Origin of the sequence: Sphingobium sp. LMA1-1-1.1 (genome assembly GCF_040676365.1) — a bacterium.
In the GTDB taxonomy this organism is placed as follows: Bacteria; Pseudomonadota; Alphaproteobacteria; order Sphingomonadales; family Sphingomonadaceae; genus Sphingobium.
The window spans coordinates 1-54,809 of the sequence record NZ_JBEGHS010000056.1 but is presented as its reverse complement, the minus strand read 5'-3'; the positions used below and the strand labels follow the sequence as shown (position 1 = coordinate 54,809).

Below are 54,809 nucleotides of genomic sequence, written 5' to 3'. Positions count from 1 at the left end.
CGGCGATCGCATCGGCGGGCCGGGGATAGTCGGCGTAGAGCCGCGCCAACGCGTCCACCGGCTGGCGCCAGGCCGATCCGATCCGGAAGGTCGCCGGGCCGATCTTCAGGGTCAGGCCATGGTTCACGCGATCCGGACCAGTCCGAGCAAGGCCAGCTCCGCCAGATGCATCTCGACCAGCGTCAGCGCCTCTTCCGCCGGGCCCAGATCATAGTGGCGGGCGAGCTGGCCCAGCACCTCCCCCGCCGTCAACGCCGCGCCATCGTCCAGCGTCGCCAATATCTCCGGCACCGGGCTGATCACCATATGCGTCTGGCCCGACGGCCGGTGGTAGAACAGCACCATATCCTCCAGCGCGCAGGATAGGATGGCGTCCGGGCTGTCCTGGCAATAGCGGGCTGGCATGGTCGCGAAACTTGGCCTTCGATGGGAATGGTCACGCCATGCTTACGGCAAAGGCGTAGCCAAGTAGCTAACGCGACACGCTGTTTTACGTGACGCCCGCCATCCCATGCGACCAGATCCCGTCAGCGGGGCATTTGCAGCGATGCGTAGCAGGTGAAGCCGCTCGTCCCCGACTGGAGGCGGCGGATATAGTTCAGATAGGCCTGATTCTGGTCATAGCTGGTGCCCGGCAACCGGCCGCCGCGAAGCGCCTGGCGGACCTGCTCCCCGCTGAAGTTCTTGCCGGCGGGGAAGGCGCCCTGCGTGCCCGCCGGCACCAGTTGGCCGTTGGGCGCGATATAATTGCCGGCCCTGCCCTGGTCGGGAACGGGTATCGTGCAGTTGAGCACCGATGCGGCCGTGTTCGCCAGCGCCGGCCGGATCGATATGATCGCGGAAGCCGCGACCGCCCCGCCCATCAGCAACTGGCGTCGCGACGGCACGGCAAGGCCGTCGTCCTGCGACTCGGCGTCCTTCTGGGGGGGCAACGGCTCGCTCATGTCATCCTGATCCGCTATCGCGCTTGCCAAACTGTAAAAATTGCCGGCTACTGCGACCGTCTTTGCAGCAAATGCGTCAAATTTCCAGCATGGTAACCATGAATCGCCTTACCGCTTCCCAGATCACCGCCTCGCTGGCCGTTCTGCTGCTCGGCACGGGCGGCGCCTTGATGATGGGCGCAGGGCCGATCGACATCCTCCTGCCCGTGCTGGCGGCCCTGCTGGTGCTCGTGATCTGCGCGGCTGGGCCGGGCCGGGCCGAACCCGCCATGTCGCCTGTCCAGGCGGAGATGCCCGACATCATCGCCCATCCCGATGCGCGCGGCCTGCTGGAAGGCATAGCCGATCCGCTGATGCTGATCGAACGCGGCCGCATCGTCGCTGCCAATCGCGCGGCGCAACGGCTGCTGGGCGCGCATATCGAGGGGGAAGACGCCCGCATCGCCATCCGCCATCCCGCCGCCGCCGAACGGCTCGCCAGCCAGGCGCCGCTGGCCGAGCCGGTGATGATCGAGCTGGTCGGCCTGGGCACGCGCGAGCAGCGCTGGCAGATGCGGATCGCTCCGGTGGGGGAGGATGACAATGTCCGGCGGCTCGTCCATTTGGCCGACCATAGCGGCACCCATGCAGCGGAGAAGATGCGCGTCGATTTCGTCGCCAATGCGAGCCACGAACTGCGCACGCCTCTCGCGGGCATATTGGGCTTCATAGAGACGCTGGGCGATCCCGATCTCGGCAAGGATGACGAAACGCGACAGCGCTTCCTCCAGATCATGGACGGGGAGGCGCGACGCATGCAGCGGCTGATCGACGATCTCATCTCCCTCTCCCGCATCGAGGCGGAGAAATATCGCCTGCCCGACGGCGCGGTCGACCTGTCCGGCCTGGTGGCGGAGGTGGTGGGCGTATTCCGCACCAGCCATGGGCCGCGCGGGCGGGAGGTGGAGATGGAGATCGCACCCGACCTGCCCGACGCGCAGGGCGACCGGGCGCAGCTCTCGCAACTGCTCCACAATCTGATCGGCAATTCGATCAAATATGGGCGCGCGGGCTCCCCGATCAGGGTATCGCTGTCGGACGGGCCGAACGGCCTGTTGCGGCTGACCGTCGCGGACGAGGGCGAGGGCATCGGCCCCGATCACCTGCCGCGCCTCACCGAACGTTTCTATCGCGTCGATTCGGGGCGCAGCCGGGCGGTGGGCGGCACCGGCCTTGGCCTTGCCATCGTCAAGCATATCGTGGAGCGGCATCGCGGCCGGCTCGACATAGCGAGCGTGCTGGGCAAGGGCACCACCATCTCCATCCTGCTGCCGCGCTTCGCCGTGGAGGAAAAGGCCCTCGCGGCAAAGGCCTGAACAAAAAAAGACGGCGACAGCGCCCGCTTCCGCCGCCACTGTCATAAAAGTGCAATCGCTCTGTCACAAAGGCGCGATGTACCGCGGCTACGGCGCATGCCCAGAGGGGGGCGGCGAGAAGCGAATCGCGGCCTTTGACGAAGGAGATTACCCGTGAAGCATTTCGCCATGATGGCCGCGACCGCTGCGGTCGCACTCACTCTTTCCGGCTGCGGCCAGCAGTCCGGCGGCGCCGCCGGCGGCACCCGCGACCAGATCCGGGCGGTCGGTTCCTCCACCGTCTATCCCTTCGCCACCGCGATCGCGGAGATGTTCGTGCAGGGCAATCCCGGCATGAAGTCGCCGATCATCGAATCGACCGGCACCGGCGGCGGCATGAAGTTGTTCTGCGCGGGCGTCGGCGCCCAGCATCCCGACATTGCCGATGCCTCGCGCCGGATGAAGAAGAAAGAATTCGAGGACTGCCAGAAGAATGGCGTCAAGGACATCGTCGAGATCCAGGTCGGCGTAGACGGTCTCGCCTTTGCCGAATCGAAGAACGGCCCGGGCTTCAAGCTGACGCCCAAGATCGTCTATGAGGCGCTGGCCGCCAACCCCTATGGCAAGGGTCCGAACAAGGCGCAGACCTGGAAGGATGTCGACCCCAGCCTGCCCGCCACGCCGATCAGCGTCTTCGGCCCGCCGTCCACCAGCGGCACCCGCGATTCGCTGGCCGAACTGATCCTGACCAAGGGCTGCGAAACCGACCCGGCGATGGAAGCGCTCAAGAAGAAGAGCGAGGACGAGTTCAAGGCCACCTGCACCCGCATCCGCGAGGACGGCAAATATGTGGACTCGGGCGAGAACGACAATCTGATCGTCCAGAAGCTGGCAGCCAACCCCAATGCGCTGGGCGTCTTCGGCTTCAGCTATCTGGAAGAGAATAAGGACAGCCTGAAGGACGTCAGCATCAACGGCGTCGAGGCGACCTATGAGACCGTGTCGACCGGCACCTATCCGGGCGCCCGTCCGCTCTTCATCTATGTGAAGAAGGCGCACATGACCGCGATCCCCGGCCTTCAGGCCTATCTCAACACCTTCGCCGCGAACTGGGATCCGAACGGCGCGTTGACCAAGCGCGGCATGGTCGCGGCGCCCGAAGACGTGCGCAAGGCGAGCGCCCAGGCCGTCAAGTCGCTGCCAGTGCTCGACGGTTCGCAGCTCAAATAAGACAGGTGATATGACAGGTCCTGCAATCCTTCTGCTGCTGGCCGGCCTGGGCGCCATCGCCTGGGTCAGCGCCCGCGCCCGGGCCATGCGGCTGCAAAATGTCGCGCGCGCTTCGGGGCGACGCGACGCCATGCACAGCCTGCCGGGCTATCACGGCTGGTATGTCGCGCTCTGGACGCTGGTGCCCGCCGGCCTGTTCCTGGCGGTCTGGGCAAATATCGCGCCCGGCCTGATCACCCAGGAGGTGCTGAGCAGCCCGGCGGCGCAGAGCCTGCCCGTCGACGATTTCTCGCGCTTCGCCATATTGGGCGAGGCGCGGGCGATCGCCACGGGGATGCAGGCAGGGGCGTTCAATCCGCTCTCGCAGGGCCTTGTCGAACCCTATGCGCACGCCATCGGCAAATATGGCTTTGCCGGCGCCGCCCTGGCGCTGGTGCTGGCCTTTGCCGGCGGCGCCTATGCCTTCACCCGCGTGCGTCCCGACTTCCGGGCGCGCACGCGGGTCGAACGGCTGGTCATGGCAACCTTGCTGATCGCGTCGCTGCTGGCGATCATCACGACGCTGGGGATCGTGGCCTCCTTGCTGTGGGAAAGCTTCCGCTTCTTCACCATGGTCAGCCCCGTCGATTTCCTGTTCGGCGCCAAATGGAGCCCGCAATCGGCGGCGCTCGGCTATGGCAATGACGACGCCTTCGGCGCCGTGCCGCTCTTCTGGGGAACCATCTTCATCGGCGCGATCATCGCCATGGCCGTCGCGATCCCGCTCGGCCTGATGAGCGCCATCTATCTCACCCAATATGCCAGTTCGACCGTCCGCAAGTGGATGAAGCCCACGCTGGAGATGCTCGCGGGCGTGCCGACGGTGGTCTACGGCTATTTCGCCGCGCTCACCATCGCCCCTGCCCTGCGCGATTTCGCGGTGAAGATCGGCATCCACGGCGCCTCTTCGGAAAGCGCGCTGGCGGCCGGGCTGGTGATGGGCGTGATGATCATTCCGTTCGTCTCCTCCATGGCCGACGACAGCATCGCTGCCGTGCCGCAGTCGATGCGCGATGGCAGCCTGGCGATGGGCGCCACCACCAGCGAGACGATCCGCCGCGTGCTGATCCCCGCCGCCCTTCCCGGCGTGGTCGGCGGCGTGCTGCTGGCCGTCAGCCGCGCCATCGGCGAAACCATGATCGTGGTGATGGCGGCGGGCCTGGCCGCCAACCTCACCCTGAACCCCTTTGCCAGCGTGACGACGGTGACGACGCAGATCGTCCAGCTTCTGACCGGCGACCAGGAATTCGACAGCGCCAAGACGCTGGCGGCCTTCGCCCTGGGGCTGGTGCTGTTCATCGTGACGCTGCTGCTCAACATCGTGGCCCTGCGGGTCGTGAAGAAATATCGCGAGGCTTACGAATAATGACCGCAGAACGCCTCCCCACCGACTGGAAGTCGGACGCGATGCGCAGGCGGATCGCGCGGCGCTATGCGTCGGAACGCCGCTTCAAGGCGGCGGGCCTGCTCGCCGTCGCGCTCTCCGCCGCGTTCCTGGCCTTCCTGCTGTTCAACATGCTGGGCAATGGGCTGCGCGGCTTCACCCGGACGGAGATCGCGGTGAAGGTCGACTTCCCCGCATCCCCGCTGCTGCTCGATCCCAATGCCATCACCGACCAGGCGCTCGCCAATGCGAACCTGCCGATGGTGACGGGAGCGGTCGTGAAGAAGGCGCTGGGCGCGGATGCGGAGGAATGGGTTTCGCCCACCGCCTGGATCGTGCTGCGCGACGCAATCAAGGCCGATCCGAAGATCCTGTCGCAAACGGTGACGCTCAAGCTGCCCGCCGCCACCGCCATCGATCTCGCCGCCAAGAGCAAGGGTTCGCCGGAGGCGGAGGCAGCAGTGGCGCGGCTCGACAAGGCGGGCCTGCTGACGACCGGCGTCAACTGGGGCTTCCTGACCGCGAGCGACGGCACCGATCCGACGCAGGTCGGCATCTGGGGGGCGTTCAAGGGATCGCTGCTGACCATGCTGGTGACCCTGGCCTTGAGCTTCCCGGTGGGCGTGGCGACGGCCGTCTATCTGGAGGAATATGCGCGCAAGAACTGGCTGACCGACATCATCGAAGTGTCGATCAACAATCTGGCCGCCGTCCCCTCCATCATCTTCGGCCTGCTGGGCCTGTCGATCTTCCTCAATTTCCTGCACCTGCCGCGCTCTGCGGCGCTCGTCGGCGGCATGACGCTGGCGCTGATGACCATGCCGGTGATCGTCATCGCGGGACGCAACGCCATCAAGTCGGTGCCGCCCAGCATCCGCGACGCCGCGCTCGGCATCGGCGCGTCGCGGGTGCAGGTGGTGTTCCACCATGTGCTGCCGCTCGCCCTGCCCGGCATCCTCACCGGCACCATCATCGGCATGGCCCGCGCTTTGGGCGAGACCGCGCCGCTGCTGATGATCGGCATGCGCGCCTTCATCGCGACGCCGCCCGGCGGGATCACGGACCCCGCCACGGTGCTGCCGGTGCAGATCTTCCTCTGGTCGGACGAAGTCTCCAAGGGCTTTGTCGAAAAGACCTCCGCCGCCATCATCGTCCTGCTGGTCTTCCTGCTCGCGATGAACGGTATCGCCATCTACCTGCGCAACAAGTTCGAAAGGCGGTGGTGACCGCGATGACAGCCATGATGCATGAACAACAGTCGTCGGCCCCCGCCGCCGAAACCAGGATGCCAGGAACCAAAATGCCAGAAACCAAGATGACCGCGCGCGACGTCAAGGTCTTCTACGGCGAAAAGCAGGCGATCAAGGGCGTGTCGATCGACGTCGACATGGACAATGTCACGGCCTTCATCGGCCCGTCGGGCTGCGGCAAGTCGACCTTCCTGCGGACGCTGAACCGCATGAACGATACGGTCGCCTCGGCGCGGGTGGAGGGCACGATCACGCTGGACGGCGAGGATATCTACGCCCCCAGCATGGACGTAGTGCAACTGCGCGCCCGCGTCGGCATGGTGTTCCAGAAGCCCAATCCCTTCCCCAAGTCGATCTATGAGAATATCGCCTATGGCCCGCGCATCCATGGCCTGGCCCATGCGAAGGCGGACCTGGACGTGATCGTCGAGAAATCGCTGCGCCGCGCCGGCCTGTGGGACGAGGTGAAGGATCGCCTGCATGACAGCGGCACCGCGCTGTCGGGCGGGCAGCAGCAGCGTCTCTGCATCGGCCGCGCCATCGCCGTCGAACCGGAAGTCATCCTGATGGACGAGCCCTGCTCGGCACTGGACCCCATCGCGACGGCGAAGATCGAGGAACTGATCCATGAATTGCGCGGCCGCTACGCCATCGTGATCGTGACGCACAACATGCAACAGGCAGCCCGCGTGTCGCAGCGGACCGCCTTTTTCCACCTGGGCGAGCTGGTCGAATATGGAGTGACGTCGGACATATTCACCAATCCCCGCCAGGAACGGACAAAGGATTACATCACCGGGCGCTACGGCTGATCAGGCGGAAAGAGAAGAGACATGGCAGAACATACGATCAAGGCGTTCGATCAGGAAATGGACAAGCTGCGCGGGTTGATCGCCGAAATGGGCGGCCGCGCGGAATCCGCGATCGAAAAGGCGATGCTGGCGCTGCAGCGCCATGACAAGGTGATGGCGGCCGAAGTCGTCGCGGAGGACAAGCGGATCGACGCCATAGAGGCGGAAGTCGAAAAGCTCGCCATCGAAATCATCGCCCTGCGCGCGCCCATGGCCAACGATCTGCGCGACGTGATCGCCGCGCTCAAGATCGTGGGCGTGGTCGAACGGATCGGCGATTATGCCAAGAACATCGCCAAGCGGGTTCCGCTGATTTCCGCCAACCAGCGCACGCAGGAACCGATCGCCCTTCTTCCTTCCATGGGCCAGGTCGCGGGCGAGATGGTGCAGGATGCGTTGAACGCCTTTGCCGCGCGGGACGCGGACCTGGCCGTCGCCGTGGTCGAGCGCGACACGGTGGTGGACGATTTCTACAACAGCGTCTTCCGCACGCTCGTCACCTTCATGGTCGAAAATCCCAAGACGATCAGCGAATGCGCCCATCTGCTGTTCATCGCCAAGAATATCGAGCGGATCGGCGACCATGCCACCAATGTGGCGGAGATGGTCTATTATGCCGCGACCGGCCAGACCCTGCCCGACCGCGAACGCGGCGGCGCGGCGGCGGAGGGCTGACCATGGCGCGCGCAAAGATGCTGCTGGTGGAGGATGACGCGGCGCTGGCCGAACTGCTCATCTGGCATTTCAAGCGCGAGGATTTCGAAGTCGCGCACACCGTCGACGGCGAGGAAGCGCTGCTCCTCGCGCAGGAGAATGTGCCCGACATCGTGCTGCTCGACTGGATGGTGGAAAGCCTGTCGGGGATCGAGGTCTGCCGCCGCCTTCGCCGCATGAACGGCACCGCGAACGTGCCGATCATCATGCTGACGGCACGCGGCGAGGAGGAGGATCGCGTCCGCGGCCTGGAAACCGGCGCCGACGATTATGTGACCAAGCCCTTTTCCCCCCGCGAACTGGTGGCACGCGTCGGCGCAGTGCTGCGTCGCGTGCGCCCCGCGCTGGCGGGCGAGACGCTGACCTTCTCGGATGTCGAGATGGACACGGTGGGCCACAAGGTCCGCCGCAGCGGGCAGGTGATCCCGCTCGGCCCCACGGAGTTCCGGCTGCTCAAGCATTTCCTGGAGCATCCCGGCTGGGTCTTCTCGCGCGAGCGGCTGCTGGACAGCGTCTGGGGGCAGGACAGCGACATCGAACTGCGCACGGTGGATGTGCACATCCGGCGATTGCGCAAGGCGATCAACGCGGACGGCCGCCATCACGACATCATCCGCACGGTGCGTTCGGCGGGTTATGCGCTGGATACGGACGGAGTGGCATAGAGCGATTTCCAAGCGATCGGAACCGATCTCTGGTCAAGAAATCGCGGAAAACAGGAAAACCAGAGCGGCTGCCTGAAAATCACCCCCTGGCGCATCCGCGCCGGCCCTTACCCGCTAATGGACCGCGCCTCTCGCACCACCAGCACCGGGACGCCGTCCCGTACCGGAAAGGCGAGCCCGGCCGCCTCGGACAGCAATTCGCGCCGCTCCGCGTCCCAGCGCAGCGGCGTGCGCGTGACGGGGCAGACCAGCTTGGCAAGCAGCGCCGGGTCGAGCACGGCGCTCATTGCATCGTTGCTCCGCCGTCGCGTTCGATCCGCCCGACGATCTGCATCAGCTGGATGATCCGGTCGGCCCGCTCGCCCAGCGTATCGGCCTCCAGCAGGGTCTGCTTGGCCGCGGGATCGAAGGGCACGATCTGCGCGATCCCGTTCACCAGCGCCATGTCGTCCAGCCGCGACACCGCCGTCCAGTCGACCACATAGCCCAGCGTCTCGGCAAAGCGGCGCGATTCCTGCTCCAGCGCCGCCCGCTCCACCGCGGAGAGGATTTCATCCTCTTGCGGAACCGGCTCGACATCCGCCTCGATCTGGCGGAAGGCGGTGGGAACGGCCAGTTCCCGTACGACCCGAAAGCGCGCAATGCCCTTCAGCAGGATATTGTACCGCCCGCCCTCCAGCGCCTCGATATGGGTGATATGGCCCAGGCATCCGACGTCGAAGAGCGCGGGCTTCACCCCCTCCTCCCGCGGCTGGATCATGCCGATGCGCCTGTCCCGCGCCATGGCGTCATGGATCATCGCCTGATAGCGCGGCTCGAAAATATGCAGCGGCAAGTCCATGCCCGGCAACAGCAGCGCGCCCGGCAGCGGAAATATAGAGACGCGCGCCATCACGCCGCGCCGGTCAGGAAAAGAGGATCTGGGACAGCTTGCGCCGTTGCGCCGCGACCCACGGATCCTCCAGCCCCGTCGCCTCGAAGAGCGTGAGGAGCTGCGCCCGCGCCGCGCCGTCATTCCATGCCCGGTCGCGCCGCACGATCTCCAGCAGTTCCTCCGCCGCCCGGTCGCGCTCGCCATTGGCCACCAGGCCGTTCGCCAGCTCAAATCGCGCCTCATGATCATCGGGATCAGCAGCGACCTTCGCCTCGACAGCCGAAAGATCGGCCACCGGCTTCGCATCGCGCGCCAAGGCGATGGCGGCGCGTGCCCGCTCCACCGCCTGGTCCTTCGCCGCCTCGGCGGGCAGGGCCGCCAATGCCGCTTCCGCTTCCTCGAACCGGCCCAGCGCCACCAGCGCCCGCGCCGCGCCCGAAGCCACCTCGGCATTGTCCGGCACCATCTGCGCAATCTGCTCGAAAACGGACAGCGCCCGCTCCGCTTCCCCACCGGCCAGCAATTCCTCGCCCATGGCGATCAGCGGGGCGATCTCCTCCAACTGCGCCTTCTCGTCCGATTCGATCGGCAACTGGCCCAGCAACTGGTCAAGATATTGCTTGAGCTGCCCTTCCGTCCGCGCCTGGCTGAGGTCGGCCACGGGCTGGCCCTGGAACACGGCATAGACGGTGGGAATCGACTGGACGCGAAACTGCGCGGCGATGAACTTGTCCTCATCGACATTGATCTTGACCAGCTTGACGCCCTTGGCCGCATAGTCGGCGCAAACCTTCTCGATCACAGGCGCCAACTGCTTGCAGGGCCCACACCATTCGGCCCAGAAATCGACGATCACCAGGCTGGTGCGCGACGGCTCCACCACATCGCGGCGGAAAGTCTCCACCGATGCCTTGTCGGCCTCGCTCAGTCCAAGGGTCGCCACTTCTCTCATCTCCTGCTGCAACGCGGTTGCCAAGCCGCCCTCATACAGCGCCTTATGTGGGGCGTCACCCCATAGGAACAAGGGAGATCAGAAGGTATAGCCGACGCCGACGGCCCCGATCCACTGGTTCCGGGAGCCCGCGACGGACACGATCGGCGAGGCCGCATAGTCGCCCAGGATGCGCGAATAGCTGGCCGCCGCGAAGATCGCCCAGCCATGGCGCAGATCGCCCGACAGCGACTTGCCGCCCGCCAGGCTGAAATTCACCTTCTTGAACCCCGAACCATTGCCCGCCCCGTCATAGGCGGGCAGACCCGATGCGGCGGCCGCCGCCGGATCGATGTCATAATAATAGCGGCCATATTTCCTGCCGACATAGTCGGCCGACACGCCCAGCCCGACAAAGGCCGTCTGCGACAGCGGCGTCATATATTCTATCGCGGGGGTGATGACATAGCTTTCATGCGCGCCCGCCACGTCCCTGGTCACGGCGACGCGCGCGGACAGATTGTCATAGGCGCTGGTGATCACCCCGGTCTTGCCGATGCCGACAAAGCCCCCGACCTCGACCGCCACATCGCGCTTTCCCAGCAGCCGGACGGCGTCATCCTTGATGTTCTTGCGGCTCGACCGGTCGAAGCGGACATTGACCACCGGCCCCAGTTCAACGTCCAGGCCGTCGGTGTCGCGGTTCGGGATCGCGTCGACATAAAGGGCGGACCCGCGCGTCCAGAAGGCGAAATCCTTCACCTTGCCGCGAAATTGCGGGATCGGCAGCACGCGATAATCGTCCGACCCCTCATAGCTTGGCACCGTGGCGACGCCCATGCCGACCGTCAGGCTGCTGTGATCCTCCTCCTGGGCGAAAGCGCCAGGCGCAAGGCAGAGGGCCACGACGGCGAGCGCCGCGGAGAAACGATGGCGATGATGCATGGCGACCCTGTTCGCAGATATAGTCGGTCAGGATAATGTTTTTACGCCATTCCCGTTCCGCCAGCGCGACTTTCAGAGGAAATATTTGACCTTGATGTCCTGCCGCACCGCTGCCTCCGCCATGGCGAACTGCGCCGACCGGAAACTGGGCGCGCCGAAACGGATGGCCGGATTGCGGGAAAAACCCACCCCCTCGCGCGGGATGCCGACCAGCGTGTCCAGCTTTCCATTGCCATTTTCGTCATGGACGATGGCGATGGCGTAGGTGCCCGGCTCCATCCGCCCCAGCGGCACGATGCCCGTGGTTGCGGGGACCGTGAACTGGCGCGCGTCCGGATCGCCCCGGCAATCGGGGAAATGGTCCGCCTGCCGCGTCACGCAGATCAGGAAATTGCCCTTGGAGGAACGCAGGCCCTGCACGTCCATGCTGAGCGGCTGCGCCTGGTCCACAGACGCCGCGCCCATCGCCATCGGGACCGCCGCCATCAATGCTGCCTTGCCCTTCACGCCTGTCTTTCCCTAAAAATGACCCAATCCCCTGTCGGTCCCGCACAGCCGGTCCCATACACGAAAATACAGGCCGTAATTGCACGCATATTGTTCATGATGCCGCTGATGGTGGCTGGCGGTGATCAGCCAGCGCCCCGCCGGACCGTGCACCATCCAGCGCGGAAACATCTCCCACCCCATATGATTGCTGACGCCCATCACCGTCATGATCGTCAGCACGACGCCCAGCGCGCCCACATGGATCGGTATCAGGAAGACCAGCGCGGGAATCACGACCGCGCCGGTCACCGCCTCCCATGGATGGAAACTCATCGCGGCCCAGGCGGTCGGCGGGCGGCTGGCATGATGCACGGCATGGGCGATCCGGAACGGACGGGGCCGGTGCATCCATCGATGCGTCCAGTAGAACCAGCCGTCATGCGCGGCGAGGTAAAGGAGGACCGAGAGCGGCAGATACCAGAGCGGAAAGGCATGGACGTCGACATAGACCTGCGTCCAGCCATGCGCCTGCCAGCCCCAGGCGACGACGCCCGCGGGCACGCCATAGATGAGGGCGGAGGCCAGCGACCAGGCGATTTCCCGCCGGATCTGCCGGTCCAGACCCCGGTAGAGGCCGGGCTTGCGATAGCGCGTCGCCCAGGCGAACGCGCCACTCGTCAACAGATAGCGAATGCCCACGATCAGGCTCATGGCCAGGGCGGACAGAAGGATCGCGACGAGCATGCGGCCGACCATAGGCGGTCCCATGCTGTCAGTCACGCGTCAGGTGCGGGGTCGCGCCTGGCGATAGCTGCCCAATATCCGGACCCATTTGGTGTGGAATTCAAGCTCCGCCAGCGCCCGGTCGACGGCGGGATCGCCGGGCATCCCCTCGATGTCGCAATAAAATTCGGTCGCGGCGAAGCTGGCACCGCGCTGGTAGCTTTCCAGCTTCGTCATATTGACGCCGTTGGTCGCAAAGCCGCCCATCGCCTTGTAGAGCGCGGCCGGTATGTTCTTCACCTCGAACAGGAAAGTGGTCATGACCGGTCCGACGCCAGCCACCGGCATTCCGGGCTCGCGCGCGAGCACCAGGAAGCGGGTCATATTATCGTCGCTGTCCTCGATATTCTCGGCCACCAGCCGCAGGCCATAGAGCTCCGCCGCCAGATAGGGGGCGACCGCCCCCTCGCCCGACACCCTGGCTTCCGCGACCAGCGCCGCCGCGCCCGCGGTATCGGCATAGCTGATCGGCTGAATGCCCCGCTCCCGCAGATAATGGCGGCACTGGCCCAGCGCCTGCGGATGGCTGATGGCGCTTTTGAGGGGCGCGTCGTCGATCGCCATCAGGCAGTGCCGGACGCGCAGGAAATATTCGTCGACGATGTGCAGCCCGGATTCAGGCAGCAGGAAATGCATGTCGGCCACCCGGCCATGCAGGCTGTTCTCGATCGGGATGATCGCCCGCGCGGCATAGCCATTGCGGACCGCATCGATCGCATCCTCGAACGCGAAGCAGGGCAAGGGTACGCAATCGGGCGCATAGCCCAGAGCGGCCAGGTGCGAATTGGCGCCCGGCGCACCTTGAAAGGCGACGGCGCGCGCGGGATCGGCGGCTGCCTTCGCGTTCAGTTCCGCGACCAGATCGCGGGCGGGAGCAGGATAGTTTTCCATGGACGCCTGCGCGCTTATTCACTTCGTCCCGCCCGCGCAAGCATCCTCTCCGGCTGCAAAGCCATGAAAAGCGTGCGCGAACCCGTTCAAGCCCGCTTGCGCGTTCGCGCTTGCGCCATTATGGCAGCGCGCTAGAGGGGACGCGTTCCAAGCGGCCAGAACAGAAATCCAGGGGAATCCGAGCGAATGGGCGATCGTTTCAACACCGCTGCCGGTTGGGCTTTGTTCGCGGGTATCATCGCGCTGGGCGGTGCCATCGTCAGTTCCAAATTCTTCCATGAGGAACGGCCCGAGAAAATGGGCTACGCCATCGAAGGCGTGGAAGCGGAAGGCGGAAGCGCCGCTGCCAGCGGACCCGGCCTCAACACCCTGCTCGCCAGCGCCGATGTGGCGGCGGGCGAGAAGGTGTTCGCGAAATGCGCGGCCTGCCATACCGCGAACCAGGGCGGCGCCAACGGCATCGGCCCCAACCTGTATGGCACGGTTGGCGAGGGGATCGGCCAGGGCAAGGGCGGCTTCGCCTTCTCAGACGCGCTCAAGAGCAAGGGCGGCAACTGGACTTTCGAGAATCTCGATCACTGGCTGACCTCTCCGCGTGAATTCGCGCCCGGCACCAAGATGACCTTCGCGGGCCTGGGCAATCCGGTCGACCGCGCGAACCTGATCGCCTGGCTCAACACCCAGGGTTCGAACCTGCCGCTGCCCGCCGCGGATGCGGCCCCGGCGGCCGCCGGCGACAATGCCGCCGAAGGGGACAACGCCGCCGCCAATGCAGCAGAGGCGCCCGCCGCCAACGCGGCGAAGTAAGAACCGGCACTCTTTCCACTGGAGCGATTTCCAAGCGATCGGAACCGAACGCTGGTCAAGAAATCGCGGCAAACAAGGAAACCAGAGCGGCGATCTGATTCAATCAGATCGAAACCCGCTCCAGAATCATGAGGATGAGGGGCGTGGCCGATCGCGGTCGCGCCCCTCGCTGCATCAGAAGCGCGCATTGGTGGTGGATCGATTCGCTTCCTGGCCAACGCGCTGTTCAGGGATACGTCGCGCTCGGCGGGCCTTCCTCCGCCACAATCACATCATCTGTGTCAGACGATCCCTGCCCTGCGCCCGGTGCAGCCCGATCACCAGCAAGCTATCGCCAAATTCCATCGATACCAGCGTCCTCGGGCGCGCCCAACGTCCAGCGCCGTGCTTATCGCTCCGCGATCAGCAGCTTGTCGATCTTGCGCCCATCCATGTCCACGATCTCGAATCGCCAGCCCTGATCGTCGATGAAATCGCCCACTTCGGGCAGGCGCTTGAGCAGCCACAGCGCATGGCCGGCGACCGTCGCATAATCCCGGTCCTCCGGCAGGTCGATGCCGATCCGATCCGCCAGCAGGTCGACGGGCATCTGGCCCGACACCAGCAGGCTGCCGTCCTCCCGCTCGACCAGGTCCGGCTCGTCCTCGCTGTCCAGGTCCGACACGAAATGGCCGGCAATGGCGGACAGCAGGTCGGCGGGCGTGGCTATCCCCTCGAAATGCCCATATTCGTCATGGACCATGACCATCGGCACCTCGGCCCGGCGCAGCACTTCCAGCGCATCCATGGCATCGACCTGATCCGGCACCACTTCCACTTTGCGCATCAGCCTTTCCAGGCTCAGCCCTTCGCCCCGGAACAGCGCCGCCATGATGTCGCGCGCCTGCACGACGCCGATAATGTCTTCCACCGTGCCCCTGCCCACCGGCAGGCGGGTGTGCGGCGTGTCTAGCAGCTTGGCGCGAATCGCCTGCTCGTCCGCCCCGATGTCGATCCAGTCGACATCCATGCGCTGGGTCATCACCTCGCGAACCGGCCGGTCGGCCAGCCGCACCACGCCTGAAATGATCGCCCGCTCGCTTTCCTCGATCACGCCGGACCTGCTCGCCTCGGCCACGATCAGGTGCAGCTCCTCCGCCGTCACCTGGCTCTCCGATTCGCGGGTCAGCCCCAGCATGCGGAAGATGAGCGCGCTCGACCCGTCCAGCACCCAGACGATGGGCGCGGTGATCTTCGCCAGCCAGAGCATCGGTCCGGCGACCAGCACCGCGATCGGCTCCGGCGCGCGCAGGGCGAACTGCTTGGGCACCAGTTCCCCGATGATCAGCGAGGCATAGGTGGTGAGGCCGATCACCAGAACGAAGCCGACATGCTGCGCGGCGTTGGGCGACAGGCCCAGCATCGCCAGCCGCTCGCCGGTCGGGCCGCCCAGGCTGGCCCCGGAATAGGCGCCGGCGATGATGCCGATCAGGGTGATGCCGATCTGCACCGTCGAAAGGAACTTGCCGGGATCACTCGCCGCCGCCAGCGCCGATCGCGCGCCGCGTCGCCCGGCTTTCTCCATCGCCTGGAGGCGCGGCTTGCGGGCGGACACGATCGCCAGTTCCGACATGGCGAACAGCCCGTTCAGCGCGACCAGCGCCAGGATGATGACGAGGTCGACCCAGGGAAAGGGCGTCGGAGCGTGCGGGGGGATATTGGCCATGGTGGTCGGCGGCCACCTATAACCTTGATTCTGTCAATTTCACAACCGTCCCATCATCCGCAGTTCAGTTCGCTTGTGGAACAAAGGCCTTGTCTCAACCATTGGGGGTGCATCCGCTCCGTTCGGACGCACGAGAAAGGGAACCATATACATGCGGAATTCTCATCGCATCATCGGCGTCGCCGGTCTGGCCGCCATGCTGGCCACCACCGCCTGCACCACCGATCCCAACACCGGCAACCGTACCATTTCCAAGGCGGCGATCGGCGGCATCGGCGGCGCGCTGGGCGGTTATCTGCTGGGCGATCTGGTCGGCGGCCGCCATGACCGTACCGAAAAGATATTGGGCGCGGGCATCGGCGCGGTCGCGGGCGCGGGCATCGGCGCCTATATGGACGCGCAGGAACGAAAATTGCGGGAACAGACCGCCGGCAGCGGCGTGGACGTGATCCGCGACGGCGACAATCTGGTGCTCCGCATGCCGTCGGGCATCACCTTCGCCACGGACAGTTCCGCCGTGCAGCCGCAATTCCAGCCGACGCTGAATGACGTCGCTTCCGTACTGGCCCAATATCCCAAGACCTATATCGACGTTTACGGCCACACCGACAGCGACGGCACCGATGCCTATAATCAGGCGTTATCGGAACGGCGGGCCCAGGCGGTGGGCGATTATCTGACGACGCACGGCGTCCAGTCGGCCCGCATCGCCACGCGCGGTTTCGGGGAAACCCAGCCGATCGCCTCCAACGCCACGGCGGAGGGCAAGGCGGCCAACCGCCGCGTCGAAATCAAGATCGCGCCCGTGACGGAGCAGGACGTCCGCAGCTGAGGCTGAACGCCGGACCATGCCCTGCCTGCGTGGGGCATAGCCTTAAACATTGCCCGGAAAATGTGCGAAAGGCGCATTTCCGGGCAATCTCCCAGGCCGGATCGACATTCAGATGATGACGAGCCGGAAATGCTGATTTTTCGTGACCCGGCGCGCAGCGTACTTCCAGTATGGGAGCACCGGAAGCACGGAAAGCCGCCATTTACAGGCCGTCAGGGCCGAATGTCGATTCGTCCTACCAGACCAGCCGGTATTTCACGCCCATGGCCTGGGCCAGTTGCCGCTGCCGCCGCTCGACCGCTTCGCCGAAAAGATCGGCGTCCACGCTTCGCAACCGCAGTTCAAGCACATTGCCGTCCATCTCCAGGCGGGAGGCCAGCAAAGGCCCCTCCACTCCGCCGGACAGCCGCTGCCCCAGCCTGATCGCCAGGCCCCATAAGGTCGCTCTCTGAAGCGCTTCGGGCGGGGCCAGCCGCTCGATGCCGGGCGGCGTCGACACGCCGCCGCCGAAATTGCTGTGCAACGCCTGCGCCAGCATGGCGCGCTCGGTCGCGTTGATCCCGACCCAATTGCTGTGCAGCGCGATCTCGACGCCCCGGTCCGACCGGAAGTCGGGATTGGCGCGCCAGCCGACATCGGCCAACAGGCAGGCCGCCCGGCGAATCCGCCGCCATGCGCTGCCATCCTCCAGGAACAGCGGGGCGATCCAGCGTTCGATCATGTCGCCATGACCGGTGAAGCGCGCCTGCGCCTCGCCCTCCGCCTCCGCCGCGATCAGCAGTGGATCATCCGCCCGAATATCCGGCGGCAGATCGCTGAACAGCAGGCCTTCGCGCAGGCCATAGGCCGACACGACCAGCCTGCTGGACTTCAACTGGCGCACGATCACCGACAACAGCGCCGCCGCATCCGGCAGGGTCGGCACGCGCGATCCGGTGATCTGGGGAATATCCTTGAACCGCGCCTTGCCGACATGGGACACGATGCGCGTCAATTGTTCGGCGCGCGCGGCGGGCATCTCATATTGGTGAACGACGGGAAGCGGAAACTGGGTCAGTTCCATGTCAAACCGCGCCAGCGCGCGCCAGGATCCGCCGACCAGAAAAAAGGGAAGATCCGCAGGCGCATTCCACCCGGCCCTGGCCAGCATCTTCTTGACCATGCGTTCCAGCACCGCCGGCCCCTTGGCGCGGATTTGCGGCAGGCGCAGCACGCCCAGCGGCAGGGACACCGTCTCATGCACCGCACCATCGCGGATCCGCGCGAGTTCCAGGCTGCCACCACCCAGATCGCCGACAATGCCGTCCGCGCCCGGAATGCCCGACAGCACGCCATAGGCCGCGGCGATCGCCTCCTGCCCGCCGGACAGCAATTCGACCTCCAGCCCCATGGCGCTGGCGCGGCGGATGAAATCGTCGCCATTTTCCGCGTCCCGCACAGCGGCGGTGGCGACGCAGCGCACTTCCTGCACCTCCATCTCGCGGCAAAGATGGGCGAAGCGACCGATCGCGCGCAGGCCCCGGTCCATGGCCTCCGCCTCGATCCGGCCGGTCTTGCCCAGGGACGCGCCCAATCCCGCCATCACCTTTTCGTTGAAGAGGATGAAGGGAATGCGGCGCGGCCCATCATAGACGACCAGGCGCACGCTGTTGGAACCGATGTCGATGATCGCGGTCCGCGCCTTGGCCCGATGGGGGGACGTCGCCATGCCGGGGGCAAGCGCCCGGACCTGGCTCAGCATGGAATTCATGCGGTTCAGGCCCGCCCGCGCAGGCGCAGCGTCGGCACCGCCTCGCTGTCCAGCGCGGCGCCGCGGCCCGAAAGGGACGGGTTGGTCATGAAATAGCGATGCAGGTTGAACGGCCGGTCGCCTGCCTCGACCCGGCTGTAATGGCCGTCGCTGTCCAGCACCCAGCTCTGCTCGCTGTCGATGAGGTTGGCGACCATCACCTGGTCCAGGATCTGGTCGTGCACGGTCGGGTTCTCGACCGGGGCCAGAAACTCCACGCGCCGATCGAAATTGCGCGGCATCCAGTCGGCCGAACTGATGAACACCTTCGCGCCGTTATTGGGCAGCGCCTTGCCATTGCCGAAGACGGTGATCCGGCTATGCTCCAGGAAGCGGCCGACCACCGACTTCACCCGGATATTCTCCGACATGCCCGGCACGCCCGGCCGCAGGCAGCATATGCCGCGCACGATGAGTTCGATCTGCACGCCCGCATTGCTCGCCGCATACAGCTTTTCCATGATCGCCGGGTCCACCAGCGAATTCATCTTCGCCCAGATGGTTCCCGGCCGCCCGGCGCGGACATGCTCTATCTCCGCATCGATCAGGTCGCACAGGCGGTTGCGCAGGTCGCGCGGCGACATGACCAGCTTTTCCAGCCGCTGCGGCTCGACATAGCCGGTGATGTAGTTGAACAGCGCCGCCGCATCCCGGCCATAGGCAGGGTCGGCGGTGAAGAAGCTGAGATCCGTGTAGATGCGCGCCGTCACCGGATGATAGTTGCCGGTGCCGAAATGACAGTAGGTGCGGAACGCCTCCCCTTCCCGCCGGACGACCATCGACACCTTGGCATGGGTCTTCCAGTCGATGAAGCCGTACACCACCTGGACCCCCGCGCGCTCCAGCGCGTCGGCCCACATCAGGTTCTGCTCCTCATCGAAGCGAGCCTTCAGTTCCACCACGGCGGTCACGGACTTGCCCGCCTCGGCCGCGTCGATCAGCGCCCGGATGATCGCGGACTGCTTGCCCGCGCGGTACAGCGTCTGCTTGATCGCCATGACATCGGGGTCGGACGCCGCCTGCTTCAGGAAGGACACCACCACGTCAAAGGCTTCATAGGGATGGTGGACGACAATGTCCTTCGCCCGGATCGCGGCAAAGCAATCACCGCCATATTCGCGGATGCGCTCCGGAAAACGGGGGGCATAGGGCTCGAACTTCAGGTCCGGCCGGTCTTCGTCCACCACGCCGGACAGGTCGCCGATGCCGACAAAGCCCTCCACCTCCGCGATGATCGCGTCATGGCCCTGGAGCATGTCCTGCAACATCTCCTCGACCGGCTCGGGGATGCGTTCCTCTATCTCCATGCGGATCACGCGGCCCCGCCGGCGGCGCTTGATGGCGCTGCGGAAATAGCGGACCAGATCCTCCGCCTCTTCCTCGATTTCGATGTCGCTGTCGCGGATGATGCGGAACACGCCGCTGTTGCGGACGCGATAGCCGGGGAAGAGGTCGGCGGAAAAGCGCCGGACCACCGCCTCCAGCGCCATATAGCGCGCCGTTTCCCCCGGCATCCGCACGAAACGGGCGAGCGAGGACGGGATCATCACCAGTTCGCGAATCGGCTGCTTGTCCGACAGCCGCTCCAGGTCGAAGACGATCGACAGGCCCTGATTGGGGATGAACGGAAAGGGATGCGCCGGGTCCAGCGCCTGCGGCGTCAGGATCGGGAAGATCTGCGTCAGGAAATGATCCCGCAACCAGTTCTCGCAGCTTTCGTCCAGCGCGGTGGACGGGCCGACCACCTCTATCCCGACCTGCACCAGTTCGCCGTGCAGCGCACCCCATACCTTCTGCTGCGCAGCCATCAGCCGGGCGGTTTCCTCTGTGATGGCGGCCAGTTGCTGCGCCGGGGTCAGCCCGTCGGCGGAGCGCATGTCGACATCCTGCAACTGCTGCCCCTTGAGGCCCGCCACCCGCACGGAGAAGAACTCGTCCAGATTGGCGCCGGAAATCGACAGGAAGCGCAGCCGCTCCAGCAAGGGATGCGCCCGGTTCATCGCCTCCTCCAGCACGCGCTGGTTGAACGCCAGCCAGGACAGTTCCCGGTTGAAATAGCGGTCGCTGGGCAGGGTCAGGCTGGCGGATGGGTCGGCTTCGGCCACATGTCTCTCATCGTTCGGAACCGGAGGATCAGTCCGGGACTATAGGCAAAAATCCCGCACCTTGCAGGACATCTTTCGCCATAGCGGCAGAAATCTTACGTCCCGATGACAAGGCCGCCTCGTCCAGCAGGCGCGTCACGGCGGCGATGGCGGCATAGCTGCGCTCGATCCGGCGCAGCAGCCATTGCGGCAAGTCCGCCGCATAGCTTGCCCCGGCCGATGCCAGGAACCGATCGATCAGGGCATGCGCCAGCGCCTCGTCCGGCTGCTCCAGCGCGACATGGGGTGCCGCCGCCAGCCTCGACCGCAGGTCGGGAAGGGCCACCTGCCATTGCGCCGGCGGCGCGTCCGCGATCAGCAGCAGCGGGCGCCGGGCCGTCTGCGCATCGTTCCAGGCGTTGAACAGCGCCTGCTCATCCTGCCCCTGCGCATCGTCGATCATCGTCCCGCCGCTCTGCGCGACGAAATGGCGGCCCAATGTCGAACGGCCCGACAGGGGCGGCCCGCTCAGCACGTTGATCGACAGCGGCCATTCCCGCCAATTCTCCAGATGGCGGACGGCGATGCGATTGGCGTCGCTGACCAGGAAATCCTCGCCGCTCGCCCGATCAGGCCGGTCGAACGGCAGGCTGATCTGTCGCATGGCGCCGGTCATTGGGCGGCGGGGGCTCCGCTTCCCCCGCCCCGGCGGATGCGCAGCGTGTTGCCTGACACGGCGACATTATATCCCTTGGCGGCCAGCGCGGCGCGCAGCGAATCGACGGTGCCGTCGAAGCTCACCTGCATGACCGACGTGCCGCCGAGCGCGAGGCTGCTGGTCGCGGCCGAACGCACGCCCGGGACGGAACGCACGGCGGCCTCGCCCTGCGCGACCGATCCGACGTCGGGCGTGTCGAACTGGATCGCGTAGCTGCGCGTCGTGGCGGAGACCGCCGGCATGTCCAGCGTTTCCACCGGCAGATCGGCCGCATTTTCGATCTCCAGCGCGTTGGGATCGACCGGCTCCTCGATGATCAGCGACGGGTCGGGACGCAAGCGGCCGTCATTCAGTGCCTGGGTATAAAGCTGGTCGATCCGCTGCGTCGCCTGGTCCAGCATCTGCGGGATCGCGCTGTCGTTGGAAGCGCGCAGGGAAAAACTGCCGATCAGGAAATTGTCGGGGCCATAGCGCGCGGTGAAGGTGCCGGTCACCGGACCGCCGGGATATTGCCGGTCGAGCCGGGCGATCGGGATCACCACGTCCGCCGCGCCATATTGGTCGAGCAGCACGCGCCACCACAGCCGCCCGCGCCGCCCGGTCTGCCCCGCATTCAGCAGGATCGGGTCAGCGATGGACCCCGCCACGCGGACATAGTCGATGGCGCTGTCCCCGGTGCGGAAACGCGCCCAGGCCCTCTGCCATTCGTTGATCCGTTCATAGGACACGGCCGACCCGCCGTCCCACAGCACCGGGATCACCAGCAGCGGCGGCGAATGCACGACATTGCTGCCGGTGACGCCCAGCAACTGGCCGGTCCGCGCCCGGTCGAACATCACGCCCAGCGTGGCGACATAGCGGTTCGGCCCGGCCTGCTCATATTCTATCTCTATGCCCGAGATCATGCCTTCAAGCTGCGAATCGGACAGCGCCGGCGCGCCGCTGCCGCCATGGGTCCGGGCCCACAGCATCTGCCAGGCCCGCCGCTGCGCCAGCCGCCAGCCGGCCGTGCGCGCGCTGTCGGCATCCTTGGCGAAGACGTCGACCTTGACATGGCTCACCTGGAAATCGCCGCCGCTGGCGATCGGGGGCACGCCGCGCTCCCCCTCCATCTGCGCGACCAGAGTCGCGGCAGCGAGGCCAAGCACGATCGCGCCCAGAATCTGGAGAGGGCGCGAAGCCGCGCGAAACAGGTTCAGAGGCCGGAGGGACAGGCCGCGAAGGACAGAAGGCACGTTCACGCGCGTCCTTTTGGCGGGATTTGCCTGCGCTGCCAAGCGGCAACCCATTTCCCGTTTCGTTTTCCCCTCCTTTGTGCGTTATTGGGCTTGTCGCATTTTCTTCAGCGGTCAGATGTTTCCATCTGACCTGAAAATGCTTAGGGGCGACGGCCATGAGCGACACCGAATCCTACAGCTACGCCAAGGCTGGCGTCGACATCGCCGCGGGCAATGCGCTGGTCCGCGCCATCGCCCCGCTTGCCAAGGCCACCCGCCGCCCCGGCGCCGACGCGGAACTGGGCGGCTTCGGCGGCTTCTTCGACCTGAAGGCGGCCGGTTATGACGATCCCTTGCTGGTCGCGGCCAATGACGGCGTCGGCACCAAGCTGAAGCTCGCCATCGACCACAATGCCCATGACGGCGTCGGCATCGATCTTGTCGCCATGTGCGCCAACGACCTGATCGTGCAGGGCGCCGAACCGCTCTTCTTCCTCGACTATTATGCCACCGGCAAGCTGGAGAGCGGCGTCGCCGAACGCGTGATCGCGGGAATAGCGGAGGGCTGCAAGCAGGCCGGATGCGCCCTCATCGGCGGCGAAACGGCAGAAATGCCGGGCATGTACGGACCGGGCGACTATGACCTCGCCGGTTTCTGCGTCGGCGCGGTGGAACGGTCCAGGGCGCTGACCGGCAACAAGGTGAAGGCGGGCGACGTGCTGCTCGGCCTCGCCTCTTCGGGCGTGCATTCCAACGGCTTCTCGCTGGTCCGCCGCCTCGCCGCGGACAAGGGCTGGAAGCTCGACCGGCCGGCGATCTTCGACAATGAGGTGCTGCTGATCGACGCGCTGATGGCCCCGACGCGCATCTATGTGAAGTCGCTGCTGCCGCTGGTCCGCTCGGGCAGGATCAATGCGCTGGCCCATATCACGGGCGGCGGCCTGCTGGAAAACATCCCGCGCGTGCTGCCCGACGGGTGCCACGCCGTGGTCGACGCCGATGGCTGGGAACAGCCCCGCCTGATGGCCTTCCTGCAGGCCCAGGGCAATATCGAGCCGGAAGAGATGGCGCGCACCTTCAACTGCGGCGTCGGCATGGTGCTGGCGGTGGACGCAGGCGCAGCCGACGCCGTGGCCGCCGATCTTGAGGCGGCGGGCGAAACCGTGCTGCGGGTCGGCATGGTGGAAGCGGGCGAACGGGGCTGCACGGTCAGGGGCTCCCAGGAAACGTGGAGCGCCAGGGCCGAATGGACCGCCACCCATCTGGGGTGAGTCGCGCGAACCGGACGGGGACTGTGCAAGTGAAGGCAAAGGTCGGCGTTCTGATTTCCGGACGTGGCTCGAACATGGCGGCGCTGCTCTATGCCGCCAGGCATCCGTCCTGCCCCTATGAGCTGGTTCTGGTCGCCGCCAACGACCCCGAAGCCCCCGGCCTGAAACTCGCCGCCGCAGAGGGCATCCCCACCTTCGCGCACAGCCACAAGGGGCTGAAGCGCGCCGAGTTCGACCGGATCGTCGATGCGCAACTGCGCAGCGCCGGCGCGGAATATGTCGCGCTCGCCGGCTATATGCGCCTGCTCTCGCCGGATTTCGTCGCAGGATGGGAGGGCCGGATGCTCAACATCCACCCCAGCCTGCTGCCCAGATACAAGGGCCTCGGCACGCACCAGCAGGCGCTTGACGCCGGCGATTCCCATGCCGGCTGCTCGGTCCACATCGTCACCGCGGAACTGGACGACGGGCCGGTGCTTGGCCAGACCGCGGTCGCGATCCTGCCCGGCGACACCGCCGAGAGCCTGGCCGCGCGCGTCCTGATGGCGGAACATCAGCTCTATCCCCGCACGCTGGCGGAATTCGTCACCCGCGAACGCCAGCCCGAATGGCTGCTGAACAAGGTCAGGGAACACGCCCTTGCCCTGCCGCAGGCTGATGAGGTCACGTCCCATGGCATGCCCTGCTTCGGCATCGAAAAGGGCAAGAAATTCGCCTATTTCTCTCAAGGCAATCACGGCGACGGCGTCATCGCCATCCTCGTCAAGACGACGGCGCCCGAAGAACAGGCCATGCTGATCGAGAGTGACCCCGCCCGCTATTACCGCCCCGCTTATTTCGGCGACGGCTGGGTCGGCATCAGGCTCGACCTCGGCGATACGGACTGGGACCATATCGGGGACCGCCTGGACAAGAGCTGGCGCACGGTAGCGCCGCGAAAGCTGTTGGGATTGAAGGATATCGCCGATCAGTTCTGAGCGGCGCTTCAGGGCGCTTTGATTTTCTCCTGTTTTCCCCCCAGATAGGCAGCCATGACCGACACCGCCCCCCCTCCCGCCCCTGCCCCGCAGGCCGCCATCGAGATCACCAACCTCTCCAAGGTCTACAAGGGCGGGAAGCAGGCGCTCGACAACATCAATCTCACCATTCCGCGTGGGCAGATATATGGCCTGCTCGGCCCCAATGGCGCGGGCAAGTCGACCACGATCAACATCCTCGCGGGCCTGGTGAACAAGACCAGCGGCACCGCGCGGATCTGGGGCTTCGACATCGACCAGAACCCCCGCAACGCCAAGAACAGCATCGGCATCGTCCCGCAGGAGATCGTCTTCGACCCCTTCTTCACGCCGTTCGAGACGCTGGAGAACCAGGCGGGCTATTATGGCGTGCCCAGGGACCGCCGCCGATCGATGGAATTGCTGCGCGCCGTGCATCTGGAGGACAAGGCCAACGCCTATGCCCGGACGCTTTCGGGCGGCATGAAACGCCGCCTGCTGGTGGCGAAGGCGATGGTGCATTCGCCGCCGATCCTGGTGCTGGACGAACCGACCGCCGGCGTCGACGTGCAGCTTCGCCAGCAGCTCTGGGCCTATGTGCGGGAATTGAACCGGCAGGGCGTGACCATCGTGCTGACCACCCACTATCTGGAGGAGGCCGAGGAGCTGTGCGACCGCATCGGCATCATCAACCATGGCAGGGTCATCACGGACAAGCCGACCCGCGAACTGATCGCCATGGCACAGGAGAAAGTGGTGCAGGTGACGGTCGACCGCGACGTGGTGACGCCCCCCGCCGACCCCAGTTTCGAGAAGATAGAATTGTCCGACGAACGCACGCTGACGATCACCTATATGAAGAACCGCGCCAATGCAGGCCAGGTGCTGAGCGCCGTGCAGGCGAGCGGCCTGTCGATCGTGGACGTGGTAACGCGCGACCCGGACCTGGAGGATGTGTTCCTCAACCTGACCGCCGCGGCCTGAGCGAGTAAGTAAATGCCCATCACTACCTATGACGTCGTCATCATCGGTTCCGGCGCGGCGGGGCTGACGGCCGCCATCAACCTGGCGCAGGATCGCAAGGTCGTGGTCCTTGCCAAGGGCGCGCTCGACGGCGGCTCCACCAACTGGGCGCAGGGCGGCATTGCCGCCGTACTCGACGCCGGTGACAGTTTCGAGGCGCATATCGACGACACGATGGTCGCGGGCGCGGGCCTGAACGACCGCAGCACGGTGGAATTCGTCGTCTCGGAGGCCCCCGCCGCCATCGAGCGGCTTGCGGAACTGGGCGTGCCCTTCAATCCCAATGAGGAGGGGAGCGGGGAGGAATTCGGCGAGCGCTGGCACCTGACCCGCGAAGGCGGCCACAGCCACCGCCGCATCGTCCATGTCGACGACGCCACGGGCCACGCCGTTCAGGTCGCGCTGCTGAAGGCCGCCCGCGCCAATCCGAACATCACGCTGCTGGAGGACAGGGTCGCCGTCGACCTCATCACCAGCCGCCATGGGGAGAGATATTCGGGCGACGGCCATGTCTGGGGCGTCTACGCCTTCAACAAGCAGAGCAAGCATGTCGACGCCATAGTGGGCAAGGCGACGATCCTCTGCACCGGCGGCGCGGGCCGCACCTATCTCTTCTCCACCGCGCCCCGTGGGGCGACCGGGGACGGCATCGCCATGGCGTGGCGCGCGGGCTGCCGCGTCTCCAACATGGAGATGAACCAGTTCCACCCCACCTGCCTCTACAATCTGGAGGTCAAGAATTTCCTGATCACCGAAGCGGTGCGCGGCGAAGGCGGTCACCTCAAGCTCCCCCCCGGCGTGCCGGGCGGCGGCGAGCGGTTCATGCCCCGCTTCGACGATCGCGCCGAACTGGCGCCGCGCGACGTGGTTGCCCGCGCCATCGACCATGAGATCAAGCGGCTCGGCCTCGACTATGTCCATCTCGACATCAGCCACAAGCCGCCGGAATTCGTGCGCACCCATTTCCCGACCATCTATGCGCGCCTGCTGGACCTCGACATCGACATCACGAAGGAGCCGATCCCGGTCGTCCCGGCGCAGCATTATACCTGCGGCGGCGTTGTCATCGACCTCGACGGCCGCACCGACCTGCCGGGCCTCTATGCCGCGGGCGAAGTCACCGAAAGCGGCCTGCACGGGGCCAACCGCCTCGCCTCCAACTCGCTGCTGGAATGCTTCGTCTTCGGGGAAGCCGCCGCCCGGCATATCCGCGCCCATTGGCACGAACTGCCCGCGCCCCCGCCAATCCGCCCCTGGGACGAAAGCCGCGTCACCAATTCGGACGAGGAAGTCATCGTCCAGCATAACTGGAAGGAAATCCGCCGCTTCATGTGGGACTATGTCGGCATCGTCCGCACCACCAAGCGGCTGGAGCGCGCCCAGCACCGCATCGACCTGTTGGCCAAGGAAGTGGACGAATATTACGGCTATTTCCGCGTGACCCCCGACCTGATCGAACTGCGCAACCTGCTGGAGGTGGCGCGGCTGGTCGTCCGGTCGGCCCTGCACCGGAAGGAAAGCCGGGGGCTGCATTACACGCTCGATTATCCGGCCATGTTGCCGCAGGCGGTCGATACGGTACTCACCCCCTGAAAAAAATGGCGCAACGCCGGTCGCGTTGCGCCATCAGTCGAGGAGTGACGCGAGGAGGTGCGTCAGCCTGTGTTTAGCGCCGCCGACTCGCCCCGCCCTTGATCGACGTCAAATCGGCTTCAGGAAATCGCCGAGGATCGCGTTGAAGCGGGCCGGCTGATCCACCATGACGACATGGCCGCTGGGGCCGACCGGCACCAGCCGGACGCCACGCTTGGCGGCATAGGCGGCACGGAAGGTACGGCCGATGTCGCTCGCCTGCGCCGCATCGCTGCCGACGGCATAGACGACCTCCATGGGCGGGGCGAGCCGCGCCAGTTGCGGCCCCAGATCGACATTGGCCAGATCGCGCAGCGCATTGGCGATCACGTCCGGATCGCTGCCGCGCGCGCCCGGCATCTCCGCCAGCATCTGCGCCAGATAGGCACGGCCTGCCTTGGTACCCGTGAAATATTGGCCAAGCTGATCGGCGAGGAACCCCATGCCCTGCGCCGTGCCGCCAACCATCGCCGCTCCTTCGGGCAACATGTCGACCACCATCAGCCGCCCCGCCAGCCCCTTGAGGCCCAGCATCATCGCCAGCGTGCCGCCCATGCTGTGACCGACAATGGCGGGCCGTTCCAGCCCGGCCGCCGCGATATAGCGGGCGATCTCATCCGCCACCGGCTGGACCAGCGGCCCGCTGGCATTGGCCTCCGCCGGCAACCCCGCAAAGCCCCTTATGTGCACCAGATGCCAGCGATAGCCCGAAAGCGCGCCGACCACCCCGTTCCACAGTCCCGGCCCGCTCGCCAGGCCCGCGATCAGGACGACGTCCCGCCCCGCCCCGCGCGTCGTGACGGCGATCCGGCGGGAGGCGAAGGGCGCCGCCCAGGCCCCTGGCGCCAGCGCGCCACCCGCCAGCAGCAGCGCCGCGCCCTGCAACATGGTCCGTCTGTTCATTACTGCACGCATGCCCGCCTTCTTGCAGGCCGCCGCCTGAACCTCAACTGAGTTAAGGCGCGCTTTGTTCAGCCTCCTTACATCGCGTTTGTGGAATCGTTCGTCGCATGATTCTTGTCAGCCGCCGCGCGTGCGAACCCTAATGAAACAGGAGAGTGCGGGGATTTTGATGACCAATTTCAAGCGAGGGCGCAAAGGGCGTCCAAATGGCGGCAATGGCGGCTCTGTCCGGCTTGTCCTGTTGATGGCGGCGCTGTCGGCCTGCGTCAGCGCGCCGCAGCAGCCTTATGCGGCTGTCGGGCAAAAGCCCCAGCCCACCACGGCGACCTTCCCGATCAAACCGGTCGCCAATCCGCCCAAATCCTTTGACAGCTTGAATGTCGACCAGCGGGAAACGTCGCCGCCCGCCCTGGTCAGCGTCGTCCGCAATCTCGGCCAGAGCTTCAACGGCAAGGTCGGCATCGCGGTGCGCCGCGTCGGCAGCGACTGGACCGTCGCCTGGAACGGCAATCTGCTCTTCCCGCAGCAGAGCGTGTCGAAGCTGTGGGTGTCGATGACCTTCCTCGACGCGGTGGACCGCGGCAAGATCCGCCTCAGCGACAGCACCACCATCACGAAGAAGGACCTGACCCTCTTCCACCAGCCAACCGCGGCGCTGGTCGGCAATGCGGGCTGGACCACCACCTATTCCGACCTCATGCGCCGCGCCATGACGCAGAGCGACAATACCGCCAACGACACGCTGCTGCGCGCCGTCGGCGGGCCGGACGCGGTGCGCAGTTATCTCGCCCGCCGCTATATCAAGGATATCCGCTTCGGCCCCGGTGAGCGGCTGCTCCAATCCACCACCGCCGGCCTGGAATGGCGGCAGGATTATTCCATCGGCCGCAATTTCTACGCCGCCCGGGCCAAGCTGCCCATGTCGGCGCGGCAGAAGGCGCTGGACAATTATCTCGCCAGCCCGCCTGATGGCGCGGCACCCTCCTCCATCGTGCACGCCCTGGCAAAGCTGAAGCAGAACGACATGCTGTCCCCGGCATCGTCGCAACTGCTGCTCTCGATCATGGGCGAGGCGAAGACCGGGCCGCAACGCATCAAGGGCGGCGTGCCGGCCGGCTGGCACTATCTGCACAAGACCGGCACGGGGCAGGAACTGGGCGCGCGCTCGACCGGCTTCAATGACATCGGCATCATGACCGCGCCCGACGGCACCTGCTATGCGGTCGCGGTGATGATCGGCAGCACCACCGAACCGATCCCGGTACGCTGGCAATTGATGCAGGCCGTTGCGAAGGCGGTCGTGGCGAACCACGAGACGCGGTAGCCCGGAAACGCAACCTGCTCCCGCGCGGGCAGGAGCAGGTTGTTCATAAGGTCAGGCGTCAATCCAGATTCGGCCGCAGCCAGCGCTCCGCCGTTTCCAGATCCACGCCGCGCCGCTGGGCATAATCCTCCAGCTGGTCCCGCCCGACCCGCGCCACGCCGAAATATTCGGCCTGCGGATGCCCGAAATAGAAGCCGCTGACCGCCGCCGTCGGCAACATCGCGAAGCTCTCCGTCAGCGAAATCCCGGTCGCATGATGCGCGTCCAGCATGTCGAACAGCAGCGGCTTCAGGCTATGCTCCGGGCAGGCCGGATAGCCCGGCGCCGGTCGGATGCCGCGATAATGCTCCTTGATGAGCGCTTCGTTGGTCAGCTGCTCGCCCTCGGCATAGCCCCAGAGCGCGGTGCGCACATAATGGTGCAGCCGCTCGGCAAAGGCTTCGGCCAGACGATCCGCCAGCGCCTTGAGCAATATGTCCGAATAATCGTCGATGGCGTTCTTGAACCGCGCCAGATGCGGTTCGATGCCGTGGATCGACACGGCGAAACCGCCCATCCAGTCACCGTCATGGCTGATGAAGTCGGCCAGGCACATATTGGCGCGGCCTTCCCGCTTGGCAATCTGCTGGCGCAGCATCGGTAGGGTCACATGCTTTTCATCCTCGACATGGACAATGATGTCATCGCCCTCGCGACGGCAGGGCCATAGCCCCGCGACGCCCCGCGCGGTCAGCCATTTTTCGTCGATGATGCGGTCCAGCATCGCCTGCGCGTCCTTGAACAGGCTGGTCGCGCTTTCGCCGACGACCTCATCCTCCAGGATCGCCGGATAATTGCCCGCCAGTTCCCAGGCGCGGAAGAAGGGCGTCCAGTCGATATAGTTGCGCAGGTCCTTCAGGTCCCAGTCCGGGAAGCGATGGACGCCGGGCAGGCGCGGCTTGCCGGGCTTCAGGCTCTCGTCGATCTCGAAGCCGTTGGCGCGGGCATCCTCGATGCTGACCAGCGCGCTCTGCCCCTTGTTGGCGCGGGCGACGCGGACATGCTCATAATCATCCTTGGTCTTCTGGACGAAGTCGTTCTTCTGCGTCTCCGAAACCAGAGCGGTCGCCACGCCCACGGCGCGGCTCGCGTCCAGCACATGCACGACCGGCCCCTCAAAGGCCGGATCGATGCGCAGCGCGGTATGCACCTTCGACGTGGTCGCGCCGCCGATCAGCAGCGGCATCGTCATCTGCGCGCGCTGCATCTCCGCCGCCACCGTCACCATCTCGTCCAGCGAAGGGGTGATGAGGCCCGAAAGTCCGATCATGTCGGCATCATGATCGTTGGCCGCCTTGATGATGTCCTGCCAGGGCACCATCACGCCCATGTCGACCACCTCGAATCCGTTACACTGGAGCACGACGCCGACGATGTTCTTGCCGATATCATGGACGTCGCCCTTGACCGTCGCCATGATGATCTTGCCCTTGCCCTTGGCGCCGGGTTCCTTCGCCGCCTCGATGAAGGGCAACAGGTGCGCCACCGCCTTCTTCATGACGCGGGCGGACTTCACCACCTGCGGCAGGAACATCTTGCCCGCGCCGAACAGGTCGCCCACGACATTCATGCCGTCCATCAACGGGCCTTCGATGACCTGAATGGGCTTTTCGGCGGCGAGGCGGGCTTCCTCCGTATCCTCGACCACATACATGTCGATGCCCTTGACCAGCGCATGTTCCAGCCGCTTGGCGACCGGCCAGCCGCGCCATTCCTGCGCGGCCTTTTCGGACGCCGCATCCTTGCCCTTGAAGCTCTCGGCCAAGGCGACGAGGCGATCGCCCGCCTCCGGATCGCTGTTCAGCAGCACATCCTCGCACGCCTTGCGCAGCGCCGGGTCGATGGCGTCATAGACGTCCAACTGCCCCGCATTGACGATCGCCATGTCGAGGCCAGCCGGAATGGCGTGATAGAGGAAGACCGAGTGCATCGCCCGCCGCACCGGCTCATTGCCGCGGAAGGAGAAGGAGAAGTTCGACAACCCGCCCGAAATATGGACATGCGGGCAGCGCTTCTTGATCTCCCGGCACGCCTCGATAAAATCGACGCCGTAATTATTATGTTCCTCGATCCCCGTCGCCACCGCGAAGATATTGGGATCGAAGATGATGTCCTCCGGCGGGAAGCCGATGGTCATCAGCAGCTTGTAGGCGCGCTCGCAAATCTCGACCTTGCGGGCCTGCGTGTCGGCCTGCCCCGTCTCGTCGAAGGCCATGACGACCACCGCCGCGCCATAGGCCATGCACAGCCGCGCATGATGCAGGAAGGCCTCCTCGCCCTCCTTCATGCTGATCGAGTTCACGACCGGCTTGCCCGAAACGCATTTCAGGCCCGCCTCGATCACCTCCCATTTGGAGCTGTCGATCATCACCGGCACGCGGCTGATGTCCGGCTCCGACGTCATGAGCTTGAGGAAGGTCGTCATCGCCTCCACGGCGTCGAGCAGGCCCTCGTCCATGTTGACGTCGACGATCTGCGCGCCGTTCTCCACCTGCTCGCGGGCGATGTCGATGGCTGCGGCATAGTCGCCCGCCATGATCAGCTTCTTGAACTTGGCGGAGCCCGTGACGTTGGTGCGCTCACCGATATTGACGAAAGTGGCGGTCGATTGCTGGGTCATTTTTACATTCGTTACCCCGGCAAAGGCTGGGGTCTCCCAATCTAGAGCGCGCCCCAAGAGGCACGAGATCCCAGCGTTGACCTTCGGTCGCCCTTCGGGTCGCTGGGATGACGGTTATATCTTACGCCGCGATATGCATGGGCTCCAGCCCGGCCAAGCGCGTCACCACCGGCAGTTCCGGCACTTGCCGAGGCTTGTGCCCCGCCAGCGCCTTCGCCACCGCACCGATATGCGCGGGCGTGGTGCCGCAGCAGCCGCCGACCATATTGACCAGCCCCTCATCCACCCACTGGCGGATCAGGCTCGCGGTGGTTTCCGGCAACTCATCATATTGCCCCAGCTCATTGGGCAATCCCGCATTGGGATAGGCCAGGATCAGCGTATCCGCATTCTTCGCCAGTTCGGAAAGATAAGGCCGCAGCAAGTCCGCCCCAAAGGCGCAGTTCACCCCGATGGTCAGCGGCTTCAGATGCCGCAGCGAATACCAGAAGGCATTGATCGTATGCCCCGACAGGTTGCGCCCGGACATGTCGGTGATGGTGAAGCTCAGCATCAGCGGCACGGGCCGCCCCGCCGCCGCCTCGGCCTCCCGCGCCGCCATGCCCGCCGCCTTGGCGTTCAGCGTGTCGAAACAGGTCTCGACCAGCAGGAAATCCACCCCGCCCTCGATCAGCGCGTCGCACTGCTCGCGATAATCGGCCTTCAGCGTGTCATAATCGACCTCGCGATAGGCCGGATCATTGACGTCCGGCGATATCGACAGCGTCTTGTTCGTCGGCCCGATCGACCCCGCGACAAAGCGCGGCCGCCCATCCTTCGCCGTCGCCGCCTCGCACGCCTTGCGGGCAATCCGGGCGGCGGCGATGTTGATCTCCCGCACCAGATGCTCGCATCCATAGTCGGCCATGGCGATCTTGGTGGAACTGAACGTGTTCGTCTCGATCATGTCCGCCCCGGCATCGAGATAGGCGGTGTGAATGCCCTCCACGATGTCCGGCCGCGTCAGGCACAGAAGGTCATTATTGCCCTTCTGGTCCTTCACGAGGTCCAGCGACCCGCGATAATCCGCCTCGGTCAGCCCATGCTTCTGGATCGACGTGCCATAGCCGCCGTCGAAAATCATGATCTTTTCCGCCGCAACGGCGCGGAAGCGTTCCTCGGCGGTCATGCCGTCTTCTCCAATGCAGCCGGCCGAAGCCCGAGCAGATGACAGATCGCATAGCTCAGTTCCGCCCGGTTGAGCGTATAGAAATGAAAGTCGCGCACCCCGCCGGCATAGAGCTTGCGGCACAATTCCGCCGCCAGCGTCGCGGAAACCAGTTGCCGCGCGGCGGGCAGGTCGTCCAGCCCCTCGAACAGCTTGCCCATCCAGCCCGGCACATCGGTGTTGCACATGGCGGACATGCGCTGGACCGCCGCAAAATTGCTGACCGGCATGATGCCGGGGATGATCTCCGCGTCGATCCCCGCCGCCGCCACCGTGTCGCGGAAGCGGAAGAAGGTGTCGGGCTCGAAGAAGAATTGCGTGATCGCCCGCGTCGCGCCGGCGTCCAGCTTGCGCTTGAGGTTGTCGATGTCGCCCTGCGCCGACAGCGCGTCGGGATGGGTTTCGGGATAGGCCGCCACCGAAATCTCGAACGGGTGGCGCTTCACCAGACCCTCGACCAGTTCGGCCGCGCCGCTATAACCCTCGGCATGGGGCTGAAACTTCGCTCCTGCTTCGGGCGGATCGCCGCGCAGCGCGACGATATGCCGCACGCCCGCCTCCCAATAGGCGTCCGCCACCTCATCGATCTCGGCCCGGCTCGCCGCCACGCAGGTCAGGTGCGCCGCCGCCGACAAGGGCGTCTCCTTCGCGATCCGCGCCACCGTGCTGTGCGTGCGTTCCCGCGTCGATCCGCCCGCGCCATAGGTCACCGACACGAATTTGGGCGCCAGCGGCGTCAGCGTCTGGATCGCAGACCATAGCTGCTCCTCCATCTTCTCGGTCTTGGGCGGGAAGAATTCGAAGCTCACATTGATGTCGCCCGCCAGATCGGCATAAAGCGGCGCCTGCCAGGATTGCCGGGCCTCATCGACGGAAGATAAGCTCAAGGTCATGCGGAAAGTCGTCCTTCGATAGGCAGGATGCGCGCGCCACGGCGGCGGCCCAGCCATAATTGCACCGTCAACTCCTGGCCGGGCAGCACCTCCACCCGCTCCAGATCCAGTCCCGCTTGCCCGAACCAGCTTTCGATCTGCTCGTCGGAAAAGCCCAGCCGCGCATGCTGGTCGCGCAGCCTGAGTTCTTCCCGTTCATGCGCCGCGAAGTCGGCTATCAGGACACGGCCACCTGCCGCCGTCACCCGCGCCGCTTCCTCGATCACCGCCTCGGGCGCCTGCGCATAGTGCAGCACCTGGTGCAGGACCACCGTATCGGCGCTGCCCGGTTCCAGCGGCAGGGCGCCGAAATCGCCCAGCACCAGCGCATATTTGTCGCCCGCATCCTCGGGCAGCTTGGCCCGCGCCAGCCGCAGCATGTCCGGGCTGCGGTCCAGCGCCGTGACCTGCTCGGCCAAGGGACCGAACAATTCGATCATCCGCCCCGTCCCCGTGCCGATGTCGAGCAGATGACCGATCGGTTCCGCCCCCAGCAGCGCGGTCATCGCCGCCTCCACGTCGCCCTCCGGCACATGCAGGGAACGGATCGCATCCCATTCCTCGGCATGTTCGGCAAAATAGCTTTCCGCCGCGCGGGCGCGATCCGCCCGCACCGCCGCCAGCCGGGCCAAGTCGGCCTTCTGCCACAAATCCTCGCGCTCGGAAGGGGCAAGCTGATCGAAAAGCGTCAGGAACGGCCCAATCTCGTCGCCCTTGCCCAGACGCAGAAAAACCCAGTTGCCTTCCTTGCGCCGCTCCACCAGACCGGCTTCGGCCAATATGCGGACATGGCGGGACACGCGGGGCTGGCTTTGCCCCACGACCTGCGCAATTTCGCCCACCGCCAGTTCCATGGCGCGCAACAGATAGATGATGCGCAGCCGCGTCGGGTCGCCCAAGGCCCGGAAAATGTCGAGTGCTGCGCTCATGGACGGATCATATAAAGAAATCTTTATATGCGTCAATGGCCGTTCGAAACTGCGCCATTCATCGCCCCGCACCCCCCAATCACGGGCTTAACGCACGATTGGGATTGCCATGAGTCACGGGATTCATTACGAATCGCGGCGCAGACGCAATGGGGGGTGAACTTTTCTCCGAGAGTGGTCTGCACCGTTTTTATTCTCAGAGAGGGGTTAACCCATGACCAAGTCGATTGCTCTTTCGCTCGTTCTCGCCGCGTCGCTCGGCCTGGCTGCCTGCTCGGGCGGTGCGGAAAATGCCGCCAACGCCTCGGCCAATGCCGCGGAGAACGCTTCGAACGCTGCCGACAACGCCATGAATGCCGCGATGAACGCTGCCGACAACGCTTCGAACGCCGCTTCGAACGCTGCCAACACCGCCAGCAACGCCGCCGGCAACGCGATGTAATTCCCGTCAGGGAATCGTCTGGAATGGGCCGCGCCGGCAACGGTGCGGCCTTTTTCTTTGCCGGAACGAGTGACCGCCAAGAAAAAGGGCCGCCCCAATGGAGCAGCCCTCGTCCTTTTCCATCTATCGGCGGATCAGCAATCCCGGTCGATCGCCCGACCGGCCAGCGCACCTACACCCGCGCCGATGATGGCGCCCGTGGTGCCGTCGCCGCGACGGCCATAGCGGCCGCTGCCCTTGCCGACTTCATTGCCCAGCAGGCCACCCGCGATCGCGCCGATGATGGTGCCGCCCGTGCCATTGTCCCTGCAGCGATAACCGCCGCGATAACCCCGATAGCCGCGATAATAGCCATCGCGATAATATCCGCCGCCACGATAATAGCCGTCGCGATAGCCCCGATAACCCCGGTCGCCGCGATAATAGTCGCCGCGCTCATAATGGCGCCCCCAACCGTCGCGGGCCATGGCCGGCGTCGCGGTGGCGGCGAGCGAGGCAACGCCCATCGCCAGCGCCGCCCCCATGTTGATCAGAAACTTCGTCTTCATGGCGTTGCTCCTCATTAGCCATAAATCCCGGCAGGCCCTTCCCACGGAGGACTCGCCAATGATTGCAGCCCTTTTGCCCGATTCGCATTGAGCCAAGCCTGAATGGCGATGTCAGCCACCATTCAGTATTGGAGCGACCGCAACAGGCCTTATCGCGCTTTTCAGGGGTCGACGCCAGCGCCGCGAAAAACCCTGCACGGCTGCCGATTATCCCCTATGGCAGGGGGCGATGCGCCGAATCCTGATCGTCCTGCTGCTCGCGATCCTGCTGCTGCCCGCGCCGCACAAGAACAAGCCTGAACCTTTCAGCCCCGGCCCGCTGATGGTAAGCGCCCGCGCCCTGCCCCTGAATGCGGCCGATCCTGCCCAGCGCACCCTGGGACCGCTGCACTATCTGGAAGGATGGCAACTCAGCAGCGCCCATCACGGCTTTGGGGGCATCTCCTCCCTGCTGGCCGAATCCGATGGCCAGATCCTGGCGCTCAGCGATTCCGGCACGCTGATGGGCTTTCATGTCGGCCCCGGCAAGGCGCAACGGCATCCCTTCATCGCCCCTCTTCCCATCCGGCCGCAGGACCGGGATCGCCCCTGGTGGGCATGGGATTCGGAGGCGATGGCCCTCGACCCGACGACCCAGCGCTACTGGGTGGGTTTCGAGCTGCAACAGATGATCTGCCGCTACTCCCCCGGCTTTGCCCGGGTCGAGGCTTGCCGCACCTGGCCGGACATAGAGGCCTGGCCGGAAACGGGGTCGATCGAATCGCTGGCGCGCCTGCCCGACGGGCGCTTCCTCGTCCTCGCGGAAATGGGGATGACCCCCGATGGCAGCCATGACACGCTGCTGTTCACGGGCGACCCCGCCGAAGCCTCGACGGCCGCCCCCATGCACCTGCGCTATGTGCCGCCGCGCGGTTATCGCCCGACAGATGCCGTCGCGCTGGACGACCGGCATGTGCTGGTCCTCAACCGGCGACTGACCCTGCAGGAATTGTTCACGGCAACCCTGGCCGTCATCGAACTGCCGGCAAAGCCGCGTCCCGGCGACCGCCTGAAGGCGCGCGAACTCGCCCGGCTCGCGCCGCCCCTGCTGGCCGACAATTTCGAGGGACTGGCGATAACGCGGCAGGATGGCCGCAGGGTCGTCTGGATCGCATCCGACGACAATCACGAATTCTTCCAGCGCACCCTGCTGCTGAAATTCGCGCTGGACTGGCCGGAATAGGGCAGACCGGCGGCCCTTGAGAAACCCGGCCCCACCCAACGCAAAAAAGCGGCCCGTCGCCGGGCCGCTCTTTCAAGCGAACGAATCGAACCGAATCAGGCGGCGACCGCAGCCTTCTTCTTCACGATGTCGCGCTTCAGGCGGCGCGCCTTCAGCGACAGCTTGTCGTCGCTGGTCTTCAGCAGCCAGTTGTCCAGGCCGCCATTATGCTCGACCGAACGCAGGCCATGGGTCGACACGCGCAGCTTCACGGTCGTTTCCAGCGCTTCGGAGATCAGCGACACGTTCTGCAGGTTGGGCAGGAACACACGCTTGGTCTTGTTATTGGCGTGGGAAACATTGTGACCCACCTGGCGGCCCTTGCCGGTCAGCTCGCAAATGCGCGACATAGTCAATCAACCTTGTAATTCGGGTTCGTTCGGAAAGCGGCGCGGATAACGGGATTCCCGACGCTCGTCAACCCGCCCAGCGCCTTTCCGGGCCGCAACCCTTTCCGACTCATGAGCGTTGATGCGCCATAAGCCAAAGGAGGCGGAAATGCGATTCATTGGTGGCCTGTTGCTGATCGTGCTGCTGGTCCTGGCTGGCGGCATCGCCACCGGCTTCATCGACCTGCAGAAAACGCAGGAGGGGCGCCTGCCGGAAATCGCCGTCAAGGGCGGCTCCCTCCCCAAATATGAGGCCAGCGTGGCCAAGGTGGAGGTCGGCAAGCGCAAGGAGACGGTCGAATTGCCGACCGTGGACGTGCAGAAGCCCTGAGAGCCGTCAGGAAACGGGCGGAAGCGCACATCTCGGCAGCCGCACGGACCCTCTCCCCCAAAGGCCCTTCATCCTGTAAGGGCGAAGCCCATGTCTTCGCCCTTTCCCCTGCCTGATCCGATGCGGCGCGCTCTCGACCTCGCCCATGCCGCGGCCGAAGCGGGCGAAGTGCCCATCGGCGCGGTCGTCACCCTCGACGGCTGCATCATTGCCGAGGGGGAAAATCGCAACCGGCGCGACAATGATCCCACCGCCCATGCCGAAATGGTGGCGATCCGCGCGGCGGCGGCCCATCTGGGCGATTTCCGCCTTACCGGCTGCGACCTCTGGGTGACACTGGAACCCTGTCCGATGTGCGCCGGTGCGATATCCCACGCCCGCATCGCCCGCCTCTATTATGCCGTGGCGGACCCGAAGGGCGGCGCGATCGAACAGGGGCCGCGCCTCTTTGCCCAGCCGCAATGCCTCCACCGGCCGGAAGTCTATGGCGACCTTGCCACGGCAGAGGCATCAACGCTGCTCAGGGATTTTTTTCTCGCCCGGCGCTGAATAATCAATGCGATAGAGCGTGTAGGGCAGCGTCATCCCCGTCTTCAACGGCACCGGCTTCAGCCAGCCCGGCACCTCGCCCCGCATCAGCCCCGCATAAAAGCCCTGCGGGCTGCGCGCCTGATAGATGGTGCCTTCGGGAAAGCCGGGGCAGACCAGCAGATAGGTGGCATGGTGCTTCGCCGCGATCGGCCGGAACGCGTCGGCGGGGCCGTCATAGGCATGGTGCATGTCCAGGATCGTCGCGCCGTTGCGATGATAGGGGCCCGCCACGGCGCTGTGGTGCGTGGCGACGATCAGGCGCGGCCCCAGGTCGACCATGGTGAAGATGGTGGCGGGCGGCAACTGGTCGAGCACCTGCAGCGCCGGCAGGGTGCGGCACCGGCCATTGGCCTTGTCGATGGCTTTGCGGCGCTGCTGGGCCATTGGCTTCTGCGGCTTGGGCTGTTCGCCCGTGGCCCTGACCCAAAGCTGGTTCATCTGCGGATAAAGCGGCGTTGCAAAGGCTGCCCCGGCCAGCACGGCCACCCCCAGCGCCGCCGCCAGACGCCCGGCGGGCCTTCCCGTCGCGATCAGGCAGAGCAGCCGATAGGCGGCCCAGGCGGCGGGGGGTATGGCCAGCAATTGCGCCGCCGGTCCGGCGCGAAGCTGCCAGAAGAGCAGCGCGGTGGAAAAGAGCATCATTAGCCCCACTGTCGCCCAGGCCCAGAGCCGGTCCGCGTCCCTGCGCGCATCCCACAATGCCCAGAACAGGCCGATCAGGCCAGCCACCGGAATGGCCATCAACGGCACGACCAGACTGCGCGCCTGCACCGTGATCGGCTTGGCCTCGCGGATATTGGCCAGCCACAGCCTCTCCAGTTCAGGGGAGATCTGATAGGCGCCCGACAGGCATTGCGGCCAGTTGATCCAGGCGAAGGCCGCCACCGCCGCACCCACCAGCACACCCGCGCCCAGCCGCGCGGGCCAGCTTTTGAGCGGAAGCAGCGCCAGCAGCACCATCCCGGCCGACGCCATCGCGAAGATCGCCACCCAGATGGGCGAGATCGCGTCGCACACCATTTCCCGGTTGGCATAGCTCGCGAACAGCACGAACAGCACCGATGTCGCTCCGCCCAGGCTGATGGCATAGGGCAGCATCCGCCGCGCCGCGCCATCCTTGAATACCCAGCGCAGCGCGATCAGCGCGCCCCCTGCCGCCAGATAGACGATCATCTCCATGCCGATGGTGATGGAAAGCGCGCTGCTCACGCCCGCGACAATGCCGCCGCGCAGCCAGTTGCGGTCGACGACGCCCGCCAGCATCAGCACGGTGAACGCCAGTTGCCAGCCATGATGGTCGATCCGCATCGGCAGGAACATGCTGATGCCCATCTGCGCGGCGAAGGGCGCCAGCGCCGCCAGGAACCAGCTGTTCCCACCCGCCAGCCGCCGCGCGATGAAGCCAAGGCCCAGCATCAGGGGCAGGAGCGGCAGCATCGGCGCGATGCCGCAGGCCAGCCGGTCGGCCAGCCCCTGGTCCAGGAAGGCGCGGAAGAACAGCATCAGCCCCGCAAGCGGCAGGTCCACCAGCCGCGACCAGTGGATGTTGAACCCGGCGGGCGGATCGAGCCGATATTGCCGCAGGTCGTACCACGCCTGCCCGGCCAGCCAGTCCTTCACCTGCAGATAGCGGATATTGTCGTCCGTATCGCTGAGCGTCAGCCAGTGGATCTGCGGCCAGCGAGTGGCGATCATATAGGCCATGGCGCCGATCCACAGCAGCACGGTCAACCATTTCCAGTTGCGTTCCGCATAGTCGGAAAATTTCGCCGCGAGGGAGGCGACATGAGCGCGCAGGACAGGCCAGCTTTGCAGTTTCATGGTGGCTCGCTTAGAGGGATTGCGAGCCAGATGGAACATCTGGCGGCTCGGAAATCCCGGAAAACAAAGATGCTAATGGCTTTCAGGTTCAATCCGAACCGGAAAGCCATTAGAGGCTTCGCATCAAAGCGCAACGGGGCACATGAAAATCCTCCCAATCTTCACTCCGCAAAAGCAGGCCTTGTTCTGGCAGGTCGTCCGTTACGGCATAACCGGCCTGTTCGTCACCGCCTGCCAGGCCGCGATCTACTGGACCCTGGCCGCGCCCGTCGGCCTGCATCCCCAGATCGCGAACGGTGTCGGCTATATGGCGGCGGTGGCGATCGGCTATGTCACGCACAGCAGCTTCACCTTTCGCGGCCATGGCAACCGCGACAACCAGGCAGCCCGCGGCATCCGCTTCTTCGCGGTCTCGCTGGTCAGCTACGCCCTCAACGCCTTGTGGGTATGGGCCTGCGTCACCCATATGCACTGGCCGGAATGGTCACCCATCCCGGCCATGCTGTTCGTCACCCCCGCCGTGATGTTCGGATTGAACAGGCAGTGGGTGTTTCGGTGATGAAGCCCCGTCCGACTGCGAGACATCTGATCAATGCACGAACCGCGCCACCACGTCGCGATAGGACCGGCTGACCTTCACCTGAGCGCCTGATTCCAGCACCAGGAAGCATTCGCCGTTGGTATGCGGCTTCACCTGGCGGACCTGGCTCAGATTGACGATGGTCGAGCGATGCACGCGCTGGAAATTGCGCGGGTCGAGCCGCTTTTCCAGATCCTTCATCGTCTCGCGCAGGATCAGCGAATTGTCGGCGGTATAGATGCACATATAATCGCCCGCCGCGTCGATCCGCTCGATGGAATCGACATCCACGCGGAAAATCTGCCCGCGATCCTTGATGTTGATCAGCTTCTCGAAGCGATTGGCGGCCGGCGCATCGCCATCGCCGGAAAAATCGTTCATCGCCTCCGGCGCGACCTCGGCCAGCACTTCGCGCAGCTTTTCCACTTCCTGCACCTGGCGCTTTTCCGAAAGCCGCTGCCGCACCCGATCGAGCGCATCGGCCAGCCGTCCTTCCTCGACCGGCTTCATCAGATAGTCGACCGCCTGCGCCTCAAAGGCGCGGATAGCGTGATCGCTATAGGCGGTGCAGAAGATGAAAAGCGGCGGCTCCACCTCCATCAGCCCCTGCACGACGGAAAATCCGTCGAAACCGGGCATCTGGATATCGAGGAACACAAGGTCGGGTTTATGCGTCTTTATGGCGCGGATCGCTTCCCGGCCGTTGGAACAGGTTTCTACGATTTCGACATCCTCATGCGCTTCCAGACGCAGCTTGAGGCCTTGTATAGCCAGGCTTTCGTCGTCGACGAGGATTGTTCTGATGGTCATGCGGCCACTCTCGATGGTTCATCCAGGTTAAGCGGCATTTCGATCAGGACCGAAAAGCCGCCAGGCGTGGAACGCGTTTCGAAGCTCTGTCGTTCCCCGAAGGCCTGAATCAGCCTGTCGCGGATGTTCGCCAGTCCGACGCCCGTTCCTTCGCTGACCGGATTGTTCGGGCGGGTGAACCCCTCATTCAATCCCGGACCCGTATCGGATACGATGATCCGGACGTTTTCACCGGCAGGCTGCGCCGTGACGGAAATCTCCGCCCCTTCTTCCTTGGGCGTCACGGCATATTTGATGGCATTTTCGACCAGCGGCTGGAGCAGGAGCGAGGGCAGGCGCGACTGCGCCACCGCCGGATCGATGTTGAACACCGGCCGTAAGCGGTCCTCGAACCGCATCTTCTCGATCTCGAGGTACAGCTTCAGCGTCTCGATCTCCTGCTCGATCGTCACCTGCGCGGTCGGCTCGTTGATCAGAGTATAGCGCAAAAAGGAGGACAGGCGCGACAGCATGGCATTGGCCCGGTCGGTCTGCTTCAGCAGCACCAGCGTCGAGATGCTGTTGAGCGTGTTGAACAGGAAATGCGGATTGAGCTGATAGCGCAGCATGGCGAGCTGCGCGCTCGACGCCTGATTCTCCAGGCGCAGCAACTGGTCCGCCTGCTCCTCCACCGTCAGGTAGAAGTTGATCGCATAATACAGCGCCGACCACGCCCCCAGCAATGTCATGCTGAGGTAGAAGGCGCCCAGGAACAATTGCAGCCCCGCCGTATCGCTGCCCCGGTTCTGGGTGGAGAACACCCAGGCGTCGATGAACGCGACCAGCCCCGCCGCGACCACCACCGTGACGATCGAAGCGCCCCAGGTGACGATCGGCCGTTGCCGCTGGAGAAAGCGGAATACCACCGCGATCAGCAGCGTCACCGAATAGCCCGACACGGTCGAGATCATCACCGGGATCAGGCTGGAGAGCGGCTGCCCATTGGCGATGGTGGAGGAACCGCGCAGCAGGAAGGCGCCCGCCCATCCCACGGACTGGAGGTTCCAGAAGGCGCGGTTCTTGTCCGCGAAGAAGGGCTGGGGCTGGAAACGATGCACGGACATTATCGCCAGCCTAAAGCATCAGGGGCCATCAGAACAACCGGCATGCTGAAGGGATTTCGCGCGAATCGCGCGCGAAAGCGGCAGCGATCAAGCCGCCGCCGTTTCCTGGACCATGTCCCGCACCAACGGCTTCACCTCGTCCGGGTTCAGCCATATCAGGTCCGCCAGTTCCAGCGCCCGGCCGTCATGCGCCTGGATGGCGATGCGCCGGATCGGCTGCCCGTCGCGACGGTCGGCCAGCACCTGGCAGGAGGACGGCGCACAGCCCCATCTCTCACCCCATTGACGCAGCGCCACCATGACAGGCGCCAGTTCCTCGCCCTTTTCGGTCAGGCGATATTCCACCTTGCGCCGGTCGCACTGCATGGGCTGGCGCACCAATATGCCGTTTTCCACCAGCCGCGTGAGCCGATTCGCGAGGATGTTGCGAGCGATGCCGAGGGTCGACTGAAACTCCTCGAAATGCCGGATTCCCGACAGAGCACCCCGCAAGATGAGGAACGACCAGCGTTCTCCCATCGCCTCCAACGCGCTGGGCAGCGCGCATTGCTCCAGATCCTGCGCAAGATTATGTGTCATCGTCTTCATTTGATAGCTCAAAGCCACCCGCGTTGCAAAAGCGCATCGCTATTCGACCAAAATGGGATTTTTTTGTTGCACAGCAAGGGGCATCGCGGACAATCGCAACAGGATGCTACGCCAGTACGAACTTGTTGAACGGGTAAAACGCTACGATCCGGATGCGGACGAAGCGATGATCAACCGCGCCTATGTGTTTTCGGTCCAGAAACATGGCAGCCAGAAGCGCGCCAGCGGCGACCCCTATTTCAGCCATCCCATTGAGGTCGCGGGCATTTTGACCGACTTCAACCTGGACGACCAGACCATCGTGACGGCGCTGCTGCACGATACGATAGAGGATACGCTCGTCACCTATGAGGAGATAGAGCAGGCCTTCGGCAAGGACGTCGCCAAAATGGTCGACGGCGTCACCAAGCTCAGCAAGATCGAGGCCATGTCCGAAAATGAACGGGCGGCGGAGAATCTGCGCAAATTCCTGCTGGCCATGTCGGACGACATCCGCGTCCTGCTGGTGAAGCTGGCCGACCGGCTGCACAATATGCGCACGCTGCACTTCATCAAGAACGAGCAGAAGCGCCGCCGCATCGCGCGCGAGACGATGGATATCTACGCCCCGCTCGCGGAGCGGATCGGCATGTACGACTTCATGCGGGAAATGCAGCTCCTTGCGTTCCGGGAGCTGGAACCGGAAGCCTATGACAGCATCACCAAACGGCTGGAGCAGCTCAAGGAAGGCGGCCATGACAAGGTCGACCGGATCGGCGCGGAGCTGCAACTGCTGCTGGGCGGCAAGGGGCTGCCGGTCACTGTCTCGGGCCGCGAAAAGCACCCCTATTCCATCTGGAAGAAGATGCAGGAACGCCACATCAGCTTTGAACAGCTGACCGACGTCATGGCCTTCCGCGTCATCACGGAAACGACGGAGGATTGCTACCGCGCGCTCGGCGTCATCCACCAGACCTACAAGATGGTGCCGGGCCGCTTCAAGGATTACATCTCCACGCCCAAGCGCAACGGCTACCGTTCGCTGCACACCACCGTCATCCATCAGGAAAATGCCCGGATCGAGGTGCAGATCCGCAGCCGCGACATGCACAATGACGCTGAACTCGGCCTCGCCGCGCACTGGGCCTACAAGCAGAAGGGCGACGCGACCGACCATCATGCCGCCTGGCTGCGCGACCTGGTCGAAATCCTGGAGCAGAGCCAGGATGCGGACGAGCTGCTCGAACATACCCGCATGGCGATGTATCAGGACCGCATCTTCGCCTTCTCCCCCAAGGGCGAACTGCACCAGTTGCCCAAGGGGTCGACGCCGGTCGATTTCGCCTATGCGGTGCACACCTCGCTCGGCAACCAGACCGTGGGCGCGAAGGTCAACGGCCGCGTCGTGCCGCTGCGCACCACGCTGGAAAATGGCGATCAGGTCGAAATCCTGAAGTCCGAGGGGCAGGAGCCGCAGCCCGGCTGGCTGACCTTCGCCATCACCGGCAAGGCCCGCGCCGCCATCCGCCGCTATATCCGGCAGAAGCAGCGCGGCGAGGAAGTGGCGCTTGGCGAGAAGCTGTATGAGGAGATCATCGGCCGCTTCTCCCCCGAACTGGCGAGCGAACTGGGGGACAAGGCGCTGAAGGCCGCCTTGAAGCGCCTGAAGCTGGACGACCGCGCCTCGCTGATGGTCGCCATCGCCACCCACCGCCTGCTCGATTCGGAGGTGATGGAGGCGCTGATCCCCGGCTCCACCAGCGCCGAAGGCGTGGAGGAAGCCCATCCGCGCCAGCACGCCCCCGTCTCGATCCGCGGCCTGACGCCGGGCATCGCCTATAATCTGGGCGATTGCTGCCACCCCGTCCCCGGCGACCGCATCGTCGGCGTCCGCCGCACCGGCGAACCGATCGAGGTGCACACCATCGACTGCCGCTCGCTCGAAGCCGGACAGGATGACGACTGGGTGGACCTGAGCTGGGACAGCAAGTCCAAGGGCGGCACGGCCCGGCTCCAGGTGATCGTGAAGAACCAGCCGGGCGCGCTGGCCGCCGTCACCAACGTCTTCGGCGCGACCAAGGCGAACATCCTCAACCTGCAACTGGTGAACCGCGAAGGGCCCTTCCACACCGATATCATCGATCTGGAAGTGGCCGACGCGCAACATCTCAACCGCATCCTGTCGGCGCTTCGAGGGCTGGACACGGTGGTGCAGGCGGATCGGGTGTAAGGACAGAGAGGAGCGGGTTTTAAACTACCGGCTTGTGCCGCCCGATAGGGGCTGCGGAGGATCTATTGCCATTCTCGCAGGGCGCAGATCATTCACGCAAAAACTCTCTGGTACATTGTCACCACATCAAAAAATTTGGCAGCGCCGCATTTCCGCATGATACGACACCGATAAGTTTCCACCGATCTGACCGATAAATTCAAATTGGATGCGGCGCGAGAGTTGTCGCCATATAATGCCAGTTCTTTAAGGACATCCATTTCACGAGAACTTAATTTTCCCAATATGGATTCTGACTCCATTTTTTCTTTTTGAACAATGATTCTATTTTTCAGCAATGACTGACTGTTTTCGATTGTCGCCAACAGATCCGCTTCGTTGACGGGTTGTTCCAGAAAATCGTCCGCCCCTCTCTTGATCGTTTGCACGGCCGCGCGAATGTCGGCCCTGGCGGATGTCATGACGACAGGGATGTCCCGTCGCTTGAAGAGCAATTCCTGCAGAACCGTCAGACCCGTCATGTCGGGCAGATCCATATCCAGAACCGCGGTGCCCGGGCTGATGAAGCGGGCGGCGTCAAGAAAGTCGGATCCGCTGGCGAAAGGAGTCGGAGCGTAACGATGCGCGCGCAAAACAGCCACCAGATCGCGACGGATCAGTGCCTCCCGCATTACCACGTAGATAGGACCTTTTGTCCTCATTGCGACCTACATGAAATTCCCCGGCGACGAAACGCGCCGTCCCCCGATCGGTTCCACATATGGTTAAAATTTTTTAAACACCCTGTTCAAAGAAAACGCCGGCCATTCCACCGCTTATCCACTGCACCCGCCCCATCCGCGTGCCGTTTCCCCGGCTTTTGATGAGCAGCCTCGTTCCTTCCCTGACATTGCCCACTTCAATCAGCATGCCTTCCGCCGAAATATTCCTGATCGTCCCGACCATCACAGGTGCCGATGTGACCAGCGTCGCGGCGATATTTACAGGAACGCGGCCCTCTCGGGGGCGATGGCTGTCAGCCAGGTGCTCGAGCAGGACGTCATTGCCGGTGGTCCAAAGAAGAGGGTCCTCCGCCAGCAGGCCCACCCTGAAGCCATTTGTCCAGCGAACCTCGGCGGTGATGAAGTCCCTGTCATTGAAGCCGACATGCACCTGTTCACGCAGGCTCAGGGTGAGGGCGGTCTCCCCACTCAAACCATGAGCCGAAACGTTGGTCACGGTCAGGCCCGCGTGCTGTAGCACGGGATAGATAAACGCGGACTTGAAAACGGTTTTGCGCGGATGCCGACGTTTTTCGATGATGGATCCGTCGGACTTTATTTCAGATTTGTTCTGTAAAAACATAATCTTGCTCCGTGAATGCGAAGCGGATACTATCCCGTCATAAATAAGGATCCATATGTGGACGGTGTCGTATTTTTACGACGCGGGCGTAGGTCGATCATTCACTTCTCTTTGATAAAAGGGCGTTCTTCGATGGCCCTGCCTTCCCCCGAAGGAAGGGCAAAGGGAAAGGCGAAGCGCACTGATCAGTCCCATCGTGCGTTTCGCCTTTACTCCAATTTTACAGTCGTCATAATGTCGAAATGTTCGACCGATGGCTCTATGTCAGTACCTGTCAGTTGGCTGCGGGCAGGCTTGAAGATGGCGTGCGCGACATCGTTGAGGTTTCAGTGCTGCGCAACCGGACCCTCGACGTAACCGGCGCGCTCCTTTTTACCGGCCAGAAATTCACGCAATATATCGAAGGGCCTCCGGCATCCATCGCCGCCCTGAAGCAAAGCATATGCCAGGACAGCCGGCACAGCAGCATTACGACGCTGACATATGGGCCATTTGATCACCGGCGGTTTCTGGGTTGGTCGCTGGCCTATGCCGGGCCGTCGCGTTTCGTCGCGGCCAAGGTGGAAGATGCGCTGAATAGCGCAATCAGCGGGAGTGAAGACAAGACTGAATCGCTTGCCGAGTTACTGGCGGGGTTTGTGATCGATGGGCATTCCTGATCCAGGCGATGTCAAACCGGGCGAAAACGGAAGAAAAGGGCCGGTTTCGCCCTGGCGGCTTTTTCATCCCGCCCCGCGACTGTGCCATTCCTCATGAATCCAGCCATGTCAGCGCTTCCCGTTCCTCCTCGAAAAACCGGGTCGATACCGGCGTCAGCCTTTTCATCTGGATCCTCAGCAAGGCGGATTCGGGCAGAAGCACGCCATATTCCCTTATCTGGCCCGCATAATTCCCGATGATGCGCGCGAAACCGTCAATGACCCGCTGGGACTGGACAGTGCATGCCTTAATATCCAGCAAGACCCTGTCGATCCGCGGGGCGCCCGCTGACGCCGCAGCAGCACGTTGCTGCAGGGCGGCAAGATAGCCTTGCAGGGCCGCCTCATCCCAGAAGCCTCGAAAGATGATGCGGACCGACCGGGGCGATTGCCCCGCTACAAACTCGAATAACCCATCTGTCATGCGCCCCCCTTTTCCTACCTCGTCAACTTATCATTTTGGAGGAAGGAGATTAGGCTTTTTTGTTCCGCCAGCTATTCCACGATGCCCACTGTGATCCCCATGCCACGGCGCGCGAAAAAATATCCTATCACCGGCCCGTCCCCCCTTTATCCTGTCCTACATCCCTCGACCCCGGCTATCGCCGCCCCGTCTTTGAACAGTCGATCCGCTTCCCGACACGCCTACGCGCGCCCGCACACGCGCGCGCATATGGTGTGAACTTCGATGACAGAACGACGCTTTTCCGCCACTTTGCACGGCCAGCGCCAGATTTTGCGTGACAGGACACCTCCTATTCTGTAGGGGCGCGCCCAGCAGACTCCCTGCAGCAATGCCGGGGGTCTTCCGTCCGAGACAGTTGGTGAAGGGAATCTGCCCTTCTTAATTTCCAGCCTAGACGGGGAAAAGTTCTTTACCGGCCGGGCTTTGCCCTGTCCGGGTCTGCCTGTTTCCTTGAGGGATACGGGCCAGTCGATCTCTCCCCTTCGGACCAATGCCCCGCGATTCGTCGCGGGTTTTGCCGTTCATCGGGTCGTCCGATGGACATGAAGTGGAGTAATGGCATGGATCGTAATCAGAAAGCTGAGGTCGTTTCCGCGCTGAACGCACATCTGGCAGAGGTCGGCGTGGTCGTCGTGACCCGCAACCTCGGCATGACGGTCGCCCAGTCGACCCAATTGCGCCAGAAGATGCGCGAAGCCGGTGGCACCTACAAGGTTACGAAGAACCGCCTCGCCAAGATCGCCCTTGAAGGCACCGACTATACCGGCATCAGCGACCTGCTGACCGGCCCGGTCGGCCTCGCCTCCTCGGCCGATCCGGTCGCAGCCGCCAAGGTTGCGGTCGAATTCGCCAAGACCAACGACAAGCTTGAGATCGTTGGCGGCGCGATGGGCGATGTGATGCTGAACGCGGAGGGCGTCAAGGCGCTCGCCTCGATGCCGTCGCTGGATGAACTGCGTGCGAAGATCGTTGGGCTGCTCGTTGCACCCGCGACCAAGCTCGCAACCGTCACCCAGGCACCGGCAGCCCAGCTCGCACGGGTCTTCAACGCCTATGCGGAAAAGAACGCGGCCTAAGGGGCGCGCCTTTCCGAACGGAACGTTTTCAACTCAATTTAAGGGGCATATGCCCCGCCCAGAAGGGAATATAGTAACATGGCAGACATCAACGCACTGGTCGACCAGCTCTCGGCCCTGACCGTCCTCGAAGCCGCTGAACTCTCGAAGGCCCTGGAAGAAAAGTGGGGCGTTTCGGCCGCCGCTGCCGTCGCCGTCGCTGGCCCCGCCGCTGGCGCCCCGGCTGCTGCCGCTGCTGAAGAGCAGACCGAGTTCGACGTGATCCTCACCGGCGACGGTGGCAAGAAGATCAACGTCATCAAGGAAGTCCGCGCCATCACCGGCCTGGGCCTCACCGAAGCCAAGGCGCTCGTCGAAGGCGCGCCGAAGGCCGTCAAGGAAGGCGCCAGCAAGGACGAAGCCGAGAAGATCAAGAAGCAGCTGGAAGAAGCCGGCGCGACCGTCGAACTCAAGTAAGTTCGGTCGAGCCCCGCGCAAGCGGGGCTGCTGTCCGGTCTCGACCGGAGGAATTTGGGGCGGCGCCTTTGGCGCTGCCCTTTTTCTTCGGTGTTGCCCGGCTGGATTCCCGCCGATTCACTCCGCCGCCATGGCGTAGTCCGAACGCGGCAGCTCATGCGCCAATGCGTTTGCAATGGCCGCCACCACCTGCTGCAGGCGGGCAAGGCCCGGCCCCGGCTGATCCAGGGCGGCATCCAGATAAAGGCTGCGGTCGCATTCCAGCTGGATCGCATAAAGCCCGTGCATCGGCCTGCCATGACGCTCCAGCATGTGGTCACCGGCATAAGGATGATTTTGCGCGACGGCGATGCCATGCGCGGCCGCCACATCCGCCGCCAGCGTCATCAACCGGGCCGAAGCGCTGCGGCCGAATCGATCGCCGAGCACCAGCCTGGGGGCAGCTTGACCCGCAGTCGGCGGGGGAAGCGGCGGCATCGAATGCAGGTCAATCAGGATCGCATGACCATAGGCATCGCGCGCCGCCCGCATCAGCCGCGCAAGGGTCGCATGATAGGGCCGGTGGAACAGTTCGATCCGGCGCACGACCTCCCCCCAGCCCAGCGAGCGGTGCCAGAGTTCATGCGCACCCGGCAGGCGACGCGGGATCAGGCCCAGCCCACCGCGCAGCTTGGCGCTGCTCTGCAAGGGGACATCGCGCGGGATGCCGCTGACCATGCCGGCGTCAATCTCCCGCTCATGCCGGTTGAGATCGATCATCGCGCGCGGCACCTGCGCCACCAGCACCGGAACGCCCCGCTCCACCAGCGGATAGGCAAGCCTGTCGACCCAGCGATCCTCCAGCCTTTGCAGGACATCGCGCCGCACCCGCGCTTGCGCCAGCAGCGCCTCGTCATAGTCCCGGCCCGCATGCGGCACGGAAACCACCACCGGCCCGGCGGGAACGGCGGGTTCGTAGAGATGATAGGCGGGCGTGGTTTCGGTCGGAACCGGCGGCGCGCTATGTCCCAAGCAAGGTCCTTTCACGGGCGGCCGCCCAAAAATGGTTACTCGGCTGGATAATATTTACTCCTTGTCGCATATATAGTCGCTTCACGCCATCCGCGAAGGGGGCGATCAGGGGCGGCCTTCACAGGCCTGGGACGAGACGTACGGGGCAATGATTCGAATTCTGCTGGCGGAAGATGATGACAGCATGCGCGCCTATCTGGCCCGCGCCCTGGAGCGCTCCGGCTATGAAGTGGTTGCAGTCGCTACCGGTGCGCAGGCGGTGCCGCACATCGACAGCGACCGGTTCGACCTGTTGCTGACGGACATCGTCATGCCGGAAATGGACGGGATCGAACTCGCGCAACATGCAGCCGCCATCGCGCCCGAGATGCGAATCATGTTCATCACGGGCTTTGCCGCCGTTACATTGAAAGCGGGCAAGGCCGTGCCGCAGGCGAAGGTCCTGTCCAAGCCCTTCCACCTGCGCGAACTGGTGTTGGAGGTCGAGCGCATGTTCGGCACGGAAAGCCTCACCGGGTTAAGCTGAGGCTTTCAATTTCCGGTCGCTGGCCTTGAACAGTCAAAAACAGTCAAACCTGAAAATGCCCTGGGGCATCAGCCGGAGATGACTTCTTCCATATCGGACGTAAGCGGCAGGGGCTGCCCCGCCATGGCTGCGGCAAACCGCTCCCGGTCCAGCCCCTTTTCCCATGCCGACACGACGACGGTGGCGACCGCGTTGCCGATGAAGTTGGTAAGGCTGCGGCACTCGCTCATGAAACGATCGACGCCCAGAATCAGCGTCATGCCCGCGACCGGTACCGACGGCACGATGGAAAGCGTCGCGGCCAGGGTGATGAACCCCGCCCCCGTCACGCCCGCTGCACCCTTGCTGGAGAGCATGGCGACCAGCAACAGCAATATCTGCTCCTCCAGGCTGAGGTGCACATTGGTCGCCTGCGCGATGAACAGCGCCGCCAGCGTCATGTAGATATTGGTGCCGTCGAGATTGAAGCTGTAGCCGGTCGGCACCACCAGTCCGACCACCGATTTGCGGCACCCTGCCCGCTCCATCTTCTCGATCAGGCTGGGCAACGCCGCTTCGGACGAGGAGGTGCCAAGCACCAGCAACAGCTCCGCCCGAAGATAGCGGATCAGATGCAGGATGTTGAATCCCACAAGCCGCGCCACCAGACCCAGGACCACCAGCACGAACAATAGCGAGGTCAGATAGAAGGTCGCCACCAGCCCCGCCAGATTTGCCAGCGCACCGACGCCATATTTGCCGATGGTGAAGGCCATCGCGCCGAAAGCCCCCAGCGGCGCCGCCTTCATCAGGAGAGACACGAGCTTGAAGATCCCGTGGCTGGCCGATTCGAGGACGGTCATCAAAGGATCGGCCTTCTCACCGATCATGGTGAGCGCGATGCCGAACAGGATCGCGACGAACAGTACCTGAAGGATATTGTGCCCATCGGCCACGGCAGAAACCAGCGTACCGGGGATGATATCCATCAGGAAGCCGGTCAGCGTCCGGTCGTGCGCCTGCTGCTGATATTGGACGACCTTCCCGGCGTCCAACGTCGTCGGATCGATATTGAGGCCCGCACCCGGATGCACCACATTGGCGACGATCAGGCCGATGATCAGCGCCAGCGTCGAAAAGGTCAGGAAATAGGCGAAGGCCTTGGCCGCCACCCGGCCGATCGCGCCCAATTCCTTCATCCCCGCCACCCCGGTGACGATGGTGAGGAAGATGACGGGCGCGATGATCATCTTGACCAGCTTGATAAAGGCCTCTCCCAGCGGCTGAAGCGCTACGCCCGTTGCCGGAAAGAAGTGACCAATCCCGACGCCCAGCGCGATGGCGATCAGCACCTGAACGTAAAGCTGGCGATAGAATGGCGGTGGCGCCAAGGGCTGATCAGACGGCGCAGACGATGGCAACATGATGTTTGGCGTCCCCTTTTCGCACCGCAACATATGTCCTGTCTTGCCGCTGTCCAGAAGAATAGCGGAACTGCTCAATTTCCCGCTTGCGCTACCTGCCACCCCCCGCTATTGGCCCACTCCACCGTGGGCGTGTAGCTCAGTGGTAGAGCACTGTGTTGACATCGCAGGGGTCGCAAGTTCAATCCTTGCCACGCCCACCATGATAAGGCCTTGGAAATCTTCGGGTTTCTGAGGCCTTATTTGTTTCTACCCGACCTGACCAACGCCGTTTCGCCGCTCCTGACACAATTTCAACACAGGAGCCGCCACATGGCGACCATTACAAAGCGTAAATCGGGTTGGTCCGTTCAGATTCGCCGCAAGGGTTATCAGCCCGAATACCGCACCCTCCCCACCAAAGCTGCTGCGGAAAAATGGGCAAGAGAGCGCGAATCTGAAATCGATAAGGGGATGCTCCGGTCGATAGGAAAACCCTTCCCTCGATCACCTTAGGCGACCTGATGCGTCGCTATATGGCTGAGATCAGCCCTACCAAGAAAAGCGCCCATAGCGAAGAATTGCGGATGACCAAGATGCTCTCCGCGCCGATGTGCCAGCTACCCCTGTTGGAACTTTCGTCAGCACCGATATCAGCCTATCGGGACCAAAGGTTGCAGAAGGTCAAGCCTGCTACCGTCGCCCGCGAATTGTCACTCATTCATAACGTCATCGACGTAGCGCGGCGGGATTGGGGATATCAGCTTCCAACCAATCCTATTGCCTTGGTCCGCAAGCCTCGCATTCAAAATGCCCGCGACAGACGCCTGCGTCCGGGCGAACTTCAACGCTTAGGGGCGGCGCTGGCAGAGACCCGCAATCCGCTCGTCCGCCCGCTGGTTCTGCTGGTAGTTGAAACAGCCCGTAGACGTGGTGAGCTACTGAAATTATAGTAGCGGCATATCGACTGCTTTGGCCGAACGGCCCATATCCCCGATACGAAGACCGGTCATGCTTGTGCATCGGTAAGCTCAATGGCCTGATCGGAGACTTCAGCCTGCGCGAGCCCAAGCAGGCCTGGGAGCATTTTCGCCGCGCCTATCTGACCGGCCATGACCCAGCGGGCCAGGATCGCTATCGCGCCGTGTTCCAGGCAGCGATCAACGTGCATCACGAGCTGCACGACCTCTCGCCCCTGCGGATCAAGGCGATCCCCTTCAACAATGAGCGGGTGCACTTCCTCAGCAAGGAAGACCGCGATCGGCTGATCAAGGCCTACTCACCGCATGTGCAGCCGATCATCACCATGCTTGCATTTCACGGCCCTCGCATCCAGACCGCTTTGCAGATGCCGTGGGGCGTTAAATGGCGCTGATATAGTGCGGGAATCAATCCGGCTAAATCATACAAAAATTCGATGATTCGGTCGGTCCCAATGCATCGTCGCCTCACGGGAACACTGTTAGCAATCTGAGCGCGGACGCCCTACTAAAGGCCATGCCTTCCTCAACCGCTTCGGCAAGCCCTATCAGGACACCCGGCTTTCCCTCATTTCTGGGGTAACGCCTTGAAGAACCAGAACAAGACGGCCTGTAGGCGGGCCGGGATCGACGATTTTACCATCCATGACTGGCGCCACCATTGGGCATCGCATTGCGCGATGGCCGGCATCCATCTCATCACAATCATGTACATGGGCTGAGGTGGCCTCGCCTTCTTGGACAGGTTGGCGGCTAAGTTAAGCTCATCGCGGATGTCGTTTTATGCCGCCATTTGGGTGATCAAATCCTGGGGGGCATGCCCCCCAGGATTTGAAGCGCCGATTT

Annotated in this window: 58 protein-coding genes and 1 tRNA gene (1 of these 59 running past the window's edge); 28 read left to right on the top strand and 31 right to left on the bottom strand. The window is 64.3% G+C overall.

What is annotated here, in order from left to right:
• From MRBLMA1_RS19360 to MRBLMA1_RS19350, 3 genes are all read right to left on the bottom strand, one after another.
• Nucleotides 1-127 carry the 5' portion of an HprK-related kinase A gene (locus MRBLMA1_RS19360; protein WP_363739081.1) on the bottom strand. Its footprint begins 737 nt before the window's first position, so only the first 127 of its 864 coding nucleotides appear in the window; it begins with the start codon at nt 125-127; its stop codon lies beyond the left edge, outside the window.
• A complete protein-coding gene (locus MRBLMA1_RS19355; protein WP_363739079.1) occupies nt 124-405 on the bottom strand; it encodes an HPr-rel-A system PqqD family peptide chaperone in 282 nt (93 codons plus the stop codon). Before MRBLMA1_RS19355 ends, MRBLMA1_RS19360 begins: the two co-directional genes overlap by 4 nt.
• 122 nt (nt 406-527) lie before the next feature.
• Nucleotides 528-944, bottom strand: coding sequence for a hypothetical protein (locus MRBLMA1_RS19350; RefSeq protein WP_133653633.1), 417 nt, complete (start codon nt 942-944; stop codon nt 528-530).
• A 98-nt stretch (nt 945-1,042) separates the two neighbouring features.
• On the opposite strand from MRBLMA1_RS19350, the gene MRBLMA1_RS19345 reads away from it, so the two are divergent.
• From MRBLMA1_RS19345 to phoB, 7 genes are all read left to right on the top strand, one after another.
• Complete coding sequence (locus tag MRBLMA1_RS19345; protein ID WP_363739077.1) at nt 1,043-2,299, top strand: ATP-binding protein; 1,257 nt, start codon at nt 1,043-1,045, stop codon at nt 2,297-2,299.
• Nucleotides 2,300-2,452: 153 nt separating this feature from the next.
• On the top strand, nt 2,453-3,508 hold the full coding sequence (locus MRBLMA1_RS19340) for a substrate-binding domain-containing protein (protein ID WP_363739075.1): 1,056 nt from the start codon (nt 2,453-2,455) through the stop codon (nt 3,506-3,508).
• A gap of 10 nt (nt 3,509-3,518) precedes the next feature.
• Nucleotides 3,519-4,913, top strand: a complete 1,395-nt coding sequence (gene pstC / locus MRBLMA1_RS19335) for a phosphate ABC transporter permease subunit PstC (protein ID WP_363739073.1) — start codon at nt 3,519-3,521, stop codon at nt 4,911-4,913.
• The gene (pstA, locus tag MRBLMA1_RS19330) at nt 4,913-6,157 is read left to right on the top strand and encodes a phosphate ABC transporter permease PstA (protein WP_363739071.1); all 1,245 of its coding nucleotides are present in this window, start codon (nt 4,913-4,915) and stop codon (nt 6,155-6,157) included. The genes pstC and pstA overlap by 1 nt, the downstream gene beginning before the upstream one ends.
• 74 nt (nt 6,158-6,231) lie before the next feature.
• On the top strand, nt 6,232-6,993 hold the full coding sequence (pstB, locus tag MRBLMA1_RS19325) for a phosphate ABC transporter ATP-binding protein PstB (protein ID WP_363739069.1): 762 nt from the start codon (nt 6,232-6,234) through the stop codon (nt 6,991-6,993).
• A 21-nt stretch (nt 6,994-7,014) separates the two neighbouring features.
• On the top strand, nt 7,015-7,707 hold the full coding sequence (phoU, locus tag MRBLMA1_RS19320) for a phosphate signaling complex protein PhoU (RefSeq protein ID WP_363739067.1): 693 nt from the start codon (nt 7,015-7,017) through the stop codon (nt 7,705-7,707).
• Nucleotides 7,708-7,709: 2 nt separating this feature from the next.
• Nucleotides 7,710-8,411, top strand: coding sequence for a phosphate regulon transcriptional regulator PhoB (gene phoB, locus MRBLMA1_RS19315; protein WP_363739065.1), 702 nt, complete (start codon nt 7,710-7,712; stop codon nt 8,409-8,411).
• 107 nt (nt 8,412-8,518) lie between these two features.
• On the opposite strand, the gene MRBLMA1_RS19310 is transcribed toward phoB, so the two are convergent.
• The 7 genes from MRBLMA1_RS19310 to MRBLMA1_RS19280 form a co-directional block, all read right to left on the bottom strand.
• The gene (locus MRBLMA1_RS19310) at nt 8,519-8,698 is read right to left on the bottom strand and encodes a Trm112 family protein (protein WP_363739063.1); all 180 of its coding nucleotides are present in this window, start codon (nt 8,696-8,698) and stop codon (nt 8,519-8,521) included.
• The gene (locus tag MRBLMA1_RS19305) at nt 8,695-9,303 is read right to left on the bottom strand and encodes an LON peptidase substrate-binding domain-containing protein (protein ID WP_363739061.1); all 609 of its coding nucleotides are present in this window, start codon (nt 9,301-9,303) and stop codon (nt 8,695-8,697) included. The genes MRBLMA1_RS19310 and MRBLMA1_RS19305 overlap by 4 nt, the downstream gene beginning before the upstream one ends.
• Nucleotides 9,304-9,316: 13 nt before the next feature.
• Nucleotides 9,317-10,228 carry a tetratricopeptide repeat protein gene (locus tag MRBLMA1_RS19300; protein WP_363739263.1) on the bottom strand — a complete coding sequence of 304 codons (912 nt, stop codon included), beginning with the start codon at nt 10,226-10,228 and terminating at the stop codon, nt 9,317-9,319.
• Between the two features lie 87 nt (nt 10,229-10,315).
• Nucleotides 10,316-11,161: a MipA/OmpV family protein gene (locus MRBLMA1_RS19295; protein WP_363739059.1), complete on the bottom strand. Its 846-nt coding sequence runs from the start codon at nt 11,159-11,161 to the stop codon at nt 10,316-10,318.
• 72 nt (nt 11,162-11,233) lie between these two features.
• Nucleotides 11,234-11,647 carry a DUF2141 domain-containing protein gene (locus MRBLMA1_RS19290; RefSeq protein ID WP_414714742.1) on the bottom strand — a complete coding sequence of 138 codons (414 nt, stop codon included), beginning with the start codon at nt 11,645-11,647 and terminating at the stop codon, nt 11,234-11,236.
• Between the two features lie 33 nt (nt 11,648-11,680).
• Complete coding sequence (locus tag MRBLMA1_RS19285) at nt 11,681-12,394, bottom strand: sterol desaturase family protein (RefSeq protein ID WP_363739261.1); 714 nt, start codon at nt 12,392-12,394, stop codon at nt 11,681-11,683.
• Between the two features lie 39 nt (nt 12,395-12,433).
• Nucleotides 12,434-13,324, bottom strand: a complete 891-nt coding sequence (locus tag MRBLMA1_RS19280; protein ID WP_363739055.1) for a prephenate dehydratase — start codon at nt 13,322-13,324, stop codon at nt 12,434-12,436.
• A 186-nt stretch (nt 13,325-13,510) separates the two neighbouring features.
• Here MRBLMA1_RS19280 and MRBLMA1_RS19275 point away from each other — a divergent pair, with 186 nt between their 5' ends.
• A complete protein-coding gene (locus MRBLMA1_RS19275) occupies nt 13,511-14,131 on the top strand; it encodes a c-type cytochrome (protein WP_363739053.1) in 621 nt (206 codons plus the stop codon).
• Nucleotides 14,132-14,519: 388 nt separating this feature from the next.
• On the opposite strand, the gene MRBLMA1_RS19270 is transcribed toward MRBLMA1_RS19275, so the two are convergent.
• Entirely contained in the window at nt 14,520-15,836 is a 1,317-nt protein-coding gene (locus MRBLMA1_RS19270; RefSeq protein ID WP_363739051.1) for a hemolysin family protein, read from the bottom strand.
• Nucleotides 15,837-15,987: 151 nt separating this feature from the next.
• Between MRBLMA1_RS19270 and MRBLMA1_RS19265 the strand changes: the two genes are divergently transcribed.
• The gene (locus tag MRBLMA1_RS19265; RefSeq protein ID WP_133653619.1) at nt 15,988-16,668 is read left to right on the top strand and encodes an OmpA family protein; all 681 of its coding nucleotides are present in this window, start codon (nt 15,988-15,990) and stop codon (nt 16,666-16,668) included.
• A 235-nt stretch (nt 16,669-16,903) separates the two neighbouring features.
• Here the strand turns inward: MRBLMA1_RS19265 and MRBLMA1_RS19260 are convergent, their stop codons facing one another.
• From MRBLMA1_RS19260 to MRBLMA1_RS19245, 4 genes are read right to left on the bottom strand one after another with little or no spacing between them, the layout of a single operon-like run.
• On the bottom strand, nt 16,904-18,418 hold the full coding sequence (locus tag MRBLMA1_RS19260; protein WP_363739049.1) for a Ppx/GppA family phosphatase: 1,515 nt from the start codon (nt 18,416-18,418) through the stop codon (nt 16,904-16,906).
• Between the two features lie 5 nt (nt 18,419-18,423).
• Complete coding sequence (locus tag MRBLMA1_RS19255; RefSeq protein WP_363739047.1) at nt 18,424-20,562, bottom strand: RNA degradosome polyphosphate kinase; 2,139 nt, start codon at nt 20,560-20,562, stop codon at nt 18,424-18,426.
• Nucleotides 20,563-20,590: 28 nt separating this feature from the next.
• A complete protein-coding gene (locus tag MRBLMA1_RS19250; RefSeq protein ID WP_363739045.1) occupies nt 20,591-21,205 on the bottom strand; it encodes a chromosomal replication initiator DnaA in 615 nt (204 codons plus the stop codon).
• Between the two features lie 8 nt (nt 21,206-21,213).
• Entirely contained in the window at nt 21,214-22,500 is a 1,287-nt protein-coding gene (locus MRBLMA1_RS19245; protein ID WP_363739043.1) for a heavy-metal-associated domain-containing protein, read from the bottom strand.
• Nucleotides 22,501-22,652: 152 nt separating this feature from the next.
• Here MRBLMA1_RS19245 and purM point away from each other — a divergent pair, with 152 nt between their 5' ends.
• The 4 genes from purM to nadB are packed head-to-tail and all read left to right on the top strand — an operon-like array spanning nt 22,653 to nt 27,358.
• A complete protein-coding gene (gene purM, locus MRBLMA1_RS19240) occupies nt 22,653-23,747 on the top strand; it encodes a phosphoribosylformylglycinamidine cyclo-ligase (RefSeq protein ID WP_363739041.1) in 1,095 nt (364 codons plus the stop codon).
• The gene (gene purN / locus MRBLMA1_RS19235) at nt 23,723-24,724 is read left to right on the top strand and encodes a phosphoribosylglycinamide formyltransferase (RefSeq protein WP_363739039.1); all 1,002 of its coding nucleotides are present in this window, start codon (nt 23,723-23,725) and stop codon (nt 24,722-24,724) included. The genes purM and purN overlap by 25 nt, the downstream gene beginning before the upstream one ends.
• 54 nt (nt 24,725-24,778) lie before the next feature.
• Nucleotides 24,779-25,726, top strand: a complete 948-nt coding sequence (locus MRBLMA1_RS19230; protein ID WP_363739037.1) for an ABC transporter ATP-binding protein — start codon at nt 24,779-24,781, stop codon at nt 25,724-25,726.
• Between the two features lie 12 nt (nt 25,727-25,738).
• Nucleotides 25,739-27,358, top strand: coding sequence for an L-aspartate oxidase (nadB, locus tag MRBLMA1_RS19225; protein WP_363739035.1), 1,620 nt, complete (start codon nt 25,739-25,741; stop codon nt 27,356-27,358).
• Between the two features lie 108 nt (nt 27,359-27,466).
• Here nadB and MRBLMA1_RS19220 read toward each other — a convergent pair whose 3' ends face one another.
• Entirely contained in the window at nt 27,467-28,300 is an 834-nt protein-coding gene (locus MRBLMA1_RS19220; protein ID WP_363739033.1) for an alpha/beta fold hydrolase, read from the bottom strand.
• Between the two features lie 169 nt (nt 28,301-28,469).
• On the opposite strand from MRBLMA1_RS19220, the gene MRBLMA1_RS19215 reads away from it, so the two are divergent.
• On the top strand, nt 28,470-29,624 hold the full coding sequence (locus tag MRBLMA1_RS19215) for a serine hydrolase (RefSeq protein ID WP_363739031.1): 1,155 nt from the start codon (nt 28,470-28,472) through the stop codon (nt 29,622-29,624).
• A gap of 58 nt (nt 29,625-29,682) precedes the next feature.
• Here the strand turns inward: MRBLMA1_RS19215 and metH are convergent, their stop codons facing one another.
• The 4 genes from metH to MRBLMA1_RS19195 form a co-directional block, all read right to left on the bottom strand.
• Nucleotides 29,683-32,340 (bottom strand): methionine synthase, encoded by a 2,658-nt coding sequence (metH, locus tag MRBLMA1_RS19210; protein ID WP_363739030.1) that lies wholly within the window; start codon nt 32,338-32,340, stop codon nt 29,683-29,685.
• Between the two features lie 64 nt (nt 32,341-32,404).
• Entirely contained in the window at nt 32,405-33,451 is a 1,047-nt protein-coding gene (locus tag MRBLMA1_RS19205) for a homocysteine S-methyltransferase family protein (protein ID WP_363739028.1), read from the bottom strand.
• Complete coding sequence (metF, locus tag MRBLMA1_RS19200) at nt 33,448-34,383, bottom strand: methylenetetrahydrofolate reductase (protein WP_363739027.1); 936 nt, start codon at nt 34,381-34,383, stop codon at nt 33,448-33,450. The genes MRBLMA1_RS19205 and metF overlap by 4 nt, the downstream gene beginning before the upstream one ends.
• A complete protein-coding gene (locus MRBLMA1_RS19195) occupies nt 34,380-35,351 on the bottom strand; it encodes an ArsR/SmtB family transcription factor (protein ID WP_363739025.1) in 972 nt (323 codons plus the stop codon). Before MRBLMA1_RS19195 ends, metF begins: the two co-directional genes overlap by 4 nt.
• A gap of 214 nt (nt 35,352-35,565) precedes the next feature.
• On the opposite strand from MRBLMA1_RS19195, the gene MRBLMA1_RS19190 reads away from it, so the two are divergent.
• A complete protein-coding gene (locus tag MRBLMA1_RS19190) occupies nt 35,566-35,793 on the top strand; it encodes a circumsporozoite protein (RefSeq protein ID WP_133653604.1) in 228 nt (75 codons plus the stop codon).
• 134 nt (nt 35,794-35,927) lie between these two features.
• Here MRBLMA1_RS19190 and MRBLMA1_RS19185 read toward each other — a convergent pair whose 3' ends face one another.
• On the bottom strand, nt 35,928-36,341 hold the full coding sequence (locus MRBLMA1_RS19185) for a glycine zipper 2TM domain-containing protein (protein ID WP_133653603.1): 414 nt from the start codon (nt 36,339-36,341) through the stop codon (nt 35,928-35,930).
• 229 nt (nt 36,342-36,570) lie between these two features.
• Here MRBLMA1_RS19185 and MRBLMA1_RS19180 point away from each other — a divergent pair, with 229 nt between their 5' ends.
• On the top strand, nt 36,571-37,563 hold the full coding sequence (locus tag MRBLMA1_RS19180; protein WP_363739023.1) for an esterase-like activity of phytase family protein: 993 nt from the start codon (nt 36,571-36,573) through the stop codon (nt 37,561-37,563).
• A 95-nt stretch (nt 37,564-37,658) separates the two neighbouring features.
• Here MRBLMA1_RS19180 and rpmB read toward each other — a convergent pair whose 3' ends face one another.
• The gene (rpmB, locus tag MRBLMA1_RS19175; RefSeq protein WP_133653601.1) at nt 37,659-37,952 is read right to left on the bottom strand and encodes a 50S ribosomal protein L28; all 294 of its coding nucleotides are present in this window, start codon (nt 37,950-37,952) and stop codon (nt 37,659-37,661) included.
• Between the two features lie 148 nt (nt 37,953-38,100).
• Here rpmB and MRBLMA1_RS19170 point away from each other — a divergent pair, with 148 nt between their 5' ends.
• A complete protein-coding gene (locus MRBLMA1_RS19170; RefSeq protein ID WP_363739021.1) occupies nt 38,101-38,322 on the top strand; it encodes a hypothetical protein in 222 nt (73 codons plus the stop codon).
• A gap of 90 nt (nt 38,323-38,412) precedes the next feature.
• On the top strand, nt 38,413-38,871 hold the full coding sequence (locus MRBLMA1_RS19165) for a nucleoside deaminase (RefSeq protein WP_363739019.1): 459 nt from the start codon (nt 38,413-38,415) through the stop codon (nt 38,869-38,871).
• Here the strand turns inward: MRBLMA1_RS19165 and MRBLMA1_RS19160 are convergent.
• The gene (locus tag MRBLMA1_RS19160; protein ID WP_363739017.1) at nt 38,833-40,734 is read right to left on the bottom strand and encodes a hypothetical protein; all 1,902 of its coding nucleotides are present in this window, start codon (nt 40,732-40,734) and stop codon (nt 38,833-38,835) included. The two genes, MRBLMA1_RS19165 and MRBLMA1_RS19160, sit on opposite strands and share 39 nt — an antisense overlap.
• Before the next feature lie 142 nt (nt 40,735-40,876).
• On the opposite strand from MRBLMA1_RS19160, the gene MRBLMA1_RS19155 reads away from it, so the two are divergent.
• Nucleotides 40,877-41,293: a GtrA family protein gene (locus MRBLMA1_RS19155; protein WP_363739015.1), complete on the top strand. Its 417-nt coding sequence runs from the start codon at nt 40,877-40,879 to the stop codon at nt 41,291-41,293.
• Between the two features lie 30 nt (nt 41,294-41,323).
• On the opposite strand, the gene MRBLMA1_RS19150 is transcribed toward MRBLMA1_RS19155, so the two are convergent.
• The 3 genes from MRBLMA1_RS19150 to MRBLMA1_RS19140 form a co-directional block, all read right to left on the bottom strand.
• Entirely contained in the window at nt 41,324-42,124 is an 801-nt protein-coding gene (locus MRBLMA1_RS19150) for a LytR/AlgR family response regulator transcription factor (RefSeq protein ID WP_363739013.1), read from the bottom strand.
• Nucleotides 42,121-43,227 (bottom strand): sensor histidine kinase, encoded by a 1,107-nt coding sequence (locus MRBLMA1_RS19145; RefSeq protein ID WP_007687467.1) that lies wholly within the window; start codon nt 43,225-43,227, stop codon nt 42,121-42,123. Before MRBLMA1_RS19145 ends, MRBLMA1_RS19150 begins: the two co-directional genes overlap by 4 nt.
• 87 nt (nt 43,228-43,314) lie before the next feature.
• The gene (locus MRBLMA1_RS19140; protein ID WP_133653763.1) at nt 43,315-43,806 is read right to left on the bottom strand and encodes a winged helix-turn-helix transcriptional regulator; all 492 of its coding nucleotides are present in this window, start codon (nt 43,804-43,806) and stop codon (nt 43,315-43,317) included.
• A 112-nt stretch (nt 43,807-43,918) separates the two neighbouring features.
• Here MRBLMA1_RS19140 and MRBLMA1_RS19135 point away from each other — a divergent pair, with 112 nt between their 5' ends.
• Nucleotides 43,919-46,024: a RelA/SpoT family protein gene (locus MRBLMA1_RS19135; RefSeq protein ID WP_133653595.1), complete on the top strand. Its 2,106-nt coding sequence runs from the start codon at nt 43,919-43,921 to the stop codon at nt 46,022-46,024.
• Nucleotides 46,025-46,116: 92 nt separating this feature from the next.
• Here MRBLMA1_RS19135 and MRBLMA1_RS19130 read toward each other — a convergent pair whose 3' ends face one another.
• Both MRBLMA1_RS19130 and MRBLMA1_RS19125 read right to left on the bottom strand, forming a co-directional pair.
• Complete coding sequence (locus MRBLMA1_RS19130; RefSeq protein WP_363739011.1) at nt 46,117-46,695, bottom strand: response regulator transcription factor; 579 nt, start codon at nt 46,693-46,695, stop codon at nt 46,117-46,119.
• Nucleotides 46,696-46,798: 103 nt separating this feature from the next.
• Nucleotides 46,799-47,368: a PilZ domain-containing protein gene (locus MRBLMA1_RS19125; protein ID WP_363739009.1), complete on the bottom strand. Its 570-nt coding sequence runs from the start codon at nt 47,366-47,368 to the stop codon at nt 46,799-46,801.
• A 242-nt stretch (nt 47,369-47,610) separates the two neighbouring features.
• Here MRBLMA1_RS19125 and MRBLMA1_RS19120 point away from each other — a divergent pair, with 242 nt between their 5' ends.
• On the top strand, nt 47,611-48,027 hold the full coding sequence (locus MRBLMA1_RS19120) for a BLUF domain-containing protein (RefSeq protein WP_363739006.1): 417 nt from the start codon (nt 47,611-47,613) through the stop codon (nt 48,025-48,027).
• A 91-nt stretch (nt 48,028-48,118) separates the two neighbouring features.
• Here the strand turns inward: MRBLMA1_RS19120 and MRBLMA1_RS19115 are convergent, their stop codons facing one another.
• A complete protein-coding gene (locus MRBLMA1_RS19115) occupies nt 48,119-48,490 on the bottom strand; it encodes a hypothetical protein (RefSeq protein WP_363739005.1) in 372 nt (123 codons plus the stop codon).
• Between the two features lie 602 nt (nt 48,491-49,092).
• On the opposite strand from MRBLMA1_RS19115, the gene rplJ reads away from it, so the two are divergent.
• Entirely contained in the window at nt 49,093-49,608 is a 516-nt protein-coding gene (gene rplJ, locus MRBLMA1_RS19110) for a 50S ribosomal protein L10 (RefSeq protein ID WP_363739003.1), read from the top strand.
• A gap of 78 nt (nt 49,609-49,686) precedes the next feature.
• A complete protein-coding gene (rplL, locus tag MRBLMA1_RS19105; protein WP_176591836.1) occupies nt 49,687-50,064 on the top strand; it encodes a 50S ribosomal protein L7/L12 in 378 nt (125 codons plus the stop codon).
• Nucleotides 50,065-50,181: 117 nt separating this feature from the next.
• Here rplL and MRBLMA1_RS19100 read toward each other — a convergent pair whose 3' ends face one another.
• Nucleotides 50,182-51,075: an N-formylglutamate amidohydrolase gene (locus tag MRBLMA1_RS19100; protein WP_363739001.1), complete on the bottom strand. Its 894-nt coding sequence runs from the start codon at nt 51,073-51,075 to the stop codon at nt 50,182-50,184.
• Between the two features lie 148 nt (nt 51,076-51,223).
• Between MRBLMA1_RS19100 and cpdR the strand changes: the two genes are divergently transcribed.
• Nucleotides 51,224-51,601, top strand: coding sequence for a cell cycle two-component system response regulator CpdR (gene cpdR, locus MRBLMA1_RS19095; protein WP_133653587.1), 378 nt, complete (start codon nt 51,224-51,226; stop codon nt 51,599-51,601).
• 68 nt (nt 51,602-51,669) lie between these two features.
• On the opposite strand, the gene MRBLMA1_RS19090 is transcribed toward cpdR, so the two are convergent.
• Nucleotides 51,670-53,004 (bottom strand): dicarboxylate/amino acid:cation symporter, encoded by a 1,335-nt coding sequence (locus MRBLMA1_RS19090; RefSeq protein WP_363738999.1) that lies wholly within the window; start codon nt 53,002-53,004, stop codon nt 51,670-51,672.
• A 128-nt stretch (nt 53,005-53,132) separates the two neighbouring features.
• On the opposite strand from MRBLMA1_RS19090, the gene MRBLMA1_RS19085 reads away from it, so the two are divergent.
• The 4 genes from MRBLMA1_RS19085 (at nt 53,133) to MRBLMA1_RS19070 (ending at nt 54,358) form a co-directional block, all read left to right on the top strand.
• Nucleotides 53,133-53,207: transfer RNA gene (locus MRBLMA1_RS19085), tRNA-Val, on the top strand.
• A 109-nt stretch (nt 53,208-53,316) separates the two neighbouring features.
• Nucleotides 53,317-53,499: a hypothetical protein gene (locus MRBLMA1_RS19080; protein ID WP_363738997.1), complete on the top strand. Its 183-nt coding sequence runs from the start codon at nt 53,317-53,319 to the stop codon at nt 53,497-53,499.
• Between the two features lie 8 nt (nt 53,500-53,507).
• Nucleotides 53,508-53,936, top strand: a complete 429-nt coding sequence (locus MRBLMA1_RS19075; RefSeq protein WP_363738995.1) for a hypothetical protein — start codon at nt 53,508-53,510, stop codon at nt 53,934-53,936.
• A gap of 62 nt (nt 53,937-53,998) precedes the next feature.
• Nucleotides 53,999-54,358 (top strand): hypothetical protein, encoded by a 360-nt coding sequence (locus MRBLMA1_RS19070; protein WP_363738993.1) that lies wholly within the window; start codon nt 53,999-54,001, stop codon nt 54,356-54,358.
• Nucleotides 54,359-54,809 lie beyond the last annotated feature (451 nt).

Coding starts and splice junctions, on each gene's coding strand:
- MRBLMA1_RS19355 (WP_363739079.1), bottom strand. CDS start 405: ATGCCAGCCCGCTATTGCCAGGACAGCCCGGACGCCATCCTATCCTGC.
- MRBLMA1_RS19350 (WP_133653633.1), bottom strand. CDS start 944: ATGAGCGAGCCGTTGCCCCCCCAGAAGGACGCCGAGTCGCAGGACGAC.
- MRBLMA1_RS19345 (WP_363739077.1), top strand. CDS start 1,043: ATGAATCGCCTTACCGCTTCCCAGATCACCGCCTCGCTGGCCGTTCTG.
- pstC (WP_363739073.1), top strand. CDS start 3,519: ATGACAGGTCCTGCAATCCTTCTGCTGCTGGCCGGCCTGGGCGCCATC.
- pstA (WP_363739071.1), top strand. CDS start 4,913: ATGACCGCAGAACGCCTCCCCACCGACTGGAAGTCGGACGCGATGCGC.
- pstB (WP_363739069.1), top strand. CDS start 6,232: ATGCCAGAAACCAAGATGACCGCGCGCGACGTCAAGGTCTTCTACGGC.
- phoU (WP_363739067.1), top strand. CDS start 7,015: ATGGCAGAACATACGATCAAGGCGTTCGATCAGGAAATGGACAAGCTG.
- phoB (WP_363739065.1), top strand. CDS start 7,710: ATGGCGCGCGCAAAGATGCTGCTGGTGGAGGATGACGCGGCGCTGGCC.
- MRBLMA1_RS19310 (WP_363739063.1), bottom strand. CDS start 8,698: ATGAGCGCCGTGCTCGACCCGGCGCTGCTTGCCAAGCTGGTCTGCCCC.
- MRBLMA1_RS19305 (WP_363739061.1), bottom strand. CDS start 9,303: ATGGCGCGCGTCTCTATATTTCCGCTGCCGGGCGCGCTGCTGTTGCCG.
- MRBLMA1_RS19295 (WP_363739059.1), bottom strand. CDS start 11,161: ATGCATCATCGCCATCGTTTCTCCGCGGCGCTCGCCGTCGTGGCCCTC.
- MRBLMA1_RS19290 (WP_414714742.1), bottom strand. CDS start 11,647: ATGGCGGCGGTCCCGATGGCGATGGGCGCGGCGTCTGTGGACCAGGCG.
- MRBLMA1_RS19285 (WP_363739261.1), bottom strand. CDS start 12,394: ATGCTCGTCGCGATCCTTCTGTCCGCCCTGGCCATGAGCCTGATCGTG.
- MRBLMA1_RS19280 (WP_363739055.1), bottom strand. CDS start 13,324: ATGGAAAACTATCCTGCTCCCGCCCGCGATCTGGTCGCGGAACTGAAC.
- MRBLMA1_RS19275 (WP_363739053.1), top strand. CDS start 13,511: ATGGGCGATCGTTTCAACACCGCTGCCGGTTGGGCTTTGTTCGCGGGT.
- MRBLMA1_RS19270 (WP_363739051.1), bottom strand. CDS start 15,836: ATGGCCAATATCCCCCCGCACGCTCCGACGCCCTTTCCCTGGGTCGAC.
- MRBLMA1_RS19265 (WP_133653619.1), top strand. CDS start 15,988: ATGCGGAATTCTCATCGCATCATCGGCGTCGCCGGTCTGGCCGCCATG.
- MRBLMA1_RS19260 (WP_363739049.1), bottom strand. CDS start 18,418: ATGAATTCCATGCTGAGCCAGGTCCGGGCGCTTGCCCCCGGCATGGCG.
- MRBLMA1_RS19250 (WP_363739045.1), bottom strand. CDS start 21,205: ATGCGACAGATCAGCCTGCCGTTCGACCGGCCTGATCGGGCGAGCGGC.
- purM (WP_363739041.1), top strand. CDS start 22,653: ATGAGCGACACCGAATCCTACAGCTACGCCAAGGCTGGCGTCGACATC.
- purN (WP_363739039.1), top strand. CDS start 23,723: ATGGACCGCCACCCATCTGGGGTGAGTCGCGCGAACCGGACGGGGACT.
- MRBLMA1_RS19230 (WP_363739037.1), top strand. CDS start 24,779: ATGACCGACACCGCCCCCCCTCCCGCCCCTGCCCCGCAGGCCGCCATC.
- nadB (WP_363739035.1), top strand. CDS start 25,739: ATGCCCATCACTACCTATGACGTCGTCATCATCGGTTCCGGCGCGGCG.
- MRBLMA1_RS19220 (WP_363739033.1), bottom strand. CDS start 28,300: ATGAACAGACGGACCATGTTGCAGGGCGCGGCGCTGCTGCTGGCGGGT.
- MRBLMA1_RS19215 (WP_363739031.1), top strand. CDS start 28,470: ATGACCAATTTCAAGCGAGGGCGCAAAGGGCGTCCAAATGGCGGCAAT.
- MRBLMA1_RS19205 (WP_363739028.1), bottom strand. CDS start 33,451: ATGACCGCCGAGGAACGCTTCCGCGCCGTTGCGGCGGAAAAGATCATG.
- metF (WP_363739027.1), bottom strand. CDS start 34,383: ATGACCTTGAGCTTATCTTCCGTCGATGAGGCCCGGCAATCCTGGCAG.
- MRBLMA1_RS19195 (WP_363739025.1), bottom strand. CDS start 35,351: ATGAGCGCAGCACTCGACATTTTCCGGGCCTTGGGCGACCCGACGCGG.
- MRBLMA1_RS19190 (WP_133653604.1), top strand. CDS start 35,566: ATGACCAAGTCGATTGCTCTTTCGCTCGTTCTCGCCGCGTCGCTCGGC.
- MRBLMA1_RS19185 (WP_133653603.1), bottom strand. CDS start 36,341: ATGAAGACGAAGTTTCTGATCAACATGGGGGCGGCGCTGGCGATGGGC.
- MRBLMA1_RS19180 (WP_363739023.1), top strand. CDS start 36,571: ATGCGCCGAATCCTGATCGTCCTGCTGCTCGCGATCCTGCTGCTGCCC.
- rpmB (WP_133653601.1), bottom strand. CDS start 37,952: ATGTCGCGCATTTGCGAGCTGACCGGCAAGGGCCGCCAGGTGGGTCAC.
- MRBLMA1_RS19170 (WP_363739021.1), top strand. CDS start 38,101: ATGCGATTCATTGGTGGCCTGTTGCTGATCGTGCTGCTGGTCCTGGCT.
- MRBLMA1_RS19165 (WP_363739019.1), top strand. CDS start 38,413: ATGTCTTCGCCCTTTCCCCTGCCTGATCCGATGCGGCGCGCTCTCGAC.
- MRBLMA1_RS19160 (WP_363739017.1), bottom strand. CDS start 40,734: ATGAAACTGCAAAGCTGGCCTGTCCTGCGCGCTCATGTCGCCTCCCTC.
- MRBLMA1_RS19155 (WP_363739015.1), top strand. CDS start 40,877: ATGAAAATCCTCCCAATCTTCACTCCGCAAAAGCAGGCCTTGTTCTGG.
- MRBLMA1_RS19150 (WP_363739013.1), bottom strand. CDS start 42,124: ATGACCATCAGAACAATCCTCGTCGACGACGAAAGCCTGGCTATACAA.
- MRBLMA1_RS19145 (WP_007687467.1), bottom strand. CDS start 43,227: ATGTCCGTGCATCGTTTCCAGCCCCAGCCCTTCTTCGCGGACAAGAAC.
- MRBLMA1_RS19140 (WP_133653763.1), bottom strand. CDS start 43,806: ATGACACATAATCTTGCGCAGGATCTGGAGCAATGCGCGCTGCCCAGC.
- MRBLMA1_RS19135 (WP_133653595.1), top strand. CDS start 43,919: ATGCTACGCCAGTACGAACTTGTTGAACGGGTAAAACGCTACGATCCG.
- MRBLMA1_RS19130 (WP_363739011.1), bottom strand. CDS start 46,695: ATGCGGGAGGCACTGATCCGTCGCGATCTGGTGGCTGTTTTGCGCGCG.
- MRBLMA1_RS19125 (WP_363739009.1), bottom strand. CDS start 47,368: ATGTTTTTACAGAACAAATCTGAAATAAAGTCCGACGGATCCATCATC.
- MRBLMA1_RS19120 (WP_363739006.1), top strand. CDS start 47,611: ATGTTCGACCGATGGCTCTATGTCAGTACCTGTCAGTTGGCTGCGGGC.
- MRBLMA1_RS19115 (WP_363739005.1), bottom strand. CDS start 48,490: ATGACAGATGGGTTATTCGAGTTTGTAGCGGGGCAATCGCCCCGGTCG.
- rplJ (WP_363739003.1), top strand. CDS start 49,093: ATGGATCGTAATCAGAAAGCTGAGGTCGTTTCCGCGCTGAACGCACAT.
- rplL (WP_176591836.1), top strand. CDS start 49,687: ATGGCAGACATCAACGCACTGGTCGACCAGCTCTCGGCCCTGACCGTC.
- cpdR (WP_133653587.1), top strand. CDS start 51,224: ATGATTCGAATTCTGCTGGCGGAAGATGATGACAGCATGCGCGCCTAT.
- MRBLMA1_RS19090 (WP_363738999.1), bottom strand. CDS start 53,004: ATGTTGCCATCGTCTGCGCCGTCTGATCAGCCCTTGGCGCCACCGCCA.
- MRBLMA1_RS19080 (WP_363738997.1), top strand. CDS start 53,317: ATGGCGACCATTACAAAGCGTAAATCGGGTTGGTCCGTTCAGATTCGC.
- MRBLMA1_RS19075 (WP_363738995.1), top strand. CDS start 53,508: ATGCGTCGCTATATGGCTGAGATCAGCCCTACCAAGAAAAGCGCCCAT.